Consider the following 55,687-nt stretch of genomic DNA (forward strand, 5'->3'; position numbering starts at 1 on the left):
CTGGTGTTCTCCGCTCCCCGCCTGAACTACCGGATCGGAGTGCTCGAGGAGAAGGGATGGGTCGTCAAGAGCGCCAGTCCCGACGATCGCCGGGCGCATCTGGTGACGCTCACCGATGAGGGCTTCCGGAGATTCCTCGGCGCCGGCAGAGTTCACCGGGCACACATCGAGAAGTTCTTCGAGTCGGCGCTGCAGCCCGGCGATGCCGAGCACATCCTGCGGATCTCCGCGGCGATCGACAGCAATCTGGGCTGAGCTGCCGCGCGGTCTGCCACAATGAGCCCATGGCCACTCTCGACATCCGCACCATCGCATTCCCGGACGCAGAGCTCATGGGCAACGTCGATGCCCGCATTCCGGACCACCAGCACCCGGACCTGAGATTCGTGGTGTGGTCGGCCGAGCGGCGGGACCCCTCGATCAGCGCGGAATCCATCGACGCCATCGTGCTGCCCTACCTGAACCCCGGGCCCACCGCGGCGCTGCTCGACGGGCTGCCCGAGCTCAAGCTCGTGCAGCTGCAGTCCACCGGGTACGACGTCGTCGCCGACCGGCTGGACTCGGTGAAGGTGGCCACCGCCTCGGGAGTCCACGCGGCCGCGACCGCGGAGCTGGCCATCGCGCTGGTGCTGGCCAGCCTGCGCGGCATCGACGATGCCGCCCGCGACATGGTGTCGCGGAACTGGAACCACCAGCGTCGGCGGTCGCTCGCGGACCGGCGGGTGCTGCTCGTCGGGGTGGGCGGGATCGGGCAGGAGATCGCCAAGCGGCTGCTGCCGTTCGACGTCGAGCTCACCCGGGTGGGCACCCGTTCGCGCACCGACGACCTCGGCCGGGTGCACGGGACGGACGAGCTGCCCTCGCTGCTCAGGCACGCGGAGGTCGTCATCGTCATCACGCCGCTGACCGATGAGACCCACCACCTCGTCGACAGGGACTTCCTCGCCCAGCTGCCGGACAATGCCCTGGTCGTCAACGTCGCCCGGGGACAGGTCGTCGACACCGACGCCCTCGTCGACGAGCTGCAGACCGGCCGCCTGCATGCGGCGCTCGACGTCGTCGACCCGGAGCCGCTGCCGCCCACCCACCCACTGTGGGGAACCCCCAACACCCTGCTGACCCCGCACGTGGGCGGTGACACGACCGGCTTCACTCCCCGGATCGAGGCCCTGCTGGCCGAGCAGATGCTGCGCATCCAGAACGGCCAGCCGCTGCTCAACCTCGTGGAGGAGTGAGCGGCTTCGCGTCCACCATGCGATGTCGCGAGGACAAAAGGAGAAGCCGGTTCTAGACTGCACCCATGAGCGCAGAATCAGATGTCAAGCCAGGTGTGGATATCAAGCCGCGGTCCCGCGATGTGACCGACGGCCTGGAGAAGGCGGCGGCACGCGGAATGCTGCGGGCCGTCGGAATGGGCGACGACGACTGGGTCAAGCCCCAGATCGGCGTCGCGTCCTCGTGGAACGAGATCACCCCGTGCAACCTGACGCTGGACAAGCTCGCCGGTTTCGCCAAGGAGGGCGTGCACGAGGCCGGCGGCTACCCGCTTGAGTTCGGCACCATCTCGGTGTCCGACGGCATCTCCATGGGTCACGAGGGCATGCACTACTCCCTGGTCTCGCGTGAGATCATCACCGACTCCGTCGAGACCGTGATGAATGCCGAGCGGCTCGACGGCTCGGTGCTGCTGGCCGGCTGCGACAAGTCGATCCCCGGCATGCTCATGGCCGCCGCCCGCCTGGACCTGTCCAGTGTGTTCCTCTACAACGGCTCGATCATGCCCGGCACCGCCAAGCTGTCGGACGGCACCGAGAAGGAAGTCACCCTGATCGACGCCTTCGAGGCGGTCGGCGCCTGCCGCGCCGGCAAGATGTCCGAAGCCGACGTCGACGCCATCGAGCGCGCAGTCTGTCCGGGCGAGGGCGCCTGCGGCGGCATGTACACCGCCAACACCATGGCCTCGGCCGCCGAGGCGATGGGCATGTCCCTGCCCGGCTCGGCCGCCCCGCCGGCTATCCACCGCAACCGGACCCAGTTCGCGCGGAAGTCCGGTGAAGCAGTGGTCGACCTCCTCAAGCAGGGGATCACCGCCCGCGACATCATCACCCGCGAGTCGCTGCTCAATGCGATCGCCGTGGTCATGGCCTTCGGCGGCTCCACCAACGCAGTGCTCCACCTCATGGCGATCGCACACGAGGCGGAGGTCGAGCTCAGCCTGGACGACTTCAACGAGGTCGGCGACAAGGTGCCGCACCTGGGCAACCTCAAGCCCTTCGGGCAGTACGTCATGAATGACGTCTTCAAGATCGGCGGCGTGCCGGTGATCATGAAGGCGCTGCTGGACGCGGGGCTGCTCAACGGCGACTGCATGACCGTGACGGGCAAGACCGTCGCGGAGAACCTCGCGAACATCAACCCGCCGGATCCCGACGGCAAGATCCTGCGCGCGCTCGACAACCCGATCCACGCCACCGGCGGACTCACCGTGCTGCACGGCTCGCTGGCCCCCGAGGGTGCGGTCGTGAAGTCGGCGGGCTTCGACGCGGACGTCTTCGAGGGCACCGCTCGGGTGTTCGACCAGGAGCAGCCGGCGATGGATGCCGTGCTGGGCGGTGAGCTCAAGGCCGGCGACGTCGTCATCATCCGCTACGAAGGGCCGAAGGGCGGACCGGGCATGCGCGAGATGCTCGCCATCACCGGTGCGATCAAGGGCGCCGGGATCGGCAAGGACGTTCTCCTCATCACCGACGGCCGGTTCTCCGGCGGCTCGACCGGGCTGTGCATCGGTCACGTGGCGCCCGAGGCGGTCGACGGCGGTCCGATCGCGCTCGTCGAGGACGGCGACCCGATCAAGGTCGACATCGCCGGCCGCTCGATCGACCTGCTCGTCGACGAGGCGGTGCTCGCGGAGCGGAAGAAGAACTGGACCATCCCGGAGAACCACCGGCTCAAGGGCACGCTCGGCAAGTACGCCAAGCTCGTCCAGTCGGCGGCCAAGGGAGCGGTGTGCTTCTGAGCCGCTGACCGAGTCGAGCGCAGGGAACAGCGCATGAACCGGCAGGATCCCGGGGACCGTGGACGCACGGACCCGGGATCCTGCCCGCTCGAGCGGGACCGCCCGTGAACGCGCAGGACGTCTTCGTTCCGTACGGACCGACCCACTGGGCCGCACTGGCGGTGGCGGTCCTCGGCACCGCCGCGGTGACCGTTCTGGGCAGGCGATTGCGCGGCACCCGAGGTGAGATCGTGTTCTCCCGGCTGTTCGCCTCGGTGCTGGCCGCGTATGCGCTGGCGATGCTCGTCTACCGCTGGCTGCCCGGCAGCTTCGACGTCCACGTCGGGCTGCCGATCCATCTCTCCGACGTGGCCTGGATGGTCGCGGTCATCGCGCTGGCGCTCGGCTCCCAGTGGGCGTTCGCGCTCACCTACTACTGGGGTCTGACCCTCAACCCCCAGGCGATGCTGACTCCGGCACTCGACGCTCCGGACTTCCCGCACATCGACTTCATCGACCTCTGGGTGCAGCACATCCTCGTGCTCTGGGCCGCCGTGTATCTGACGTGGGGACGCGGCTGCCGGGTGGACTGGCGCGGTTATCGGCTGACCCTGGTCGTGACCATGGCCTGGGCCTGTGTCACTTTCGGCCTCAACAGCGCGCTCGGCACGAACTACGGCTTCCTCAACGGCAAGCCGAACAACCCCTCGGTCCTCGACGTCTTCGGACCCTGGCCCTGGTACCTGCTCGTGGAGTTCCTCATCATCTCCGGAGTGTGGGCACTCATCACCTGGCCGTGGACAGTGCGGTGGCGAACCGACGGCGCATGGGATCAGCAGAGAATCTGTCTCGCACCGCGGACGCCGCGACCCGACATTTGACATGCCGACCACGTGCGCGTGTACGATGAGCGCATGCAGAACCTCCTCGTCGTCATTATTCAGCGCGCGGTGAACCCGTAAGCTGTCGACTGACGACGACCCGCGCGCCCCTACCGGAAACCGGAAGGGGCGTTTTTCATGCGGGAGACAGGAATATTCCATGATTGAAGGAGTCACGTTGGCCGCCTCAGCATCGGCAGCGAAGCCGGGTTCGCCCGTCGCCGCCGCCGCGCAGCCCAAGAGCCAGAACTCAGGCGCCCTCCGCCGGCAGGAGTTCGGCGCAGCAGAAACCCTGACAGGCGCAGAAGCCGTCATCAGAAGCCTCGAGCTCCTCGGCGTCGACACCGTCTTCGGTCTGCCCGGCGGAACCATTCTGCCGACGTACGATCCGCTCCTCGACTCGGAGAAGATCCGCCACATCCTCGTCCGGCACGAGCAGGGAGCCGGTCACGCTGCCGAGGGCTACGCCGCCGCCACCGGCCGGGTCGGCGTCTGCATGGCCACCTCGGGTCCGGGCGCGACGAACCTCGTCACCGCGATCGCCGACGCGCACATGGATTCCGTGCCGCTGCTGGCGATCACCGGGCAGCAGGCTTCGACCCTGCTGGGCACCGACGCGTTCCAGGAGGCGGACATCGTCGGCATGACCATGCCGGTCACCAAGCACAGCTTCCTCGTGACCCGACCGGAGGAGATCCCGCACGCCATCCATGCGGCCCACCACATCGCCTCCTCCGGCCGCCCCGGCCCGGTGCTGGTCGACATCACCAAGGACGCGCAGCAGGCCTCGGCGCCCTTTGTGTGGCCGGACGAGCCCTACCTGCCGGGCTACCGGCCGGTGCTCAAACCTCACGCCAAGCAGATCCGCGAGGCCGCCAACCTGATCTCCGAGTCCCGCCGCCCAGTGCTCTACGTCGGCGGCGGGGTGATCCGTGCGGGAGCGGACAAGGAGCTCCTCGCACTCGCCGAGGCGACCCACATCCCGGTGGTCACCACCCTGATGGCCCGAGGCGCCTTCCCGGACTCCCATCCCCAGCACCTCGGCATGCCGGGTATGCACGGCGCCGTCCCGGCGGTGGCCGCGCTGCAGAAGGCCGACCTCCTCATCACCGTGGGTGCCCGCTTCGACGACCGCGTCACCGGCAACCTGGAGTCCTTCGCGCCCAAGGCGAAGATCATCCACGCCGACATCGACCCCGCGGAGATCGGCAAGAACCGCGCCGTCGACGTCCCGATCGTCGGGGACGCGGCTGAGGTGATGTCCGAGCTGCTCACCGAGCTGCAGAGCAGCCATTCGGCGCTGCTCAAGCGCGAGCGCACCGGCTGGTGGAGGATCCTGAACGGCTGGAAGGAGACCTACCCGCTGGGATTCGAGAAGAATGACGAGGGACTGTGCGATCCGCAGTACGTCATCTCCCGGATCTCGGCGCTGAGCGGGCCCGAGGCGGTCTACGCCGCCGGCGTGGGTCAGCACCAGATGTGGGCCGCCCAGTTCGTCAGCTACGAGCGGCCCAAGTCCTGGCTCAACTCCGGCGGACTCGGCACCATGGGCTACTCGGTGCCGGCGGCGATGGGCGCGAAGGTCGGCGAACCCGACCGCGTCGTGTGGGCGATCGACGGCGACGGCTGCTTCCAGATGACCAATCAGGAACTGGCCACCTGCGTGATCAACAACATCCCGATCAAGGTCGCAATCATCAACAACTCCTCGCTGGGAATGGTCCGTCAGTGGCAGACGCTGTTCTACGACGGCCGCTACTCCCACTCCGACCTCAACACCGGACACAACTCGGTTCGGGTGCCGGACTTCGTCAAGCTCGCCGACGCCTATGGCGCGCTCGGCCTTCGGGTGGACCGCAACGAGGACGTCGACGCCGCGATCCAGCAGGCGCTGGAGACGAACGACCGGCCGGTCGTCATCGACTTCACGGTGCCGGCCGACGCCATGGTATGGCCGATGGTGGCGGCGGGAGTCAGCAACGACGAAATCCAGTACGCGCGCGATCTCCGTCCGGACTTCGGTCCCGACGAATTGGAAGAAGGATCCTGATGAGCCGCCACACCCTCTCCGTTCTCGTCGAGAACAAGCCGGGCGTGCTCGCCCGTCTCACCGGGCTCATCGCGCGCCGCGGGTTCAACATCGATTCCCTGGCAGTGGGCACCACCGAGATCGAGACGCTGTCGCGGATCACCGTGGTCGTCGACGTCGCGGACGTGCCGCTGGAGCAGGTGACCAAGCAGCTCAACAAGCTGGTCAACGTCATCAAGATCGTCGAGCTCGAACCCGAGGTCTCGGTCCGGCGAGCGCACATGATCTTCAAGGTGCGCGCCGACGCCGCCGCTCGCGCGCAGATCGCGGCGGCAGTCGAGATGTTCCGAGCACACATCATCGACGTGTCCCCGGACGCGATGGCGATCGAGGCCACCGGAGAGCAGTCCAAGCTCGATGCGCTGCGCCTCGTCCTCGAGCCGTTCGGGATCAAGGAGATCGTCCAGTCCGGGACGGTCGCGATCTCCCGCGGGGCCAAATCGCTCACCGACAGGGCGCCTCGCTCCGCCTGAGCAGGCCCGCGACCTGCCGACACTATTCGGACAGCCCAGCCGACGTCTCGGATATCAGATCTACTATTGAGACAACCAACGAAGGAGATTTTCATGGCAGAGCGCTACTACGACGATGATGCCGACCTGTCGATCATCCAGGGCAAGAAGGTTGCCGTCATCGGATTCGGCAGCCAGGGCCACGCACACGCGCTGAGCCTGCGCGACTCGGGCGCGGAGGTGCGCATCGGGCTCAAGGAGGGCTCGAAGAGCCGCGACAAGGCCGCCGCTCAGGGCCTCGAGGTCGGCACCCCGGCCGACGTCTCCGAGTGGGCCGACGTCATCGTCATCCTGGCACCCGATCAGGTGCAGGCTGCCATCTATGACGCGGACGTCAAGCCGAACCTCAAGGACGGCGACACCCTCCTGTTCGCCCACGGCTTCAACATCCGCTTCGGATACATCGAGGCGCCGGACGGCGTCGATGTCATCATGGTCGCGCCCAAGGGCCCCGGCCATGTGGTCCGCCGCGAGTACGTCGACGGGCGCGGCGTCCCCGTGCTCGTCGCCGTGGAGAAGGACTCCTCGGGCAAGGCCTGGGACACCGTCCTGTCCTACGCGAAGGCCATTGGCGGCCTGCGCGCCGGCGGCATCAAGACCACCTTCACCGAGGAGACCGAGACCGACCTCTTCGGCGAGCAGACCGTCCTCTGCGGCGGGGTCTCCCACCTGGTGCAGTACGGCTTCGAGACCCTGACGGAGGCCGGCTACCAGCCGGAGATCGCCTACTTCGAGGTGCTGCACGAGCTCAAGCTCATCGTCGACCTCATGGTCGAGGGCGGCATCGCCAAGCAGCGCTGGTCGATCTCGGACACCGCTGAGTACGGCGACTACGTCTCCGGTCCGCGCGTCATCAGCCCGGACGTCAAGGAGCGGATGAAGGAAGTCCTCGGCGACATCCAGAACGGGGCCTTCGCCCAGCGCTTCATGGACGATCAGAAGAACGGCGCCAAGGAGTTCAAGGAGCTGCGCGCCAAGGAGGAGCAGCACCCGATCGAGGAGACCGGCCGCGAGCTGCGCAAGATGTTCTCCTGGCTCAAGGACACCGACGACGACTACACCGAGGGCACTGCCGCACGCTGATCGACGCAGCCTCTCTCAGGGGCCGCTGCCGGTTTTCCGGCGGCGGCCCCTGCTGCTGTCCGGGCGGTTGCCTACACTGGCTCGGTGACTCCTGATTTCCCGTCCCCGTATCTGTCCTCGGATCCCCGCGCGCGGCATCTTCCCAAGCCCTGGACGGTGTTCCCGTGGGTGGGCAGGATCGTCCAGGCATTCGTCTTCATCGTGGTGCCGCTTGTGCTCGTGCGTGCCGAATTCGTCTATCACGACACGTATCGCCGGGGGTGGGAGGTGCCGGCGCTCGGTGCAGTCCTGCTGGGCTTGATGCTGTGGTGCTGGGCCAACGCGCACCGGACGACCCTGCTGCACCGCTGGGTCCGCTCCGCGAACTGGCGGCTCTCGGCACAGCCGCGGTACGCCTCGGCGCTCTCCGCCGCAAGGAGACGGCGCTCGGCTGTCCGAACGGTGACGACGATCGAGCGGAACGGGACCGTGGTCGAGCGGACGGTGACGACTCGACCGGAACCCCGTGATCCGCTGGCGGGGGAGACCCCCGTTCCGTTCCGGCTGGACCGCTCCGCGGCCGAGGCGGACCTGGAGCTCATCGAACTGGATGCTCGGTCTCGCGCGTCGCGCGTTCTCGACCGGGCGATCGAAGCCATCGGCTGGGTCTCCGATCGCCTCAACCCCCGCCGTGCCGGGAAGTTCGACCCGCCGAAGTCTGCGCGGGAGGCGATCCTGCCACCCGTGGTCTTCGGCTGCGGAACCGAGCTGCTGGTGATCGCGTTCGTCGTGACGGCGAGCACTGATCCGATCGCCTGGCTCGTCGCCGGGCTGTGGGCGGCCACGACGGTGGCCCTGGTGGTGAGAACCGTGCAGTGGGCGCGGATCGATGACGCTCTGACACGTCGGGCCGCGGCCCTCAGGACCGACCTCCGCTGACCGGTCTGCGCTGATGACCTGTGCGGAGTGCCGTCCGCTACTCTGAGCGGGTGACTGAATACCGCTTCGAATCCTTCTCTCCGGCGCTCACCGATGGTGCACCCGATGCCGCGACGCGCAATTACCTGCAGGCCGTGCTCGCCGGCTTCCACGACAAGCGCCCCAAGGAGGAGGACCTCGTCAGGCGGGTTGAGCGCGCGATTGCCGACGACCGTCACTTCACCGCCGCCTACGTCGGCCACGCGCCGGCGCATGCGCTGGACGCCGCGATCCCGGTCGCGACGTTCGCCCACTTCGAGAAGCGGATCAATGTCGGCGGCGGTCGCCTCGTTCCGGCTCATCTGATCACCTGGGTGACGGTGCGGCCGACCCATCGCCGGCGCGGCCTGCTGCGCTCGCTGATGACCGCGAACCTCACTGAGGCGAAAGCCGCGGGCTACCCGTTCGCCGCCCTGACCGCCAGTGAAGGCGGCATCTACTCGCGCTTCGGCTTCGGCGCGGCGACGTGGTACAGCGACATGGAGATCGACACGACGCCGGGCTTCGCGCTGGGCGTCGAGCCCGATCGGCGCGTCGAGATCTGTGAGGCCTCGAAGCTGTCGGAGCTGGCGCCTGCGATCTATCAGCGGTTCGTCGAGTACTCACCCGGTGCGATGGAGCGCCAGGCCCTCTACACCGTGGTGGCGGCGGGCGAGCTCGATCCCGAGACCGGCGAGGAGGATCGCGGTGTGCGCGCTGCACTCCACTACGACGTCGAGGGGCAGCCGGACGGATACGTGAGCTACAAGTTCGCGGGGGAGACATTCACCGAAGGCCGGATCGAGATCCTCGACTTCGTCGCAGTCTCGGATGCGGCCTATTCGGCGCTCTGGGCGTTCCTCGGGGCGGTCGACCTGGTGAAGAAGATCTCCTTCGACTACGCAGCTCAGGAGTCGCCGCTGCCGTGGCTGCTCACCGATCCCCGGCGCGCGAAGGTGCTGTCCCGCCATGACGGGGTGTGGCTGCGGATCCTCGACGTTGTCAAGGCTCTCGAAGCTCGCCCCTGGACCGTTCCCGGCACCCTGACGATCAAGGTCAACGACCCCATGCACCTCGCAGAGGGCACATTCCGGATCATGAGCGACGGCGCGGGTGCAGAGGTGGAGACCGCCAGCGCCTCGGTGCCGGTCGATCTGGAACTCGGCGTCGCAGAGCTCGGGTCGATCTACCTGGGCGGGGCGGACCCCGTGATCCTCACCCGGGCGGGCCGGATCACTGCACATTCGTCAGGTGCCGCGATGCGGGCGCGGTCGATGTTCGGCCTCGAGCGCGCCCCCTACTCGCCCAACGACTTCTGACCGCCGGAGGTCGCGCCGCCCTCGAACGATGACGCGCCGCCTCGGGTCGTGGTGCGTCCTTCGCGGACCGCGCTGCCCAGCAGGCGACCCCTTTGTGAAGACATTCACAAGACCGATTACGATGGACGAGCCAGCCTGAATCGACTGCAGCCGTGAACTTCCAGTCGCCGTCCAGCGGACGGTCGACCCCCGCGACGCAGGCGCCTCGTGCCCCTTCCAAGGAGGAACTCCGTGACCAAACCCGTGGTGCTCATCGCCGAGAATCTGTCCCCAGCCACCATCGAGGCGCTGGGGCCGGACTTCGAGATCCGCAGATGTGACGGCGCCGACCGCGCCGAGCTGCTCAGCGCGATCAGGGACGTCGACGCCGTTCTGATCCGTTCGGCCACTCAGGTCGATGCCGAGGCGATCGAGGCTGCCGAGAACCTCAAGGTGATCGCGCGAGCCGGAGTGGGACTGGACAATGTCGATGTTCCCGCCGCCACCCGCGCCGGCGTGATGGTCGTCAACGCGCCGACCTCGAACATCATCTCCGCGGCAGAGCTCACCATGGCCCACATCCTCGCGTCCGCCCGCAACTTCGGCGCCGGCAACTCCTCGCTCAAGGCGGGGCAGTGGAACCGCTCGAAGCTCACCGGCATCGAGCTCTACGAGAAGACTCTCGGCATCATCGGCCTGGGCCGGATCGGCTCCCTCGTCGCCGAGCGCGCGAAGGCCTTCGACATGCGGCTCGTGGGCTACGACCCCTACATCTCCCAGACGCGCGCGGCGCAGATGGGAGTCGAGGTCATGGGGCTGGACGAACTGCTCGAGGTCTCCGACTTCATCACGGTCCACATGCCCAAGACCCCTGAGACGCTCGGGATGATCGGCGCAGAGGCGCTGACCAAGGTCAAGCCGGGCGTGCGCATCGTCAACGTCGCCCGCGGCGGCATCGTCGACGAGGAGGCCCTCGCCGAGGCGGTCGCCGACGGTCGCGTCGGCGGGGCCGGGCTCGACGTGTGGAGCACGGAACCGCCGGATCACTCGCAGCTCATGGAGCTCGATTCGGTCAACGTCACCCCGCATCTGGGCGCCTCGACGGTGGAGGCCCAGGAGAAGGCGGGCGTCGCGGTGGCCCGCTCGGTGCGCCGCGCGCTGGCCGGCGAACTGGTCCCCGACGCGGTCAACGTCACCGGCGGAGCGATCCACGAGGATGTCCGACCGGGAATCCCGCTGGCGGAGCGCCTCGGCCGAGTCGCGGCCGCGCTGGCCAGCGAGCCGATCACCCACTTCCGCTTCGATGTCTGTGGCGAGATCGCCGACAAGGACGTGTCGGTGCTGCAGCTGTCGGCGCTCAAGGGCCTGTTCCGGGACTACGTGTCGCGGCCGGTGTCGTACGTCAACGCCCCGGTGCTGGCCGAGGAGCGCGGTATCACCCTCGAGCTCACGACCGATCCCTATGTCGAATCTTTCCGCAACGTCACCTCGGTGATCGCCACCACCGCCTCGGGCCGGCAGGTCTCCGTGTCGGGCACGGTGATGGGTCCGAAGCTCGTGCAGAAGCTCACCGGGGTCGGTGACTACGAGCTGGAGATCGCGCTGGCCGACCACCTGCTGATCTTCCAGTACGATGACCGCCCCGGCGTGATCGGGCTGCTCGGCCAGGCGCTCGGTGCCAACGACGTCAACATCGCCGGCATGCAGGTGTCCCGCCGTGAGGACGGGGGAGAAGCGCTGTCGGTCATGGCAGTCGACTCCCCGGTGACCCCGGAGGTCGTCACCGCGCTTGCAGGAGCAGTCGGCGCCTCGCAGTTCTCCGCCGTGAACCTCACCGAGGACTGATCGATCAACGAAGACGGGCCGGGTCGGCTGGGGAATCAGCCGGCCCGGCCCGTCTTCGTGCGTGGTGTCAGGCGTTCCAGAGGCCGTAGGAGTCGGCGAGCTGCGCGATCTTCTTCGCGCGGGACAGCCGCGGGAGGTAGGAGCCGTCGGAGATGGTCATGCCGCCCTCGGCCTGCTGCAGCATCTCGCGTGCCCACTTGCGGTCCTCGGAACTCGGCGAGAGTGCGATGTTGACAGTGCCGATCTGGTCGGTGTCGAGCACGAGCTTGCCCGCCATGCCCATCTTCATCGTCCATTCGCAGTCCTGGACGACGCGTTCCCGAGGCGCTCCCACAGTGGACGGCCCGTCAATGGCTCCCGGCAGTCCACCGACGCGCGTCGCGACCACCAGCCGCGAGCGGGCGTAGGCCAGCGCGATCGGATCATCGGCCACACCCGTGTCCTTGCGGAAGTCATTGGTGCCCAGCGCCAGCCGGAAGGTGCCGGGCGCCTCGGCGATCCTGGTGGCGTTCTCGATGCCCAGCGCGGTCTCGATGAGAGCGAGCACGGGAACCCCGGCACTGACCCTCATCGACGTGTACGTGACCTGTTCGGGAAGCTCGGTGTTGGGGAGCATGACCCCGCGGAGTCCGGGAAGGCCCTTGATCGCCTCGAGGTCGGCGCTCCAGTGGTCACTCGTGATGCTGTTGACGCGGACCCAGCCGGACATGCCGTCGGAAAGTGCTCTGACAACGTTGTCGCGTGCGTCATCCTTCCCGTCCTCGGGGACCGGAGCCTCCAGATCGAAGATGACCGAATCGGCCTCGGACATCTGAGCAGATTCGAAGCGGTCGGGCATCGCGGCGTTGACCAGCAGCCAGGAGCGGGAGAGCTTGGCGGGCAGGGCGGCGGCGCGCGCGTTGCGAATGGAATCGGCGGAGGATGAGGAGACTGTCATGCATCCAGTCTAGGAAATCACAGCGGTGTGCTCATCCCTCCTCTTTGGGGTGAACTGCAGACCTTCGCCCCGTGCAGGATGAGGATGGGACCATTCCGCATTTCGATACGGCGACCTCGGAATCTGAGACAGAACCGTAGAATCACGCCATGACGACTCACAGGATCGCCGTGATGCCCGGCGACGGCATTGGAACCGAAGTCATTCCCGAAGGCCTCAAGGTCCTCAGGCGCGCCATCGAGGTCAGCGGCGAGCCGATCGAGCTTGATGCGAAGACCTTCGAGGCCTCCGCGCGCCGCTGGCACGAGACGGGCGAAACCCTCACCGATGCGGAGCTCGAGGAGCTGCGGGGCTTCGACGCCATCTACTTCGGCGCCTGCGGCGATCCCAGTGTTCCGTCCGGAGTGCTGGAACGCGGAATCATCCTGAAGATGCGCTTCGGCCTGGAGCACGCGGTGAACATGCGGCCGTCGAAGTTCTTCGCCGGTGCGACGTCGCCGCTGGCCGATCCCGGCGAGATCGACTTCATCGTGGTCCGCGAGGGCACCGAGGGCTCATACACCGGGCAGGGCGGCAGCCTGCGCACCGACACCCCGAACGAGGTGGCCACCGAGGTGTCCGTGAACACCTGGTACGGCATCGAGCGGACGGTGCGCTTCGCGTTCGAGAAGGCCAGGGCCCGCCGCCAGAAGCTCACCTATGTCCACAAGCACAACGTGATGGTCCATGCCGGTCACCTGTGGCGCCGCGTCGTCGAGCACGTGAGCCCGGAATTCCCCGAGGTCGCGGTCAACTACGAGCACACGGACGCGTGCACGATCTACATGGTCACCGACCCGAGTCGCTACGACGTCATCGTCACCGATAACCTGTTCGGCGATATCCTCACCGACCTGGCGGCCGCGGTCACCGGCGGGATCGGACTGGCCGCCTCGGCGAACCTCAACGTCGAGGGCACGGCGCCGAGCCTGTTCGAGCCGATCCACGGCTCCGCCCCGGACATCGCCGGCCAGGGGATCGCCGACCCGACCGCCACCATCCTCTCCGCCGCGCTGATGGCCGAATCCCTCGGGCTGGGCGTGGTCGCGAAGTCGATCCAGACCGCGGTCGAGGCGGATCTCGCCGAGCGCGGGGACACAAAGCGCTCCACGGCCGAGGTGGGGGACGCGATCGCCGCTCGCATCGGCTGAGCACTCGGCCGGCCGCGTCGCTCGCGGCCGGCTCCATACACGGCGGCCGCATTCCCGGTCCTGCCGTCCGCATAGTGGGCGGTACGCTAGTCTGTGGCCCAGCACACGACATTCATCGTAGAAAAGACATTTGCCTGATGACTGAATTCCAGCTTCTGAAGAATGCGCAGCCGACCGCCGAGAACGTGCGGGAGGCGATCAAGGCTGACCCCGGCTTCGGAAACCACTTCACCGACCACATGGCGCACGTGCGCTACACGCGGGAACAGGGCTGGCACGCGCATTCGGTCAGGCCTTACGGCAAGATCGTGCTCGACCCCGCCGCCGCGGTCTTCCACTACGCCCAGGAGATCTTCGAGGGGCTCAAGGCCTATCGTCACGCCGATGGCTCGGTGTGGACCTTCCGGCCGCAGAAGAACGCCGCACGCATCAACATCTCGGCTGCACGGCTGGCGCTGCCGGAGATCAGCGAAGAGGACTTCGTCGGTTCGCTGCGCGCGCTGGTGGAGCAGGACGTCGAATGGGTCCCGACGCCCGCCTCCGCGGCGGACGAGGTCAGCCTCTACCTGCGCCCATTCATGATCGCCTCGGAGACCTTCCTCGGCGTGCGGGCCAGCCACGAGGTCGACTACTATGTCATCGCCTCTCCTGCCGGAGCGTACTTCCCCGGCGGCGTCGAGCCGGTCTCGATCTGGCTCTCCCAGAACTACAAGCGCGCCAGTCACGGCGGCACCGGATTCGCCAAGGCCGGCGGCAACTACGCTGCCTCCCTGGCGGCCGGCGAGCAAGCCGCCGCCAAGGGCTGTGCACAGGTCCTCTTCACGGACGCGGCCGAGGACAAGTACATCGAGGAGCTCGGCGGCATGAATCTCATGCTCGTCACCCGTGAGGGCAAGCTCCTCACACCGGAGCTCGGCGACTCGATCCTCGACGGTGTCACCCGCAGGTCGCTGCTCGAACTCGCGCCGCAGCTCGGACTCGAGCCCGAGGAGCGCCGGATCCCGATCGAGGAGTGGCGCGAGGGTGCCGCCTCCGGCGAGATCACCGAGGCGTTCGCCTGCGGCACCGCCGCGGTCATCACCCCGATCGGCAGGCTCGTGAGCGAGGACTTCACCATCGATCACGGTGATCAGCCCGGCGAATACTCGATGAAGCTGCGCACGACGCTGCTCGACATCCAGTACGGACGCACCGCGGACATCAACAACTGGATGGTCCGACTGGCCTGACGGCTGGTCCGACTGGTGGTTGGTCTGACTGGCGGTTGGTCCGGTCGGCCTCGCGGTTGGTCCGGTCGGCCTCGCGCCTGGTCCGGTCGGCCTCGCGCCTGGCCCGGTCGGCCAGGTGGCTGTTCGGCCAGGTGCTGCAGGGCCGGGTCCGGCGGGGAACTCCCCGCCCGACCCGGCCCTTTCGCCTTTCTGGAGACAGCGCCCTCGGTGCGGGAGTTCCTGCCCGGATCCCGCCTCGGGCCCCGCCCGGATCATCGATCGGACTCGCACGGGCCCTGTGGGCGAAGCAGGCATCGGGCTCCGCTCAGCGCCGTGACTCCGGCATTTGCGCACTTCCGCGTAAAAGAGGATAATCCTGTTCCATGTCACAGACAACGACGCGGACCACCGCGCTTCGGGCCGACGAAGTCGTCGCCCTGCTGCCCTGGAAATGGCGCACTCAGGGTGCGATCTTCCTCATCGGAGGCCTCGGCTTCATGTTCGACGCCTGGGACGTCGCGCTCAACGGCTTCCTCATCCCGCTGCTGAGCGACGAATGGAACCTCAGCGTGGGCCAGGCTGCGTGGATCGCCACCGCCAACCTCATCGGGATGGCAGTCGGTGCGTTCGTGTGGGGCGGCGTCGCCGACCGCGTCGGCCGCAAGAGCGCCTTCAGCCTCACGCTGCTCGTCTTCTCGATCTTCACCGTCCTCGGCGCGTTCGCGCCCAACATCGCACTGTTCTGCCTCTTCCGCTTCTTCGCCGGCTTCGGCCTGGGCGGCTGCATCCCCGTCGACTACGCGCTGGTCGGCGAATTCACTCCCGCCAAGCACCGGGGTCGTGTGCTCACCGCGATGGACGGCTGGTGGCCGATCGGCGCGACGCTGTGTGCCTTCGTATCCGCGTGGCTGCTGGGCTTCGGTGACTGGCGCCTGATCATGCTCGTGATGGTCCTGCCGGCCCTCCTCGTGTTCTTCGTGCGGCTCTTCATCCCGGAGTCGCCGATGTACCTGATCTCTGCCGGCCGGTACGAGGAGGCCGACAAGATCCTCGGTGACCTGGTCCGCCGCACCGGGTCCGACAGCACCGATTGGACCTATGACGGGCTGGGACCGGCAGCGGGAGCCGCTCCGTCCGGTGGCACCGCCCCGTCCGGTGGCACCGCCCCGATCGGTGACGCCGCTCCGTCCGGTGACGGCGTGCCGCCGGCAACGCAGCGCGCGGGAGGGCAGCGCGGAGGACTGCTGGGGCGGCTCTCGGCTGCCACGGGCCAGATCGCGGAACTGTGGCGGTTCTCCACCCGCACCACCCTCACCGCCTGGCTGCTCTTCGTGTCGGTCCTGCTCCTGTACTACGCGGCGCTGACCTGGCTGCCGAAGATCCTGCGCGAGCAGGGGCTCGGCGATCAGGCTGCCTTCCTCGTCACCGGTCAGATGACGGCGATCGGCATCGCAGGCGTGGTGCTCTGCGCTCTGCTCGTCGAGTACACGGGACGAAAATGGATGCTCGGCGCCTCGTCGGTGCTCGCGGCACTCGCGATCGTCGGCTTCGCAATCGTGCTCGAGTCCTCCGGAGCAGAACTGACCGCCGGAGCCAAGTTCTGCATTCTGGCCTTCGGATTCCTCATCCAGATGGCGATTCCAGCCCTGTACACCTACGTGTCGGAGCTCTACCCGACACGGCTGAGAGGTTCGGGATTCGGCTGGGCCTCTGCCGCCTCGCGGGTGGCGACCGGCATCGCTCCGGTGGTGTTCGGATCGGTGATGTGGCCGCTGCTGGGATTGACGTGGACCTTCGCCCTGACCGGCGCACTGGTGCTCGTGGCTGTCCTGGTCATGGCAGTCACCACCCGGGAGACCACCGGCGTAGAGCTCGACTGACGCGATCCGGCGCGAGCCGTCCGGCTCCCTCCGGCGCGGTCCGGCATGTAGCTTTGATGTTATGACTTCCCGATCTCACGAGACAGCGACCGACCAGGTGGAGTGGCACCACGCGGAGCACAAGGTCACCGGCGGCAAGCTCGTCGTCGCCGATGTCGCCACCGACGGCCGAGCCGTCACCGATGCCAAGATCTCCGGAGACTTCTTCCTCGAGCCCGAGGACGCATTCTTCGAGATCGCCCCGGCGCTCGTCGGCGCCTCGATCGCCGAGACCAGCGCAGAGCTGGTGCGCCGGCTGGACGAGGCGCTGTCTCCCTTCGGCGACACCCTGCAGATGCACGGCTTCACCACCTCCGACATCGCGACGGTGGTGCGGCGAGCAGTCAGCCGGGCGTCGGACTTCTCGGACTTCGACTGGCAGATCATCCACGGGCCCACCCTGCCGACGAGGATGAATGTCGCCCTCGATGAGGTCCTCCTCAAGGAGGTCGACGCGGGGCGGCGGCAGCCGACTCTGCGGATCTGGGAGTGGGACGACAAGGCGACCGTGATCGGCTCGTTCCAGTCCTATGCGAACGAGATCCGCCACGAGGGCGTGGAGAAGCATGGCATCGACGTCGTCCGCCGGATCTCCGGCGGGGGTGCGATGTTCATGGAGGGAGGCAACTGCATCACGTATTCGTTGTACGTGCCCGATTCCCTCATCGCCGGCCTGGACTACGCGGAGTCCTACGCGTTCCTCGATCGGTGGGTGATCGCGGCGCTGTCGGAGCAGGGTGTCGACGCGTGGTACGTCCCCATCAACGACATCACCTCCAGCGACGGCAAGATCGGCGGGGCCGCCCAGCGGCGCCTCACCTCGGGCACGGTGCTCCACCACGTCACCATGAGCTACGACATCGACGCCGACAAGATGGTCGAGGTGCTCCGCATCGGCGAGGCGAAGATCTCCGACAAGGGCGTGCGCAGCGCCAAGAAGCGGGTCGACCCGCTGCGGCGGCAGACCGGGTCGAGCAGGGAGGAGATCATCGCGACGATGATCGACACCTTCACGGCTCGCTACGGCGCCACGGCCGGCGAGATCACGGCGGACGAGTTCGCGAAGGCCGAGGCGCTCGTCGCCGCGAAATTCGGCATGGAGACATGGACGATGCGGGTGCCGTGAGTCGCGATCCGGCTGTCTGGATCTGCATCTGTCAGCAGAGCCCGAACGTCTCCACGCCGCCCGAACCCTTCTGAACCCCGTGAGCACAGCAAATCCGACTAGGCTGTGCGATGATCTGAAATGCCCACCCGAGGAGAGCCGTGCGCCACGTAGAACCCACCGTCGAACTCCTGGCCCGTCCGTCGATCAACTGGGACGCCATGAAGAAGTACCTGGGCGAGGTCGGGGGCGAGACCTGGGCAGACCGGGTCGAACCCGCGGACAGTCCGGACGGGGAGGACCTCGTCGAGTTCGCCGGTCGGATGTGCTACCGCTCCTGGGAGCCGGGCCTGAACCCGAATGTGTCCCGGGTGCGCACGGACTCCGCAGCCTATCTGGGCAACGTCATCTCCTCCCAGCACGGTTCGGTGCTCGAGCACGCCAACTACACCTTCGTGCTGCACAACGTGTCCCGGGTGCTGACCCATGAGCTGGTGCGCCACCGCGCCGGCTGCGCATACTCGCAGGAGTCGCTGCGATATGTCCGGCTGGAGGAGGTCCCGTTCTGGTTCCCGGACTGGGCACGCGAGGACGAGGAGCTCATGAGCCGCTGCCTTGCGGTGCTCGACACCCTCGAGGAGCACCAGAAATGGCTGGCGGAGCACTTCGGCCTCGATGAGGAGGGCGTGAATTTCAGCCACAAGAAGCACATGACCTCGTTCATGCGCCGCTTCGCCCCGGAGGGACTGGGCACCGGAATCGTCTACACCGCGAACCTTCGGTCGCTGCGGCACGTGATCGAGATGCGCACCGCTCCCGGTGCGGAGGAAGAGATCCGACTGGTCTTCGGCAAGATCGCCGAGATCATGAAGGCGGAGGCTCCCGCCATCTTCGCCGACTACTCGGTCGAGGACGGCGCGTGGCTCCCCGGTACCCGAAAGGCATGATATGGCGCTGCTCTACGACGCACAGCTGAACCCGGGCAAGCTTCAGGCGATCGCCGGATGGCTCCCGAACCAATCGTGGACCTCGGTGGACCCCGGCGCCGAGGCGGAAGGCGCCTCGAGCTTTCGCTTCGACGATCCTTCCGGCGAGGTCGGCATCGAGGTGCACCTCGTCACCGTGGAAGGTGCGCTGATCCAGGTGCCGCTGAGCTACCGAGGCGCCGCGCTGGAGGGTGCGGAGTCGCACCTGGTCACCGAGATGGATCACTCCGTGCTCGGCCGGCGGTGGGTGTACGACGCGACTGTCGACCCCATATTCATCTCGGAGGCGCTCCGCACCGTGGCGGTCGAGGGGCCCAATGCGCGAGAGTTCGTGCGAACCGACGACGGGGATATCGAGAGGACCGAGATCGCTTCGGTCCTGGGCGTGCTCCGGGACGCGGGAGCAGCTGCGGACCTGGTGACTGTGAGCGCTGAGCTTGCGGACCGGGGAGCGGAAGCACTTGCCGGAGGCGCAGGCGCTGGTCCGGATTCCTCTGGTTCGCGGACAGCAGGTCCGCGGACAGCTGTGGGTGTCACGAGCACCGTCGTCGGCGGCTTCGCGATCGACGTTGTGCGATTCCCACTTGCTGAGACCGGCGCCCAGGGGAGTGCCGGAGATGGTGACGTGGTCGGCGTGCTGGAGGGGACGTGGGAGGGTCAGGATTCCCCGGTTGAGCTCCTGAGGATCCGGCGGGTCGGTGCCGGCGGCCAGTGAGTGCGCCGAGCGCGTTCACTGAGCGCGGCGCCTCCGTGAGGCACCTTCGTGAGGCCGTTGAGTGCCGTTGAGCGCCGACGAGTGGGTAAGGGCAGTGAGTCGGTTGCGGAACTGATTCGGCGAGTGATGTGAATGAAGCGGACCCCGAGCAGATGCTCGGGGTCCGCTGATCGTTCGAGGCCTGCTTCCTCCGCTCGCTGGCACTGGGGCTGTCACTCAGCCGGTCAGTGCGGCTGAGTGGATCAGTGCCGCGGAGTCAATCAGTGCCGCGGAGTGGATCAGTGCCGCGGAGTCTGGTTCGGGTCGCCGTTTAAGGGCGGCTGCTGCGGGCCGGTGTGATCCTGTCGCGGATCACCAGCGCGACCGTCGCCGAAGATCTGCTGGTCCGGTCCCGGTCCTGCGGCAGTCGAGCCCGGGTCATGTGCACCGTGCGTCGGCGTGCCCTGAGCGGGAGTACCCTGGGCCGGCGCGCCCTGCGCAGGGGAACGCTGCCCCGGGGCTGTGCCACCGTGTCCTGCGCCACCGGATCGATTGACATCCGGATCGAGACGATCCGCTTCTGCCCTCTGCTCCTGAAGGCGGGCCCGCTCGGCCTCGAGCTGCTCCCGCTCCCGTGCGATCTCGCTGTCCTTGCGGTCGGCTTCGACCCGTGCCCGCTCCGCGTCGAGCCTGCGCTTCTCGGCTTCGAGCTCACGCTGACGGACGCCGATATCGGCCTCTTCGGTTTCCGAGCGCAGCTCAGCGGCGCGCCGACGGTTCTCCTCGTCGCGCCGGAGCTGCTCGGCGCGTTCGCGCTCCGCCTTGCCTCGGGAGCGCTTCATGGCAATCACGATGACGACGATGATGGCCAGGATGACGATCGCCGCGATGACGATCCACATGATGGTCTGGGTATCCATGAATCTTCTCCTTATGGGATGCAATGGACAGATGGGACTCCTGTGGTACCCCTCTCACAAGGAACCTTACATTTATCGAGGAGGACGGAGAAGGACATCGGTCGGCGAGGAGAAAGAAGTCTTCGATGGGATGACTGGTCGCAGGGGACTGTCCCTCGCGGAGGCGGACGACACTCCCTGCGGAGAGTGCGGGAGCACCTGTCTAAGGTCGGATCAGGGTCATGCCTGGCCGGGTTCCCGAGTCCATTTCCAGGAGCGAGGCAGGGACCTCATCGAGGGAGATGGATCGAGTGACCAGGTCCTGCGGGCGGAGCGCTCCGCTGCGGACGAGATCGACGAGCTCGGGGTAGTCGGCTGCGGCCATTCCGTGGGTCCCGAGGAACGACAGCTCGAGCGCGATGATGCGAGGCACTGCCGTGACCGGGGGTTCGGCGAGGAGTCCGATCTGGACGTGTCGGCCGAGCGGGGCCAGAGAACGCAGAGCGGCGTTCATGGTGTCCTGAAGCCCGAGTGCTTCGACGGTCACTGCGGGTGCTTCACCGACAGCGTCGATCACAGCAGTGGCCACTCGGTCAGGCGCCAGCTCACGCGAGTTGACTGTCGCCTCGGCGCCGTGCTGCTGTGCCAGATCGAGAGCGTCATCGTTGATGTCGACGGCGACGACCCGGGCTCCGAGCGCACGAGCGATCATGACGGCGGAGAGGCCGACGCCGCCGCATCCGAAGACGGCGACAAGTTCGCCGTCGCGCACCTTCGCCCGGTGCTTCAGGCCGCGAAACGACGTGGCGAACCGGCAGCCGAGGCTGAAGGCGGCTTCAGCAGGCAGATCCTCCGGCAGTTCAACCAGGTTGAGATCGGCATGCCGGACGACGACCTTGTCCGCCCAGGAGCCGAAATGGGTGAAGCCTGGCTGGGTCTGGTCGGGACACACCTGAGCGTTGCCGGAGGAGCACCACTCGCACGAGCCGCAGCCACCCACAAAAGGAGTGGTGACGCGCTGGCCGACGTGCCAGTTCTCGACGTCGGATCCGAGGTCCGCGATGGTCCCGACAAGCTCGTGACCCGGCACGTGGGGGAGCTGAACCGTGTCGTCGTGCCCGGACCAGGCATGCCAGTCGCTTCGACACAGACCGGTGGCTTCGACGTCGATGACGACGCCGTCGGCGGGAGCCGACGGGTCAGGAAGCTTGGCGATGATGGGTTCGGTTCGGAACTTCTCGAAGTAGACAGCACGCATGGGGACATCGTATGGCTCCGCAAGGACTCGGTGGTGCGCAGACGGCAGCAGGAGCAAAGGGTGACGCGGGACTGCGTGGGTCTCGTGAGTGAGGGGGCATAGGCCGGTTCGAGCGGGCTGGGCAAGGTCGCCGTGGTTGAGCCGGACACCAGCCAAGGAGGGCCAGTACCCGGAGGCGATCGCCAGAGCTCCTGACCACCATCCAGCGTTTGCTTCAGTCCTCGTCGCGGATGGACTCGGCCACGTTCTTCGCGTCGTCGGCTTGAGCTTCATCAGCATCGACCCTGACACCGGGTGCGGCTTCGGGCGAACCGAAGATCCTCGGATCGGATTGATAGGCCTCGGCCTCTCCGTCGGCTGCTTCCGCAAGCTCGGCGTCCTGCTGCTGATTCATTCCAGCATCGACGGCTGCGCGGCTCTCCGGGGAATCGTCGAACTCATTCTTATTGCCGGTCAGCCCTGGGGTTTCAATCGGTCGCTCGCCGGGATCAGAGACAGACATGATGGACCTCCGTCGTCGTCGTGCAGCGGACTCTTCCTGACCGCTCGGATTCCGGCAAGTGGAGTTGCCGGATCACGGTCCAGCCTATCGACGAAAGCGCAGAGCCGAAAGCGACCTGACTCAAGGCCCGGGCTCCGCCGCCGACTGCCGTCGACTTCCACCGTCACCGCCGCAGGTGTGGAATCCGCTCGAGCTCGGTGAGCATCCGCTCGCGCAGCAGCTGTCCTCGCCTGCTGAACTCCCGCTGGCGTTCCACGTACTCCGCCTTCCCCTCAGCGGTCTCGACAGCGACCACCCCATAGCCCCAGTCTCGAAGGTCGTACGGTGACGCTTCCATGTCGAGGACGCGAATGTCGCGAGCCAGATCGAATGCTTCGAGGGTGAGCTCGGAAGGAAGCACAGGGACGAGCTTCATCGCCCACTTGTAGAGGTCCATCCCCGCGTGGAGGCACCCGGGCTGTTCGTTGTCCTGCATCCCGGCGCGGGTCGGGCGCAGCTCGTTGCGAGGCTGGGCCTGGGGCGTGAAGAACCGATAGGCATCGAAATGGCTGCACTTGATGCGGTGGGACTCGACCACCGCATCGGTGGCCCGCTGCGTCAGGCGCAGCGGGACCTGGGTGTGGCGGTGCTCATCCGTGCGCTGCCGGTAGACCATCGCCCACTCGTGCATCCCGAAGCAGCCGAAGGTGCCCGGTCGCTCCATCGTCCGCCACAGCAGGCCGGCAATGAACTGCGCACCATCGCCGCGGTCGGCCCACCACGCATCGAGGTCCACCTCCGCGAATCGGATGGCCTCACTGTCACTCGCGCCTGTGCTGGATCGGCTTCGCTCGCTGCTCCGATACCAGCGTCGATCGAACACCGCAGCATCGTCATCCGTGAGGAGTTCCACCCGTCGACCGGCACCGGGGTGCCAGACAGCCAGCTGACCCGGTTTGAACGGGTAGTAGGTGAAGAGAAAGTCCTCCACTGGATGCTGCTGGCCTCGAGATCGACGTGCGACATGATCCGCAGTCCGTGCCTCAACTGCTTCCACGTGGGCGGCGGCGGACGCGCGCCAGGCCGAGGCGGTGATGACTGTCGAAGGAGGTGAAGTGAGCTTGGGCACCGTTCAATTGTGGCAGACAGTGCAGCTGCATCGGGCGGACTGCGTCATCACCGGTCCTGCTGCGCCATCGGTGCTCGTCATCACCGGCCTCGTCGTCACCGGCCCTGCTCAGCACAATCCCGAATCGTCATCGGCCCTGCTTCTTGGTACCTCGTGCCGGGGGTGCGTTCCACGGGTCCTCCGGCCATGGGTGCTTGGCATATCGGCGCCGGTTCTCGGCTCGCACATCCGCATACGCTCCATTCCAGAACGAGGCCAGATCGCTGGTGACTGCGAGCGGTCGTCCGGCAGGGGACAGCAGATGCATGACGACGGGAACACCGCAGATCCGAGGTCCCTCGGCCATCCCGAAGCACTCCTGCAGCTTCACCGCGAGCACCGGCGGAGCGATGCGTGCTTCCGACCCACCGCCTGCCTGCACGTGCTCCTCCGGCTCCGGGTAGTCCACGCGGATTCTTCGCCCGCTCGGCACTGGCATCGCGGGCGGGGCCAACTCCGCCAGACGCGCAGCCTCCGGCCATGGGAGCAGCTCCTGCAGCCAACTCTCGGATGCGCCCTCGCTCAGCCGTCCGCTGAAGCGCTCGAGCAGCGCCCCCCAGCGCACATCCGGCCATGGCGGACCCACGGTCGCATGGATGAAGCCGAGGCGCCGACGCAGCTCCTCGAACCCTGCATCGGGCCTCAGCACGTCCCGTGGCCCGGACTGCGCAATCGCTGCCGCCGTCGCCGTCTCCCGGGCCGACTTCGTGGGTTTGGCCGGAGTCGAGCTCAGCTCGATGGCGCCGAGGCGCTCGACCCGTCGGGCCCGGACTCGGCCGTCCTCGAACCACGCATCCTCGTGCTCCGAGCGCAGCGGCTGCGCCGCGAACTCCGCGACCTCCCTGCTGATCGGGGCAGCGGCGCGGATCACTGCGTTTCCGCCGCTCAGTCCCACCTCGGCAACGGCCAGCCACTCCTGCCCCGCGAGCGCCGAACCGCGCGGCAGCTGTGCCCCGGTGCCCGACGCGAGCAGGTAGTGGTCGGCGGCATCGGGCCTCCGCCGGGCGATCTGATCCGGCCGTGCCAGCGCAGTCACCGCTCCGACCGTCTCCGAGGTTCGAAATCCCTGCGGCGCTGCATTCCGGAAGCCCTCTGCGCCTGGCGCGGCCTGCAGACCACCACCGCCGCTGCTCGACCCGGAACGCAGCGTATCCTCTGCCAGCCGGGTGAACCGGTCCGCCTCAGCGGCCCAGGTGCGATCACGGGAGGACCGCAGGGATGTGAGCAGAGCGCCGAGGTCGCCGTGCGGAGCCCGCTGGTCTGCCGCCAGGGCCGCGACCACCTCGCCGGCGGACCGAGCGCCGAGCACCAGCGCGCCCAGCAGGAGAGCGCGTCCGAGGCGCGGATCGGCCGGAATCCGGGCAAGCATCAGTCCCAGCTCCGTGGCCCGACCGGTCTGATCGAGTGCGCCGATGCCGTGCAGTGTGTCAGCGGCGAGTTCGGAGGCGCGCACCGGCAGGGGAGTGGGCAGCGCCAGTCCCGCGCCCCGAGGAGCACCCCAGCAGGCGAGGTCCAGCATCGCCGAGGTGAGATCGGCAGTGGTGACCTCCGGCGGGGTCTCCGCGGGCAGCGCGGCCCAGTCCGACTCTGCCAGACAGCGGATCACCCGACCCGGCGCCTCGCGAGCGGCGCGGCCGGCGCGCTGGGTGCCGGCGGCCTTCGACTCCCGCACCGTGACCAGCCCGCTCATCCCGCGAACCGTGTCCAGGCGCGGCTGGCGCGACAGCCCGGAGTCGACGACGGTGCGCACGCCGGGCACGGTGAGCGAGGACTCGGCGACGGCGGTGGCCACGATCACCCGGCGCGCGGGCTGCGCCCTGGTGCCGGGCACGGCCGCCCTGCCGGCGCCGAGGATCCTGTCCTGCTCCCGCGCCGGGGTGCTGCCCGTGAGGGTGAGCACCTCGACCCCGCCCGGCAGTCCGGAAGCCGGCCGCCCTGAATCCGGCCGCCCGGAACCGGAACCCGTCTGCCCTGAATCCAGCTTCGTTCGCACCGCGCCGGCCACGCGGTCGACCTCGCGCATGCCGGGCAGGAACACGAGCACATCACCGGAATCGGGTTCGGCGGTCGCGCGGACGGTCTGAGCGGCCACGTGGTCCAGGAACTGTGGAGTGACCGCGCGGGCATCGAGCGGCCGCTGGGCAGGTGGAGCCCATCGCACCTCGAGGTCGTGGGTGACTGCGGCGACCGACAGCACCGGGGCCGGTTCCTGCTCGCCCAGGAGCTGCGCCCACATGCGGGCATCCAGCGTCGCCGACATCACCACGAGCCCCAGGTCCTCACGCAGTTCGACGAGCTCGCGCAGCATCCCGAACGCAAGATCGGAATCGAGATGGCGTTCGTGCACCTCATCGAGGACGACTGCCGAGGCGCCGGCGAGCTCGGGATCGCTCAGCAGCCTGCGCACCAGCAGGCCGTGAGTGACGAATTCGACCCGAGTGCGCGGGCCCGACTTCCGGTCGCCGCGCACCGCGTAGCCCACCTCCTCGCCGAGGCGGGTGCCGCTCAGGGAGGCCAGCCGGCGGGCAGCGGAGCGGGCCGCCATCCGTCGCGGCTGGGCGACGATGACCCGACGCGGTGGCGCGGAGTCAGCTCCCTTCCCGGCTGCGTTGGCGAGGGCCGGGGGGACCAGAGTCGTCTTGCCGGTGCCGGGCGGCGCCTCGACGACTGCGCGCACGGGGCCGGCCGCAGCGAGCTCGCCGAGAGCAGGCAGGACGGCGGCCGCGGGCAGCCCTGCGGACAGGGTATCGAGGTCGAAGATCAGCATCGTCGCAAGTCTGCCATCGCACGACCTGAGGACGCCGGCAACCCCTGCGTAGACTGAGGGGCATGCGCATCGCGAGATTCATTCACAATGACGAGCCCACTTACGGCGTCGTCGAGGGCGAGCTGCCGGAAGTCGGCGCGGACGGAGTCCTGGACGACTCCGGACTGGCGATCGCGGTTCTGGACTCCGACCCGTTCTTCAGCCCGGCGCAGTCGACCGGCGAGCGCCTGGCACTGCAGGACGTGCGGCTGCTCAGCCCGATCATCCCGCGCTCGAAGGTCGTCGGCGTGGGCCGCAACTTCGCCGACCACGCCGCGGAGCTGGGCAACGAAGTCCCGGTCTCACCGCTGACCTTCTTCAAGCCCAACACCGCCGTGATCGGCCCCGGCGATCCGATTCGGCTGCCCGCGATCAGCGAGAACGTCTCCTTCGAGGCGGAGCTGGCCGTGGTGATCTCGCGCGTGGCCAAGCAGGTGCCCGCGGAGAAGGCCTACTCCTTTGTGCTCGGCTACACCGCTGCCAACGACGTGACTCTGCGCGACATCCAGCAGACCGACAAGCAGTGGACGCGGGCCAAGGGGTTCGACACGTCCTGTCCGCTGGGACCCTGGATCGAGACCGAATTCGACCCGGAGGACGTCCGGATCCGCTCCTGGGTCGACGGTGAGCTGCGCCAGGACGGCAGCACCGCCGACTTCGTCTTCGACATTCCCAGCCTCATCGCCCACATCACCGAGACGATCACGCTGCTGCCCGGCGACGTCATCCTCACCGGCACTCCGGCAGGGGTCGGCCAGGTGGTGCCCGGCAACCGGGTGCACATCGCGATCGACGGGCTCGGCCTGCTGGCCAATCCGGTGATGGACGCTTGACCGGACCCGAACGCCCCACCCCGACACGAACCATCACCGTTTTACTAACCACAACCACGCACGAACCACCGACATACTCCGAAACCAGCACACGAAGGATCAGCACCCTTGAGCGTCAAAGTCCGCTTCTGCCCATCTCCCACCGGCACCCCGCACGTCGGCATGGTGCGCACCGCCCTGTTCAACTGGGCCTACGCCAAGCACACGGGCGGCACCTTCGTCTTCCGGATCGAGGACACCGACGCCGCCCGCGACTCCGAGGAGAGCTACGGCCAGGTGATCGAGGCGATGCGCTGGCTGGGTCTCGACTGGGACGAGGGCATCGAGGTCGGCGGCCCCGACGGCCCCTATCGCCAGTCGCAGCGCGGTGAGATCTACGCCGAGGTGATCGAGAAGCTCAGGGCCGCCGGCCACCTCTACGAGTCCTTCTCGACGAACGAGGAGATCGAGGCGCGCCACCGGGAAGCCGGCCGCGACCCCAAGCTCGGCTACGACGGCTACGATCGGAACCTCACCGAGGAGCAGAAGGCCGCCTTCCGCGCCGAAGGCCGCGAACCCGTGCTGCGCGTCCGGATGCCGGATGCTGACGTCACCTTCCACGACCTCGTCCGCGGCGAGATCACCTTCAAGGCCGGCTCCGTCCCCGACTTCGTGGTCGTCCGCGCCAACGGCCGGCCGCTGTACACCTTCGTCAACCCGGTCGACGACGCGCTCATGGGCATCACCCACGTCCTGCGCGGCGAGGACCTGCTGTCGTCCACTCCGCGCCAGCTGGTGCTGTTCGAAGCGCTCAAGGACGTCGGCGTCGCCGAGCAGACCCCCGAGTACGGCCACCTGCCCTACGTCATGGGTCAGGGCAACAAGAAGCTGTCCAAGCGGGATCCGGAGTCGAACCTGTTCCTGCACCGGGACAACGGCTTCATCCGCGAAGGGCTCATCAACTACCTGGCGCTGCTGGGCTGGTCGATCGGCCCGGACCGCGACGTGTTCAGTGTCGAGGAGTTCGTCGAGGCCTTCGACATCGCCGACGTCAACCCCAACCCGGCCCGCTTCGACGTCAAGAAGGCCACGGCCATCAACGCCGATCACATCCGGATGCTCGACGAGGCGGACTTCACCCAGCGGATGGTCCCGTACCTGCAGCGCGCGGGAATCGTCGGTGAGACCCTGAGCGAGGACGAGCAGCGCGTCCTCACCGCGGCCGCTCCGCTCGTGCAGACCCGCATGAACCTCCTCGGCGAGGCGCCCGACCTCCTGCGCTTCCTGTTCGTCTCCGACGACGAGCTCGAACTCACCGCCGACGGGCTGAAGACACTCAAGGACAACGCCGGCGAGGTGCTCGCCGCCTCCCTCGAGGCGCTCGAGCCGCTGTCGGAGTGGACCACCGACTCCGTGCAGACGGCGCTCCAGGGCAAGCTCGTCGACGAGCTCGGCATCAAGCCGCGCCTGGCCTTCGGGCCGCTGCGCGTCGCCGTGTCCGGACGCCGCGTGTCGCCGCCGCTGTTCGAGTCGATGGAGATCCTGGGCCGGGAGTCCTCGCTCGCCCGCCTCCGGGCGCTCGCGGCCCACCTCGCGGCATCCCGCGAGGACACCGCCGGAGATGCTGATGTGGGCTGACGACACCGCCGAGGCGCCCGCCGGGTCCGGCCCGGCCCGCACCCGGTCCTACCGGCTGCCGGGCCTGCACGTCGAGGAGTTCAGCATCCCGGTGCCGCTCGACCACTTCGGTGACCGGCCCGGCTCGCTCGAGGTCTTCGCCCGGGTGGTCGGCGCGCCGGGCTCGACCAAACCGTTCCTGCTGTACCTGCAGGGCGGCCCGGGGGTCGAGGCGTTCCGCACCACCGCGGACAGCCCACCGTGGCTGGCGCGGGCGCTGGAGGACTACCGGGTGGTCATGCTCGACCAGCGCGGCACGGGACGGTCCACACCCATCGGGATCGTCGACGGCGCAGTCACCGGGGTGCCGAACGCGCTGCGCACCCCGCCCCGCAGTGACGCCGAGGCCGACGCGCTCGCAGCACACCTCACGCACTATCGAGCCGATGCCATCGTCGAGGACGCCGAGCTCGTGCGGCAGGCTCTCGGGACTCGGACGTGGAGCGTGCTCGGCCAGTCCTTCGGCGGGTTCTGCACGCTGCGATACCTCAACTCCCACCCCGGATCCGTCGCGCAGGCGTTCTTCACCGGGGGGCTGCCGGCCGTCGGCCGCACTTCGGCCGAGCAGCCGACGCTCACCGAGGTCTACGAGCGGACCTGGGAGACGATGGCGCGGAAGTCCCGCGACTTCCACCGCAGGTTCCCGCAGAGCCGTGAACGCCTCCTGGCCCTGGCCGAGCGGTCCGCTCAGGGCCTGGAGCTGCCCGATGGAAGTCACGCGGGACCGGCCCACGTGCGGCTGCTCGGACACCTGCTGGGCGCCTCGGGCGGTCCGGAGCGGCTCCACTACCTGCTCGACCTCGACGTCGACAGCGCGAGCTTCCGCGCGGACTTCGCCGCCGCCCAGCCCTACTCCGCTCGCAATCCGCTCTACGCCGTCCTGCATGAGAGCTGCTGGGCCAACGGCGTGACGTCGTATTGGGCGGCGGAGTCGGCGATGCCGGGCGAGGTGCGGGAGGACCCGAGCCTGCTGGCCGGGGAGCACGTTGCCCAGGAGATCTTCCGCACCGGCGGGCTGCGCGCCTGGGAGGGCGTCGCCCACACGCTCGCGGCGCATGACTGGCCGGTGCTGTGGGAGCCGTCCCGGCTTGCCGCCGCCGAGGTGCCCGCGGCCGCCATCGTCTACTTCGACGACGCCTACGTGCCGCGCGAGTACTCGCTGGCCACGGCGGAGCTCCTGCCGGACGTGCGCGTCTGGGTGACGAACGAGTACGAGCACAACGGCCTGCGCGCCTCGGGCTCGGCAGTGCTCGACCGACTGATCCGGATGGTCCGCGACGAGGTCTGAGGGCCTCACAGCGAACGCACGAGGCCCCCATCGACGGGAATCACGCTGCCGGTCATATAGGACGCGGCAGGGGACATGAGGAAGGCCGCGACCCGGCCGAACTCCTCGGGTTCGCCCAGGCGCTGCAGCGGAATGTGGTCCGCCGCGGTGTTCCCGCCGGCCACGCGCGGGGTCCGGATGACACCGGGGGCGACTCCGATCACGCGCACTCCGCGCGGGCCGAGCTCATCGGCGAGCGTCTTGACCATCATTCCCAGGCCGGGCCGCAGCCCATTGGAGATCGCGATGTTCGGCACGGGGTTCCACACCGACGAGGACAGCACCATTCCGATCGCGGACCCCGATTCCAGGTGGTCGCCCGCGTAGCGGGCCAATCGCAGCGTGCCCAGCAGCACCGAGTCGACCGCGTCCCTCCACTGCTGCTCGGTCGTCTCGAAGAACTTTCCCTTCTCCGGGCCGCCCACCGAGATGAACAGACCTCGCACAGGGGAATCGGGGAACGTGCGGGCAGCGGCGTCGAAGAGCTTGTGCGGCGCGGCCGGATCCGCGTTGTCGACTGCGATCCCGTGACTTCCGTCACCGAGCTCGGCTGTCGCCTCGTCCACCCGGTCCCGGCTCCGCGAGGAGACGAGGACTCGTGCACCCTCGGAGATCAAGGCCTTCGCAGTGGCCAGGCCGACTCCGGAAGTCCCTCCGGTGATGATGAATGTGGTGTTCACAACAGCAATATCCATGCCCTCAGTTTTGCACTCCGCGCCAGGAATGTGTAATGTTGTCTCTCGTTGCCGATCAGACCGCCCGGCGGTCGAATCGCAGTGGGATATGGTGTAATTGGCAGCACGAGTGATTCTGGTTCACTTAGTCTAGGTTCGAGTCCTGGTATCCCAGCGCTCCGAATCGGAGTTGTAGGCCCCCGTCGTCTAGCGGCCTAGGACGCCGCCCTCTCAAGGCGGTAACGGCAGTTCAAATCTGCTCGGGGGTACACGCAGGGCCCGGAAGGTTTTCCTTCCGGGCCCTTTGCCGTTTTCGGGCCCTTCGTCGTCGCCGCAGCGGGCAGCGGGCCCGAATCCGCTGACGCCTCCGGGTTCCCGGTCGCGGTGGATGCCTACGGGCAGACGACGCTGGAGTCCGCGGCGGCGCGGGCTGCGGTCACGCGCGGGCCAGGGCTTCCGAGAGCGCTCTCGCCGCTTCCAGGACTGCCTGGGCGTGCAGCCGGCCGGGCTGGCGGGTCAGCCGGTCGACGGGACCGGAGATCGACACTGCGGCGACCACCTGATTGCTGGGGCTGCGCACGGGTGCGGAGACCGAGGCGACTCCGCGCTCGCGCTCGGCGATGCTCTGCGCCCAGCCGCGCCGCCGGACACCGGAGAGGATGGTCGCGGAGAAGCGCGCCCCGCGCAGCCCGGTGTGGAGCCTGTCGGGCTCCTCCCACGCCAGCAGCACCTGGGCGGCGGAACCCGCGCGCATGCTCAGGGTGGCCCCGACCGGGACTGAGTCGCGCAGGCCCACCGGGCGCTCGGCGGCGGCGACGCACAGGCGCAGGTCGCCCTGGCGCCGGAACAGCTGCGCGCTCTCACCGGTGCGATCGCGCAGCTGGTTGAGGATGGGGCCGGCGGCGGCGAGCAGCCGGTCCTCCCCGGCTGCCGAGGACAGCTCCGCCAGCCGCGGACCGAGGACGAAGCGTCCCTGCATGTCCCGGCCGACGAAGCGATGGAACTCGAGAGCGACCGCCAGGCGATGGGCGGTGGGTCGGGCGAGCCCGGTGAGGGTGACGAGCTCGGCCAGGGAGGCCGGGCCCGCTTCGAGTGCTGAGAGGACGAGGGAGGTCTTGTCGATGACTCCGACGCCGCTGCCGTTCTGAGTGGTCATGATCGTCATTGTTGCGTCTCACTCAGCGAGATGCAAGTCCGCCATTCAATATAACGGGCGTAGAATGGACCGCACGACAGACGCACGCAGCCGCCGAGGAGGAGGTAGCCATGGGCAGGACCTTGGCAGAGAAGGTATGGACCGACCACGTGGTCCGGGCCGGAGAGAACGGTGCGCCGGATCTGATCTACATCGATCTGCATCTGGTGCACGAGGTCACCAGCCCCCAGGCGTTCGAAGGCCTCCGCCTTGCCGGTCGCCCGGTGCGGCGTCCCGATCTCACGATCGCCACCGAGGACCACAATACGCCCACGATCGACATCGACAAGCCGATCGCCGACCTCACCTCACGCACCCAGATCGAGACCCTGCGGAGGAATGCCGAGGAATTCGGCATCCGCCTGCACTCACTCGGCGATGCCGAGCAGGGCATCGTCCACGTCGTCGGCCCGCAGCTGGGCCTGACGCAGCCGGGCATGACAGTGGTCTGCGGCGACTCCCACACCTCGACCCACGGTGCCTTCGGTGCGCTGGCAATGGGAATCGGCACCTCGGAGGTCGAGCACGTGCTGGCCACGCAGACGCTGAGCCTGAAGCCGTTCAAGACGATGGCGATCACCGTCAACGGCGAGCTGCCCGAGGGGTCGACGGCCAAGGACATCATCCTGGCGATCATCGCCAAGATCGGCACCGGGGGCGGCCAGGGGTATGTGCTCGAATACCGCGGCGAGGCCATCGAGAAGCTGTCGATGGAAGCTCGGATGACGATCTGCAACATGTCGATCGAGGCCGGCGCCCGCGCCGGCATGGTCGCCCCGGATCAGACCACGTTCGACTACGTGCAGGACCGTCCGCACGCCCCGCAGGGCGCCGACTGGGACGCCGCGGTCGAGTACTGGAAGACGCTGCGCACCGACGACGACGCGGTCTTCGACGCCGAGGTGGTGCTCGAGGCGTCCGACATCGAGCCGTTCGTGACCTGGGGCACCAACCCGGGCCAGGGCCTGCCGCTGTCGGCCTCGGTGCCGGACCCGGCGAAGATCGCCGACGAGAACGAGCGCATCGCCGCGGAGAACGCACTGGCCTACATGGACCTCGAGCCCGGCACCCCGCTGCGCGAGATCTCCGTCGACACCGTGTTCCTCGGCTCGTGCACCAACAGCCGCATCGAGGACCTGCGCGGCGCCGCGGCAGTGCTCAAGGGGCGGACGAAGGCCCCGAACATCCGCATGATGGTCGTCCCCGGCTCCGCGCGAGTGCGCCTGCAGGCCGAGGCCGAGGGCATCGACCAGGTCTTCAAGGACTTCGGAGCCGAATGGCGCTTCGCCGGCTGCTCGATGTGCCTGGGCATGAACCCGGACCAGCTGTCCGAGGGCGAGCGCTGCGCCTCGACCTCCAACCGCAACTTCGAAGGACGACAGGGCAAGGGCGGCCGCACCCACCTGGTGAGCCCCCTGGTCGCCGCCGCCACCGCCGTGCGCGGCACCCTGTCCTCACCCGCCGACCTGGACTGAGAGGCCACGATGGAGAAGATCACCACGCACACCGGCGTCGGAGTGCCGCTGCGGCGCTCGAACGTCGACACCGACCAGATCATCCCTGCTGTCTACCTCAAGCGGGTCACCCGCACCGGCTTCGAGGATGCCCTGTTCGCCCGCTGGCGCAAGCAGGATGACTTCGTGCTCAACCACGAGGCCTACCGGAACGGCTCCGTACTCGTCGCGGGTCCGGATTTCGGCACCGGCTCCTCCCGTGAGCATGCGGTCTGGGCGCTGAATGACTACGGCTTCAGGGCCGTGCTCTCGCCGCGGTTCGCCGACATCTTCCGCGGCAACGCCGGCAAGGGCGGGCTGGTGGCCGGTGAGGTCGAGCAGTCCGACATCGAGCTGATCTGGAAGATCCTGGAGAACCAGCCGGGCACCGAGGTCACGGTCGACCTGGTGGAGCGGACCGTCACCTGCGACACGCTGACGGTGCCGTTCCAGATCGACGACTACACCCGCTGGCGCCTGCTGGAAGGTCTCGACGACATCGGGCTGACCCTGCAGCACGAGGAGGACATCACCGAGTTCGAGTCCCGTCGACCGGACTTCAAGCCGAGGACCCTGCCGGCGCGGACCTGACGCTGCCAGGCAGCCGCGGGCACCGGTTCAGCAGCCGCGCGAAGGGCGGAGTGACACTGCACATGTCGCTCCGCCCTTTCGCGTCTGCGCGCGAATCCTGAAACCTGCATCAGAGAGTCGGACGGGTGCGGTGGGCTAGCATTCGAACAGGCACTGCCCGCACTGAAGGAGGATCATGCTCGAAGTCCACGGCGGAACCCCGCTCCGCGGCACCGTCCGAGTCCGAGGCGCCAAGAACCTGGTGTCCAAGGCGATGGTGGCATCCCTCCTCGGCGACTCCCCATCGGTGCTGCGCGGCGTTCCCCGGATCCGCGACGTCGAGGTCGTCACCGGGCTGCTGGAAGTCCACGGGGTGACCGTGACCTCCGCTCCCGACGCGGGCTACCCGGACGGCGAGCTGATCCTCGATCCGGCCGATGTCGCCCAGGGGTCGATCGTCGACATCGACGCCCACGCGGGATCCTCGCGCATCCCGATCCTGTTCTGCGGGCCGCTGCTCCACCGCCTGGGCCAGGCGTTCATCCCCGACCTCGGCGGCTGCCGGATCGGTGATCGCCCGATCGACTTCCACCTCGACGTGCTGCGTCGGTTCGGAGCCACGGTCGACAAGACTCCCGGCGGAATCAAGCTCGAGGCCCCGCAGCGGCTGCGGGGAGCGAAGGTCGAGCTGCCGTACCCCTCGGTCGGCACCACCGAGCAGGTGCTGCTGACGGCCGTGCGGGCCGAGGGCATCACCGAGCTCAAGAACGCCGCGATCGAACCGGAGATCATGGATCTGATCGCGGTGCTGCAGAAGATGGGCGCGATCATCACCGTCGACACCGACCGGGTGATTCGGATCGAGGGCGTGGATTCCCTGTCGGGCTATGTCCACCGGGCGCTGCCCGACCGGATCGAGACGGGCTCCTGGGCTTCGGCTGCGCTGGCGACGGGCGGGGAGATCTTCGTCGAGGGCGCCAACCAGCCCGACATGATCACCTTCCTCAACGTCTTCCGCAAGATCGGCGGGGCATTCGAGGTCTGTGAGACCGGGATCCGGTTCTGCCATCCGGGCGGGGAGCTCAAGTCGAGCGTCCTGGAGACCGACGTCCATCCCGGCTTCATGACCGACTGGCAGCAGCCGCTCGTCGTCGCGCTCACCCAGGCCTCGGGAGTCTCCATCATCCACGAGACCGTGTACGAGAACCGCTTCGGCTTCACGGATGCGCTCAATCGGATGGGCGCGCGGATCCAGCTGTACCGCGAATGCCTGGGCGGCACCCCCTGCCGATTCGGTCGCCAGAACTACCAGCACTCCGCCGTGGTGTCAGGTCCCACCACGCTGCACGGGGCAGACATCGAGGTGCCGGACCTGCGGGGCGGGTTCTCCCACCTCATCGCAGCCCTGGCGGCCGACGGCACATCGCGGGTCGGCGGCATCGAGCTCATCAACCGCGGCTACGAGGACTTCCTCGACAAGCTCGCGGGTCTGGGTGCCCGGGTGGATATGGCATGAGCGGGAGCGAATCGCGGAAGGCTGCGGAATATCACGTCGAGTTCGACTCCGCGACGCTGCGGCGGCAGTACCGGAGAGCTCCGTGGATCGCCAACCCCGTCGGAGTCCTGATGAACCTGTTCGGCCGGATCAGGGCGGAGGACACGGAGAAGATTCCGGCCGCCGGCCCCGCGATCATCGTGCCCTATCATTCGAGCTACCTCGACCCCCTGGTCGTCGGTCTCGTCGTCTGGCGGACCGGGCGCCTGCCTCATTACCTTGCGAAGTCCAGTCTCTTCTCCGGCGTCGTCGGCCGGGCCCTGAGGGGCATCGGCCAGATCCCCGTGCTGCGCTCCTCCGCGCAGGCAGGGGACTCGCTGCGCTATGCAGAGGAGGCCCTCGCCGCCGGTGAGATCGTCGTCATCTACCCCCAGGGCACCCTGACCAAGGACCCGGAGATGTGGCCCGAATCGTCGAAGACCGGCGCCGCCCGCCTGGCGCTGCGCACCGGAGTCCCGCTGATCCCGATCACGCACTGGGGACTGCACACCCCCATGCCCGTGGGAGCGAAGGTGCCCAAGCCGGCGCCTCGGACCCGGATCAGAGTCCTGGTCGGCGATCCGATCGACTACCAGGACCTGGCGGACGGCCGTGACGGGATCGCCCGACTCACCGAGCGGATCACCGCCCACATCGCACTCGACGTCTCGCGGCTGCGAGGAGAGCCCATGCCGGAGCGGTTCCAGGCGGATCTCGGTCCCGGAGCCGCAGTATGAGCGCGACGGTGCTGGGAGCCGGCTCCTGGGGCACCACCTTCGCGAAGGTCATCGCCGACGCCGGGCACGACGTCGTGCTGTGGGCGCGCCGGGCCGAGGTCGCCGACGAGATCAACGCCGGCCACACGAACTCCGCCTACCTCGGTGACATCGAGCTCAGCGACCGGATCCGCGCCACCGCGGACATCGGATCGGCACTGGCCGACGCCCGGGTCGTCGTGCTCGCGGTGCCCGCCCAGTCGCTGCGCGCGAACCTCGCGCGCTGGCGCCCACTGCTGCGCGAGGACGTCGTGCTGGTGAGCCTGATGAAGGGAATCGAGGTGGAGACGGGCCTGCGGATGAGCCAGGTGATCGCGGAGGTCGCCGAGGTGTCCCAGGAGCAGGTGGCGGTTGTGTCCGGCCCCAATCTCGCCAAGGAGATCGCAGTCGGCCAGCCCACGGCCACAGTCGTCGCCTCGGCCGGCGGGGAGACCGCGGAGCTCATCGCCGAGCTCTGCGCGAACAGCTACTTCCGGCCGTACACCAACACCGACGTGGTCGGCGTGGAGATCGGCGGCGCGATCAAGAACGTCATCGCGCTGGCCGTCGGGATCGCCGACGGGCAGGGACTGGGAGACAACTCCAAGGCCTCGATCATCACCCGCGGTCTTGCGGAGACCTCGCGGCTCGCGCTGGCGATGGGCGCCGAGCTCCACACCCTGTCCGGGCTCGCAGGGCTGGGCGATCTGGTGGCGACCTGCGCCTCGCCGCTGTCGCGCAATCGCTCCTTCGGCCGGCTGCTGGGCGAGGGGCTGTCGCTGCAGGAGGCGATCACCGCCACCACCCAGACCGCCGAGGGCGTCAAGACCGCAGCCGCGGTGCTCGAGCTCGGGCGGGCCAACGGGGTCGATCTGCCGATCACCCAGGCCGTCGTGGCGGTCCTCACCGACAGGCTCCGTGTTGACGAACTCGCCGGTTTGCTATTGGCTCGAAAGCGCAAGACAGAAGGACCCGCTCACTAGGAGCCGACCCCAGAGGAGTCGAAATGACCGCATCGATCGATGTCCACAACTCGCCCTTCGCCCAGCTCAAGGACCTGCCGCGCTTCGAGCTCACCAGCACCGACATCACCGAGGGCGCGCAGCTGACCGAGCCGCAGCTGTCCGGCAGCATGGGAGTGCCCGGTGGCCGGGACGTGTCCCCGCAGCTGTCGTGGTCGGGCTTCCCCGACGAGACCAAGGCGTTCGCCGTGACCTGCTTCGACCCCGATGCGCCCACCGGCTCCGGCTTCTGGCACTGGGTGGTCGCCGACGTGCCCGGCGACGTCACCGAGCTGCCGACGGACGCGGGCAATCCCGAGGCCGGGCTGCTGCCCGAAGGCGCGGTGACCATGCGCAACGATGCCGGCGAGCCGCGCTTCGTCGGAGCCGCCCCGCCGGCAGGCCACGGCCCGCACCGCTACTACTTCATCGTCCACGCGCTGTCGGAGCCGCTCGGCCTCGACGACTCGGCCTCGCCCGCCTTCGTGGGCTTCAACATCTTCCACAAGTCGATCGGGCGCGCCTGGATCGAAACGAGCTACGAGGCCAAGTAATCTTGGGCGCATGACATCCCAGGACTCCCGCCCCCTCGTGGTCGTGCTCTTCGGCGGCCGCTCCTCCGAGCACTCCGTCAGCTGCGTGACCGCTGCCGGAGTGCTCGGCGCGATCGACACCGACAAGTACCGAGTGCTGCCGGTGGGGATCACGAGGGGCGGAACCTGGCGCTTGGTCGAGGACTGGCAGAGCTTCCGCTTCGATCCGGAGAACATGCCCGAGGTGGTGGAGGCCGGTCCCGAGGTGCTGCCTCCCGTGGCCGCCGGCCGCGCCCCGCTGCGGATGCGCAGCGCCGACGGCGAGGTCAGCGAGCTGGGTCCGGCCGATGTCTGCTTCCCCCTGCTCCACGGTCCCTACGGCGAGGACGGGACGATCCAGGGGTTCTTCGAGCTCTCGGACACCCCCTATGTGGGCTCCGGGGTGTTCGCCTCGGCGGCCAGCATGGACAAGCACTTCATGAAGATCGTGCTGCGCGCCGCCGGACTGGCCGTCTGCCCGTGGACGCTGATCACCCGCCGCGACTGGGGCACCCAGCGCGAGGATGCGCTGGAGCGGATCGGCGAGCTCGGCTTCCCCGTCTTCCTCAAGCCCGCCCGCGCCGGGTCCAGCGTCGGGGTCTCCAAGGTCGCCGACGCCTCGGGCCTGGACCGCGCGTTCGCCCTGGCGTTCGAGCACGACAGCAAAGTCCTCGTCGAACCGGCTGTCACCGGCCGCGAGATCGAGTGCGGCGTGCTGGGCTCCCTGCACAACGAGCCCGCCCGCGCCAGCGTTCCCGGCGAGATCATCGTCACCGGCGACCACGACTTCTACGACTTCGAAGCCAAGTACCTCGACGACGATGCAGTCGTGCTCAGCTGCCCGGCGGACCTGCCCGATGAGGTCGTCGCCCGGGTGCAGGACGCCTCGGTGCGCGCCTTCGAGGCCATGGAATGCACCGGCCTCGCCCGCGTCGACACCTTCGTCACCGCAGCGGGCGAAGTCATCATCAACGAGATCAACACGCTGCCCGGGTTCACTCCCAGCTCGATGTTCCCGCGGATGTGGCAGGCCTCCGGCGTGGACTACCCGGCTCTCGTCGAGACCCTCATCACCACGGCTCTGGCCGACTTCGCCTCCGCTCACGGGGAATGAGGCGCTGCCCGTGGCCGCCGCGCCGCCGCGGACATCTGTCCTCCGGCGCCGCGGGCGTCAGTCCTCCGGCACCTCGGGAACGCCCTCCTCGGTGACCTCATCGGGACCCACGCACGAGGCGTAGGGCTCGATCTGCGCGACAGCCGGAGACACCTCCGCCAGCACGGTCGCCCCCGGCACAGCCGTCGGATCGACGAGCACCTCGACCGCGGGCTCGCGGCCGTAGCTGACGAATGTCCAGGACTCGTCGGTCTGCCCCGTCGAGATCCAGTCGACCCCGTCCACACTGACGCACCTGTCCGTCGTGGGCGCCGGCGGCTCCATTCCGCACCGCGCGATCGCGATCGCCGGGTCGCCCCAGGCCTCCGTGCCCTGGGACGAGGTGTCACGATCGGGCTGACCGTCGACCTCGTGCGGCATCCGCAGCATGATCTCGGCGCAGGCAGGGTCGGCCGCGTTCGGAGCCGGCTCCACCACGAGGGCGGGCGTGCAGCCGGCAAGCACCGGAAGCAGCAGGGCGAGCGGGCCGAGGGCGCGGGGAGAGCGGGTCATGCCGACCAGGGTAGTCCGCTCCTTCTCGGAAGGGTGATCGCGGGTCGGATGGAGCAAGCCTGGGGTCATGTCCGCGGTCCTTGGCATACTGGGGAGTCATGACCACCTCCGACAGCGTGACCACACTCGACGACCTCGGGGAGGACGGTGTGCTGCGCCGGCTGCTCGACCGGCTGCCCCGGACGCCCACGCCCGGGCTCCTGGTAGGCCCCGGGGACGACGCCGCGGTCTCCGCGCCTTCCGGGCGGCTGGTGTCGACGACGGACATGCTGGTCGAGGGTGAGGACTTCAGGCGCGACTGGCTCGACCCTCGGCTCCTGGGCATCAAGGCCGCTGCCCAGAACCTCGCCGATGTCGCCGCGATGGGCGCCACCCCGCACGGCCTGCTGCTCTCGATCGCCGCGCCGGGGGACACCCCGGTGGAGCTGCTCACCGAGCTCATGGACGGCTTCGCAGCGGAGGCGCAGCGCGCAGGCGCCGCCGTGTTCGGCGGCGATCTGTCGGGTGGACCGTGCATCGTCGTCTCCGTCACCGCGCTCGGCTCCCTCACGAGGCCGCCGGTGCTGCGGTCGGGCGCTCAGCCGGGCGACGCGGTGGTGCTCGCCGGGACCATCGGCCACGCCGCCGCCGGCCTGGAACTGCTGTTCGCGCGCGTCGCGCCGGGGGAGGACCGCACCCTGGACCCCGTCATCGAGGTGCAGCGCGCTCCGTCCCCGGACTACTCGGCGGCGCTGCGAGCGGCACCGGTGGCGCACGCCATGATAGACGCCTCCGACGGCCTGTCCGGTGATCTCGGCAGGCTTGCCGTCGCCTCGGGCGTGCGGGCAGCGCTCGACCGGGACGCCCTCGAAGAACTCGCACGGCCGCTGCTTCCCGCAGCGCGGGCGCTCGCGGCCCGCGGGGCCCCGGGACGCCCCGAGGAGCGCGCGCTGCGCTGGGTCCTCGATGGAGGCGAGGACCACGGGTTCATCGCGGCGATGCCGGGGCAGAGCGTTCCGGTAGGCTGGGTCCGCATCGGCACATGCCGCGCCGGACAGCCCGGGGTCGAACTCGACGGGACCCCACTGACCGCTCGCGCGTTCAGTCATTTCACGGGGGACAGGTGAGCACGCAGGAGGATCCGGTCCGCCTCAACGGACGTCTTGCGGCCCGTTGGGCTCGCCGCACCGTCGAACGGCTGCGCCGTCAGCGCAACGACATCAACGCCATCAACGTCTTCCCGGTGCCGGACGGAGACACCGGCACCAACCTCTACTACACGGTGCGCAGCGCCTACCGTGCCGTCGAAGGGCTCAGCGGTTCGGTCACCCTGCCGGAAGTCCTGGGAGCGATGGCCACGGGTGCGCTGCGCGGGGCGCGCGGCAATTCCGGGCTCATCCTGTCGGTGGCCCTGCGCGGGGTCGCAGATGCCCTCGACGGCGTCACCGTCCTCGACGCTCCCACCTTCGCAGGCGCCCTCGAGCTCGCGTCCGCTCGTGCCCGTGACGCGGTCGCGGAGCCGGTCGACGGAACCATGCTCACGGTCCTCGACGCCATGGCGGATGAAGCGCGGGCGCAGGCGGACTCGGGCGCGGATCTGGTCGAGCTCATCGAAGCCGTGCGGGGCCGGTCGAGGACGGCGCTGCGGGAGACCACCGGACAGCTCGACGTGCTGTTCGAGGCCGATATCGTCGACGCCGGCTCAACCGGCATCGTCGAGCTCTTCGATCTCCTGTATCTGACCATCACCGGGCGGCAGGCCGTGGAGAGCGCCGGGGACACCGGAACGGATCTTGAGTCCGACAGCGGCCGGGCCGGCCGGAAGCCCTCGCCCCGGCCCGGGTTCCTCCAGCAGCTCAGCCAGGTCACCCACACGCGCACCGGGCACGCGGCGGAGGCCACCGGCCTGGAGCTCGTCTTCCACCTGGGCGATGTCAAGGACCGCACCCGCATCGTCAAACGGCTGCTCGCGAAGGCCAGGGGCACCTCGGTCGTGGTGTCCTGGCCGATGGTGCACGTCCACGTCGCCGACGAGCAGTCCGCCCTGCAGGTCCTGGTCGACTGCGGTGAATACGGGATCACCGACCTGCGGGTCGAGGACCTGTCGCTGGTCGGCGGCAGGGACCCGCAGACCGTGGTCATCGCACTCGCCAGCGGAGTCGGGCTGCTGCTGGCCTGCGCGCTTCAGGAGGTCATCGCGGTCGATTCGGAGGCGCCCGGAGTCGACGAGCGCATCGCCGAGCTCGCTGAGGCTCAGGAGCGTCCGGTGATCCTGGTGCCCGACAGCGGGGCTGCGCTCAAGCGGCTCCGGGACCGCTGTGAGCGCTTGCCGGAAGGGGAGTCCGACAGCACGATCACCCTGGTGCGCTCGCGCTCTGTCGCGGCGGTGCTGTCGGCTCTCGCCGTATACGATCCGGCGGCGGAGTTCGCCTCGGTCCTCGAGGACATGTCCGAGGCGGCCGCGGCCACTCGGATCGGCGCAGTCGTGCAGGCGGAGAGCGGATCGGCCGGCCCATTGATATACCAGCGCGGCGACCTGCTCACCGTCATCGACGGGCGGGTGCGGGCCGTCGACACCGAACCCGAAGCCGCAGTGATGACGCTGGCCGACAGGCTGCTCGGGGCGGGCGGGGAGCTGCTCACCGTGATCACCGGTGCCCGCCTGCCGGCGAATGCGGTCACTGCGCTGCTGAACCGAGTCCGCGTCGAGCACCCGGACGTCGTCACCGAGGTCGTGCACAGTCTGCACCCGCGCGGCTGCGCGGTGCTGGGAGTCGAGTAGGCGCCGGGGAGGGGCACATGGTGGAGATCCCGCTGTCGCGGCTGGTTTCGCGCAAGTCGGATGTGACCGACCTCGAGCGGCTGGAGCTGTACTCCGTCGAGGACGCGCTCCGATACTTCCCGCGCACCTATCTCAATCCCGGCGAGCTCACCCCGCTCGACCAGCTGCAGCCGGACACTACAGCCGTGATCAGCGCCACCGTGGTCAGCGTGACGAAGCGGCAGGTCGGCCCGAACCGGAGGCAGGCGCTGGTGGACGTGCTCGTCTCCGACGGGCTGACGGATGTGCACGCCCCGTTCTTCAATCAGCCGTGGCTGGCCGCACAGCTCCGGCCCGGCAGACAGGTGGCGCTGATCGGCAAGGTCAAACTGTTCCGCGGCGAACCGCAGATCAGCTCCCCCCGGTGGCTCAACCCCACGGGAACCGAATCGCTCGACGAGGAGGACCTGTCGATGCCGATCCCGATCTACCGGGCCACGGGCAAGGTCACCACCACCCGGATCCAGCGGCTGCTCCGAGTCCTCCTCGACACGGCCCCGCCGGAGTGCTTCGCAGATCCGATCGCGGAGGAGATCCGCGCGATGCACGGCCTGCCCGACTACCGGACGGCGCTGGAGTGGACGCATCGACCCTCGGACGCCGACCAGCCGAAGCGAGCCATGGAGCGCTGGAAGTTCGAGGAGGCGTACGCCCTCCAGACCGAGCTGCTGTCCCGCAAGGCGCAGATCGCCGAGGACAGCGCCGTGCCGCTCGAAGGCGCGATGGACGGCGCCCTCATGGCCTTCGACTCCGCACTGCCGTACGAACTCACCGGAGCGCAGAAGAAGGCCGCGCTGGAGATCTCGGTGGACCTCGCCTCCGGTCGTCCCATGAACCGCCTGCTGCACGGCGACGTGGGCAGCGGCAAGACGCTGGTGGCGCTGCGGGCGATGCTGCAGGCGGTCGATTCGGGCGCGCAGGCGGCGATGCTCGCACCCACCGAGGTGCTCGCCGCGCAGCACCACCAGTCGCTGCTGGGCTACCTCGGCGAACTCGGAACGGATTCGGGACTCGGTGCGGACGGGTCCCGGGTCCGGATCGCGCTGCTGACCGGTTCATTGCCGGCCAAGGAGCGCCGCCAGCTGCTGCTCGAACTCGTGTCCGGTCAGATCGACATCGTCGTGGGCACTCATGCGCTGCTGTCGGAGACGACGATGTTCGCCCGCCTCGGCCTCATCGTCGTCGACGAGCAGCACCGGTTCGGAGTCCGGCAGCGCGAGGCGCTGCGGTCCAAGGGCGACGGGCAGACGCCGCACGCCCTCGTGATGACGGCGACCCCGATCCCGCGCACCGTCGCGATGACCGTGTTCGGAGATCTCGACACAACCGTTCTCGACGAGATGCCGAACGGCTCCCGGAACATCACGACGCATGCGGTCTCGCTGGCCGCGCATCCGCGCTGGCTGGAGCGGATCTGGGAAGTCGTCGGAGAAGGCGTCGAACGGGGAGAGCAGGCGTTCGTCGTCGCCTCCCGGATCGACACGCAGGAGCCGCAGGTCGACGACAACGGGGTGACGGCTCCCGAGCTGCTGGGGGTGGAGGACCTCGCAGAGATCCTGCGTGCCGAACCCAAGCTCGTCGGGAGGAGCATCGAAACGCTGCACGGCCGGCTGGACCCGGTGGACAAGGACGCCGTGATGAGCCGCTTCGCCTCCGGGGCCACCGACGTGCTGGTGGCCACCACCGTGATCGAGGTCGGCATCGACGTGCCGAATGCGCGGACCATCGTGATCTATGACGCCGACCGCTTCGGAGTCGCGCAGCTGCATCAGCTCCGCGGTCGGGTGGGCCGGGACGGCTCGCAGGCAGTGTGCTTCCTCGTCACCCAGCAGTCCGAGGACTCGCCGACGATGGAGCGGCTCGAGAAGGTCGCCGGCACCCTCGACGGCTTCGCGCTGGCAGTGTACGACGTCGAACAGCGCAGAGAGGGCGATGTGCTCGGTCGGTCCCAGTGGGGTGGCAGCTCCTCATTGCGCTACCTGTCGGTGATCCGGGACGAGAATGTGATCCTGGCGGCCAGGGAAGCGGCGGAGCAGATAGTACTCGCCGACCCCCGGCTCACCCGGCAGCCGGAGCTGCGGAGGTACATCGACCGGATCCTGGTGACCGTCGCCGAGGACTGGATCGAAGCAGGATGAGCCGGTAGTGCGCATCATCTCCGGGACGCATCGCGGTCGAACCCTGCGCGCACCCGCGGGCGACCTCACCCGCCCCACCTCCGACCGGGTGCGCGAGTCGCTGTTCGCCTCCCTGGACTCCCTCGGGGTGATCAGGGACGCCCGGGTGCTCGACGTCTTCGCCGGCTCCGGAGCTCTGGGGCTGGAAGCGCTCAGCCGCGGAGCGAGCCACGCCACCTTCGTCGAACGGGCCGCCCCGGTGAGCAGGCTGCTCGTGCAGAACATCTACGCCCTGGGGGAGGCGGACAGGACGACGGTTCTCACCCGCTCGGCAGCGGCCGCCCTGCAGGGGATGCCGGCTCGGTCCGCGGACCTCGTGTTCGCGGATCCGCCGTATCCGCTCGGCGAGGCGGAGCTGACCGAAGTCCTCACCGCGGTCGCCGCGCTGCTGCGGGACGAGGACTCGCTCATCGTCCTCGAGCGTTCGGCGCGCTCACCGGCGCCGACCCTGCCCGGCCGGCTCGAGGCCTTCCGCGACAAGACGCTGGGGGAGACGCGCCTGTGGTTCCTCCAGCTGCGCGCTCACTGATCCAGCACAGCTGAGAGAAACTTCGCCGTCCGCTCGTGTCGGGGGTTGGTGAAGATCTCCTCCGGCGGGCCGTCCTCGAGGATCGCCCCGTTGTCGAACATCATCACGCGCTGGGAGACGTCCTTGGCGAACTGCATCTCGTGGGTCACAATCAGCATGGTGATGTCGGTCTCCCCGGCGAGCCTGCGCAGCACGTTGAGGACGTCATCGACGAGCTCGGGATCCAGCGCCGAGGTGACCTCGTCGAGCAGCAGGATCTCCGGATCCATCGCCAGGGCCCGGGCGATCGCCACCCGCTGCTGCTGACCGCCGGAGAGCCGGGACGGATGCTCGTTCTCCTTGTCCGCCAGTCCGACCTTGTCGAGCAGTCCGCGCGCCTTCGCGAGGGCGTCGGCCTTGCTCATGCCGAGCACATGCATGGGCGCCTCGATGAGGTTCTCCGCGACAGTCATATTGGGGAACAGGTTGAACTGCTGGAACACCATGCCGATCTGCCTGGTCTTGCGCCGAACCTCCCGCGGCGGCAGCGCTGTCCGCCTGCCGTTGCGCTCCTCGTGCGTGAGCGGCGAGCCGTTGATGTAGATGAAGCCGTCGGTGAGCGACTCCAGGGTCATGATCAGCCGCAGGATCGTGGTCTTGCCGGAGCCGCTCGGGCCGATCAGCGTGACGCGCTCCCCGGGCTGCACGCTGAAGTTCAGATTCTTGAGCACGACGTTGTCGCCGAAGCGCTTCTCCACATCCTGGAAGCGGATGGCGGGATCGCTGCCGACGGAGCCTGGGCCGGTGGAGCCTGGGGCGGTGAGGCCGGAGTCAGTACTGGGCAAGGGACTTCTCCATTCGTCGGATCAGCAGGGAGGTCGGATAGCTGGCCGCCAGGAAGATCAGGCCGGCGAGCGTGAACGCCTCGGTGTAGGCGAAGTTCCGGGCTCCGTACTGCTGAGCGGAGGTGACCAGCTCGACGACGCTGATGGCGAACAGGAAGGGCGTGTCCTTGAACATCGCCACGGCGTAGTTGCCGAGAGAGGGGATGGTGGCCCGGAGCGCCTGCGGCAGCACGACCGAGCGGAAGGCGCGACCAGGGGGCAGCGAGAGGGCGCTGATCGCCTCCCACTGGCCCTTCGGCACCGAATCAATTCCGGCCCGGTAGCTCTCCGACATGTACGTCGCGTAGTGCACGCCGATCATCGCGGTGCCGATCACCAGTGCCGGAACCTCGATGAGCACCGGATTCATCGCGAACAGGTAGTACACGAACAGCAGCTGGACCACCAGTGGTGTGTTGCGCACGAATGCCACCGCCAGCTTGAGGAGCCAGTCGATCCACCCGGGCAGGACCCGCAGCAGCACAGCGATGAGCAGCCCCAGGATCGCAGCGATGATGGTGCCGAGCACGGTGGCGATCAGAGTGTTTCCGAAGCCGCGCAGGAGGATCGGGAGCGCTTCGAAGGCCCGCTCCCAGCTCCAGAAGTCCGAGAAGTCCGGGAAGTTCATGACACCGCCTCCGCCTGGGGCTTCTGCATCCTCACGATCGACCGGAGACCGCCGGCCGTCCGGTCGACGCGTCCCAGCCGCGCCCGCGCCCGCTGCTCGAGTGCATTCATCCCGATCTGCAGCAGCCAGGCCAGCACGAAGTAGATCAGCAGACCGACGCTGTAGGCGAAGAAGGTGTCCCCGCTCGCCTGGCGCAGCTGCTCGATCCTCTCCGTCAGGTCCTGCAGGGTGATGAAGGACACGACTGCGGTGCCCTTGAGCAGCTGGATGAGGAGCGTGGCCAGGGAGGGGATCATGAGCGCCCAGGCCTGCGGGAAGATGACCCGGCGGACCAGGTGGGCGGGCGACAGGCTGAGCGCCCGCGATGCCTCCCACTGTCCGCGGTCGACGTGATTGATCGAGGAGCGGACGACCTCGGCGGAGTAGGCACCATAGTTGAGTGCCAGCGCCAGGATGCCGCAGGTCATCGGGTCCAGCTGCACACCGAGCAGGGGCAGCACGTAGAACAGCCAGAACAGCTGCACAAGCAGCGAGGTGCCCCGGAAGAACTCCACGATGATCTTCGCGGGCACACCCAGCCACCCGTACGGCGTGACCATCGCCAGGCCGAGCACCAGCGCGATGACGAACGCGCCGGCCGCCCCGCCGAGCGTGAGGAGGACCGTGGTGACTATGCCGTCGCTGAGCTGCGGCCCGAAGGCGAACAGGGCCGAGAGCTTCTCACCCATGACGAGTCAGCCGATCGCTCAGGAGCTTTCGGCTGTCGGCAGCTCCCCGGCGCACAGCTGCTCGGTCGAGATGGAGCCGTCCGGGCGCTCTTCGGCGGTGAATCCGTAGTCGCCGACAATCGACAGGTAGCGCTCCTCGTCGTTGACGATCTTGTCGAGCTCTTCGTTGTAGGCGTTCAGCAGCTCGGTGTCCTCGGTCCGGAACACGGTCGCGCCGGCACCCACCTGGGGTACGCCGTCGATCTCCTGGACGAAGGACTCCGTGACCTCGACAGCCGCATCCGGGTTGTTGTCGGCCATCCAGTTCAGCGAGATTCCCGTGAGCGCGAAGGCGTCGGCGCGGCCGGAGGTCACGGCGTCCATGCCGTCCTGCGGGGTGCCGACCTCGCTGTGATTGGAGATCTCGAGCTGAGAGGCGTAGTCGCTCTCGATGGCGCCGGTCATGGTCACCAGCGAGACGTCGTCACTGGCGGCGACGTCGTCGAGGGTCTGGAGGTTCTTGGGGTTGCCCTCGGCGACCATCAGCGCGGTGGTGTACATGAACTCCGGATTCGAGAACGCGGCCTGCTCGCAGCGCTCGGGGAGAATCGACATGCCGGCGGAGACGACGTCGAAGCGATTCGCGGTCAGCCCGGGGATCAGCGAGCCGAACTCGGTGTTGACGCCATCCAGATTCTCCACGCCGAGCGCGGAGAAGATCTCTCGGTGCAGCGCCACGGTGGCGCCGGTGAGCTCGCCGTCCTCCTCGAAGCTGTAGGGAGCCTCACCGGCGAAGCCGACGGTGATCGTGCCGGCATCGATCGCCTGCTGCAGAGTGCTCTCCTCCTCGCCTCCCGATCCTCCCGATCCGCCGCCGCATCCGGCGGTCAAGCCGAGCACCCCCACCGAGAGGAGTGCTGCGAGACTGTATGCGATGCGCGTACGTGCCATGGTGGATCCTTCGTTCGGCCGCCGGGGGGCGGTGTGGACTCGGGTCAGCGTTATCCACACTAAGGACCAACCTGCGGCGTGCGTCACATTCATGCAGAGCGTTAGTCATTCGTTACCTTTTTCGGCGGGCGCTGTTCCCGGTTCAGAAGGCACTGTCGTCGGTTCAACAGGCGCTGTGATCGCGAGTCCGCTTCTGCTCGGGTCGCAGTCGTGTCCTTCGTCGTCCGTCGTACGATGGCGGCATGAAGGTTGTCTGCCCCGGTTCCTATGATCCCGTCACGGTCGGTCACATCGACGTCGCCGCCCGCGCCTCCGTCCTGTTCGACGAGGTCGTCATCGCCGTCGTCCACAACCCTGCGAAGAGCGGCAATTTCCCGGTCGCACAGCGAGTCGAGCTGATCGAGCGGGGGCTGGCCGAGGATCCCCGGAGTGCGAATGCCGACAACATCTCCATCGATGATGTACCGGGCGGACTGCTCGTCGACTACTGCGCCCGGATCGGCGCCTCCGCCGTCGTCAAAGGCTTGCGCTCGGGCACCGACTTCGCCTACGAGCTGCCGATGGCGCTGATGAACCGGCACCTCACCGAGCTGGAGACGATCTTCATCCCCGGCGATCCGCGCTATGAGCATGTCTCGTCGTCGCTGATCCGGGAGGTCCACTCGCTTGGCGGTGACGTCGCAGGGCTGGTGCCAACCGCAGTCCTCGAGGCGATGGACGAGAAGCTCAGCCTCAGACGGGGATGAGCTCGGACCTCCCGGACTCCGGAGGCGCGGGGGCGCGCGGCTGGTTCCTCGCCCTCATCGGCTTCACCGTGGTCGTGCAGGCCGCGTTCAACGGGATTCGCGTGCTCATCTCCTACCGCACGCTCGAACTGGGCGGGGGAGCCGCGGTGCTCGGCCTGGTCGCCGCGACGTTCTCCCTCATGCCGCTGCTGGCCGCGATCCCCATCGGACGGTGGGTCGACCGCGGCTACGCGGCTCCGGTGATGTGGGTGGGCACGGGACTGACGATCATGCCGGCTGCGCTCGCCGCGGCGGCCGAGAACATCCCCGTGCTGCTGCTGGCGAACATGGCGCTGGGCATGGGCCAGATCCTCACCACGGTCTCCGGCCAGGCGCTCATCCCGCAGAGCTTTCCGACTGCGGAGCTCAATCGGCGATTCGGCTCCCTGACGATCGGGGTGTCCTGCGGACAGGCGCTCGGGGTGCCGCTGGCGGGATTCGTGGCAGGAGCCGGCGAGGAGCCGCAGGTGCAGGTGGCCCTCTGGGTGATGGCGGCGATCTCCGTGCTCGCGGTTCCGCTGATGCTCGGCGTCGCCACCCGTCCCGCGCCTCGCCACATCAGCCGCTCGGAGGCGAAGTCGACGTCGCAGTCGCCGCCGGCGCTCCTGGGGATCAAGGGGATGAAACCGGCGATCTTCGCCTCGATGGCGACCCTGGCCGCCGTCGACATCATGACGGCCTACCTTCCCCTGGTCGGACAGAGCTACGGCCTCGGAGTCCAGCTCGTCACCCTGCTGCTGACCGTCCGGACTCTCGCGTCGATCGTGTCCCGGCTCTTCATCGGGCAGCTCACCCGGCGCTTCGAGTTCCGCGCACTGCTGGGCCTGGCAAGCCTGGCCGGAGGGGTCGCGCTGGTGCTCATCCCGGTGCTGCCGCGATTCTGGTTCCTGGCGATTCTCATGCTGATCGCGGGCTTCGCATTCGGGCTCACCCAGCCGATGACCATGACGTGGGTCTCGATGCTGGCCGACCCCGCCAACCGTGCGGCGGTGCTGTCGATCAGGCTGGCAGGCAATCGGCTGAGTCAGGTCGTCATCCCGGCGCTGGCTTCCGCCGTCGCCGTGGTGGCGCCGGCGGGATCGGTGTTCCTGATGTCCGGAGCGCTGCTGGGCATGGCCTCGCTGACGACGCTCACGTCGGGTCGGCCTCCGATTGGAAGATCGAAACGCAAGCGGTTAGAATAGCTTCTTGCGTCATCCGCGGGGTTCGCCGCCGGGTGTGCAGCGTCGATCGGAGGTGGACGGATGAGGATCAAATCGGAACTCGTGCTCGACCTCCGCAAGCTCGGGCTCATCGGCAGCCCGGGCGAATGGTCGAAGCTGGACTTCACGGTGTCGGCCCCCGAGGACCTGCGGCTCGAAATGATCGGAGTGCCTGTCGGCTCTCCTCTGCATCTCGCCCTGCAGCTCGAGAGCGTCGTCGAGGGGATCTACGTCTCCGGCAGCGTGCGGGCTGTTGCACGGGGTCAGGACGCTCGGACCCTCGAGGATCTGGAGCTGCCGCTGGATGTGGCCATCACGGAGCTCTTCGTCTACGAGGCGGAGCCGGAGGACGAGGAGTCCTACCGGGTCGATCGGGGCCGGCTCGACCTGGAGCCGGCAATCCGGGACGCAGTGGTGATGGCTCTGCCGTTCCGTCCGCTCAAGGACGAGGACGGGGAGGACTTCCGGTACACCGTCGGCGAGGAGATCGACGACGATGATGCCGAGGCCGACCCCCGCTGGTCGGCACTGAAGAGTTTGTTAGACGAGAAGAAAGAGAGCTAGACGTGGCTGTTCCGAAGCGCAAGAAGTCGCGCAGCAACACCCGCCACCGTCGTTCGCAGTGGAAGGCCCAGGTTCCGACCCTGGTCAAGACTGTGGAGAACGGTCGCGTTGTGTACTCGCGCCCCCACCAGGCCAAGGTCGTCGAGGATTCGGCCGGCACCCCGCTGTTCCTTGAGTACAAGGGACGCAAGGTCGCCGATATCTGATCATCGGCACCTGATGGTGGTGTCCTCACAGGACCTGCATGATCTCAACGAGCGTCTCGGGGTGGATATCGACCCCGAGACGCTTCGTCTTGCCCTGACCCACCGCAGCTACGCCTTCGAGCACGGGGGGATCCCGACGAACGAGCGGCTCGAGTTCCTCGGTGACGCTGTGCTTCAACTGGTGGCCACGGAGTCTCTTTACATCGACAATCCGGAGCTTCCGGAGGGCCGGCTCGCCAAGATGCGCTCAGCAGTGGTCAATACGCGTGCGCTGGCCTCGGTGGCGCGACGGCTCGGCGTCGGCGGATTCCTGCTGCTCGGCAAGGGCGAGGAGCTGACTGGGGGTCGGGACAAGGACTCCATCCTGGCCGACTCGGTCGAATCGCTCATCGGCGCCGCCTACGTCAGCTGCGGTCGCCAGCCTGCATTCGACCTCGTCCAGCGGCTCGTCGGCGGGATGCTGGCCGAAGCGGTCACCCTCGGTGCCGGAATGGACTACAAGACGACCCTGCAGGAGGCGGCCGCCGACCTGGAACTCGGTTCCGTCTCCTATGTGCTCGAATCACGAGGACCGGATCACGCGCGCGTCTTCACCGCTACCGCAGTCGTCGGCGGCACGGCCTGGGGGACGGGCGAAGGAAGCTCGAAGAAGAGCGCGGAGGCGCAGGCGGCGGAGTCCGCGGTCCAGACCATCCGGCAGCAGCATCCGGAATACCAGCGCTGAGCAGTGCCCGAACTCCCTGAGGTCGAAAGCGTCCGCCGTGGTATCCAGGCGTGGGCGCAGGGCGCCCGAGTGGACCGCGTGCGCATTCTGGACCCCCGCATCCTCGGCACCACCTCGAACCGGCTGATCGCCCCCGAGGCGCCCGCCCGGCTCACCGCCGAGCTGACCGGCCGCGAGCTCGCATCCGTGGAGCGCCGCGGCAAGTTCATGTGGCTGCCCCTTCGCCACTGTTCCGATGACACTGCTTCCGGGTCGGCGGGAGGGGACGCGGTGGCCGAACCGTCGCCGGCCCGCGCGCTGTCGGTGCACCTGGGCATGAGCGGACAGTTCCGCGTGCACGAGTCAACTGACCCGATGCACCGGCACACCCGGGCGATCCTGGGCCTCGAGCGAGCAGGCCGGGAGCGGCTGGAGCTGCGATTCGTCGATCAGCGCATCTTCGGCCACCTCGGCGTCGACGATCTCGTCGACTCCCACGGCGCTTCGGTCCCCCGTTCGGTGTCCCATATCGCGCTCGACCCGCTCGATCCGCTGTACGACCCGGAGCGCACTGCCCGCCGCATCCAGGCGAAGCGGACCGGCATGAAGTCGGCGCTGCTGGACCAGACGGTGATCAGCGGGATCGGCAATATCTATGCAGACGAGGCGCTGTTCGCCGCCCGTGTCCATCCACTCGCGCCGACGCAGACGACCAGGATCTCCCGGATCCGGACAGTGCTGGCGAAGGCCGAGGCAGTGATGCGGGACTCCCTGGCCCAGGGCGGGACGAGCTTCGATGCGCTCTACGTCCATGTCAATGGCGAATCCGGCTATTTCGAGCGAAGTCTGCAGGTCTACGGGCGCGGCGGCTTGCCCTGCAACCGCTGCGAGACCCCGATCGTACGCGAGCGGTTCATGAACCGCTCGAGCCACTTCTGCCCGGTCTGCCAGCGAAAACCGTAGCTGAGCCGCGGCGCCGAGCGGCGCGGCGGACGCCACTGATCCCTCGGATACAGTAAAGAATGACAGCAGCAATACCAGCCGAAAGGTGCCTGGCCCGATGGCAAGACTCGCCTACTCGATCATCAACGACGCCGATCCCGCGGCCCCCGTCCTCATACTCGGCCCCTCCCTCGGAACCACCTACGCTCTCTGGGCGGCTGCGGCTTATCGCCTTGCCGACGACTTCCGGATCGTCGCCTTCGACCTGCCCGGCCACGGCAGGAGCCCCCGGATCCCGGACGTGACGATCGACCGGATCGCTGATTCCGTCCTGGAGATCGCCGACGAACTCGGCGCGGAGAGCTTCTTCTACGCCGGCATTTCGATCTCCGGAGGCCTTGCCCTGACCCTGGCGCTCAAGGCACCTGAGCGCGTCCGCGCGATCGGGGCGCTGTGCTGCGGAGCGAAGTTCGGCGATCCCGGCATGTGGAAGCAGCGCATTGCCGACGTGCGCTCCGGAGGCACGCGCTCTCTGGTACCCGCCACTGCCGATCGCTGGTTCGCCGCAGGGTTCGTCGACGAGGACAACGCCGCAGGCCCGATGGCCCTGGAGATGCTCGCCGGCACCGACGATGACGGCTACATCGACTGCTGCGAGGCTCTTGCGCAGTTCGACCTCGACAGCTCCATCGAATCGATCAAGGTGCCGACGCTGTTCCTCGCCGGGTCGCAGGACCCGTCGAACCCACCCGAGACGATGCGCGCGCTTCACGAGCGGGTGGACGGCTCCCAGTTCACGGTGGTCCCGGACTCCGCGCATCTGCCGGTGGTCGAGCACCCCGAACTGGTCGCGGACCGTCTCAAGACTTTCTTCAACTCCCACCTGGGGTGAGAGCTCCGGCCTGCCGGCCGGAGAGCTGCCGGAGCAGGATGAACCGACGGCGAAGGCCGGGTCTCCTGCGCGGAGCAGGAGACCCGGCCTCGGCCGTCGGTGCTGGATGCGTCAGCGCACCGGGTCGAGGACGAAGTCGTAGTTCGTCCGCTGTGTACCGTCCTCGGTCTCCTCGATGTCCAGGAGGAGCTCCGGCTTGACGGCGCCGGCGATGTCGTCGTCGTTGTGCTCGTCACCCGGAAAGTAGAGCTGCGCGGTCAGCAGCTCGTGTCCTGGTGCCGACACCTTCACGTGCAGGTGAGCTGGGCGCCACGCGTGCCAGCCGGCGGCGGCGATGAGCTGGCCGCAGGCACCGTCGGTGGGAATCTGGTACGGAGCGGGCCGCATCGTGTCGATCTGGTAGCGACCTTCGTCGTCGACGAGGAATGCGCCGCGGAGATTCCATTCCGGGATATCCGGTGCGAACTGCGAATAGAACCCGTCCTCGTCGGCATGCCAGAGTTCGACCCTGGCGTCGGTCAGCGGGGTGCCGTTCACGCTGCTGACCTGACCTTCGAAACGCAGGGGGATGCCCTTCTCATCGGGTCTCATCGGGATTCTCGCGGGGGACCGGTGCTCCGGGGCATCCGGGACGTAGTACGGTCCTTCGATCGTGCCCTTGCTGCCCTCGCGATGGGAGGTGGCGACCTCCTCGACGCTGTGCTCCAGGAAGACATCGAGGAAGAGCGGCCATTCGCCGTCCTCGCCGACCTTGATGAGCCAGGCCTTGAGTGCGTTGAATTCGTCGTAGGTCACCCGGTCTTCGAGCACGATGTCGTTGGCGGCCTTGATGAGCTTCCCCGCCAGGCTGCTCACCCTCTCCTGCGAAGCCTCGACATGGGCCAGCTTGCCGGATTCGCGGAAGCGGTCCGTTGCGGCGTTGCCGGATGCAGCTGCGGTGGCTTCAGTGGTCATCAGAGAACTCCTTCGTTCGAGCCGTCCCGGCCGGGACGGTGCCATTGATGTCATTCACCGTAGTGAGGGAAATCCACTGCGTGAAATATGCGTTCTGCTCGTATTCATCTCTGGAGAATATAAATTCGTATGACAGGCCCTGGGCAGCAGTCAGCTGATGGAGTTGGGGTGTTTGGCCAGGGGGGTGACCTTGATCTTCATGTAGGGGAACATCGGGAAGCCGCTGAGGACCTCGTGCAGGGTGTCGTTGTCCGGGACGTCGAACAGGCAGTGGTTCGCATACTCCCCGACTATGCGCCAGATCCCGACAATCGTTCCCTCCCTTTGGAGGTTGCCGGAGTACTCCTTCTCCCGGGCCTGGAAGTCCGCGATCTGCGCCGCGCTGAGGTGGGGAGGGAAGGCGACGTCCATGCGCGTCATGTACAGCATTGTGTTCCTTTCGGGTGTTGGTCCGGCTTCAAAGCTCGTCCGGCTCACCTGTCCTGGCGGTAGCGGGCCAGCTTCTCCTCGTCGATCTCCGCGCCGACGCCGGGCGCGTCGCGGACGGAAACCCGGCCGTCGACGATCGAGATCGGCTCGGCCAGCAGGTCATCGGCCATGTCGAGGAAGTTCGAGAGTTCTCCTGCTCGGCGGCCCGTCGCCTCGTGCGCCGCGCCGAACGCGACGGTGGCCAGCGTCCCCACCTGGGTGTCGATCTGGTTGCCCATGGTCACGTCGACTCCGAGTCCCGTGCACAGGCCGAGAATCTCTCGAGCTTCGGTGAAGCCGCTGCGCGCGGTCTTGATGCAGATCGCGTTGCAGCCGCCGGAGAGGAGCTCGCGAGATGCATCGCCGGCGGTGGGCACGGACTCATCGCCGACCACCGGGATGGGGGACTTCTCCACCAGGCGCCGCCGGCTCATGGCCTCGTGGGCATCGCACGGCTCCTCCAGAAGGGTGAGCCCGAGGCCGTCAGTGGCTCGCAGCACCTCCCACGCTTCGTTCGCTGTCCACCCCCGGTTGGCGTCCAGATAGAGCTCCGCCTCATCACCGAGGCCCTCGCGCAGGACGTGGCAGGCTTCGATGTCGAGGGCCAGCGGACGGCGGCCGACCTTGAGCTTGAAGGTGGTGATTCCATACTCCGCGCCGAATCGCTGCGCCTCGGCGAGAAGCTCCTGAGCGGGCCTGAAGCCGAGCATGTGGCTGACCCGCAGATGATCCCCGTAGCCGCCGAGCAGA

The 55,687-nt window shown here is 68.2% G+C and carries 53 protein-coding genes and 2 tRNA genes (2 of these 55 cut by a window edge); 39 read left to right on the top strand and 16 right to left on the bottom strand.

All coding sequences use genetic code 11. The features are described from left to right. The 10 genes from LXN01_RS01850 to serA all read left to right on the top strand — a co-directional run. Positions 1–255, top strand: partial view of a MarR family winged helix-turn-helix transcriptional regulator gene (locus LXN01_RS01850; protein WP_236862832.1) — the 3' portion only. The gene continues 237 nt to the left of window position 1, outside the view; 255 of the gene's 492 nt are visible here — the last part of the coding sequence; the start codon falls outside the window, past its left edge; it ends in the stop codon at positions 253–255. 29 nt (positions 256–284) lie between these two features. Continuing rightward, positions 285–1,235, top strand: a complete 951-nt coding sequence (locus tag LXN01_RS01855) for a 2-hydroxyacid dehydrogenase (protein ID WP_236862833.1) — start codon at positions 285–287, stop codon at positions 1,233–1,235. A gap of 65 nt (positions 1,236–1,300) precedes the next feature. Then, positions 1,301–3,016 (top strand): dihydroxy-acid dehydratase, encoded by a 1,716-nt coding sequence (gene ilvD / locus LXN01_RS01860; RefSeq protein ID WP_236862834.1) that lies wholly within the window; start codon positions 1,301–1,303, stop codon positions 3,014–3,016. 104 nt (positions 3,017–3,120) lie between these two features. Continuing rightward, complete coding sequence (locus LXN01_RS01865; protein ID WP_236862835.1) at positions 3,121–3,876, top strand: YwaF family protein; 756 nt, start codon at positions 3,121–3,123, stop codon at positions 3,874–3,876. A 160-nt stretch (positions 3,877–4,036) separates the two neighbouring features. Then, the gene (locus tag LXN01_RS01870) at positions 4,037–5,926 is read left to right on the top strand and encodes an acetolactate synthase large subunit (RefSeq protein ID WP_425547672.1); all 1,890 of its coding nucleotides are present in this window, start codon (positions 4,037–4,039) and stop codon (positions 5,924–5,926) included. Further along, entirely contained in the window at positions 5,926–6,438 is a 513-nt protein-coding gene (gene ilvN / locus LXN01_RS01875; RefSeq protein ID WP_236862837.1) for an acetolactate synthase small subunit, read from the top strand. The genes LXN01_RS01870 and ilvN overlap by 1 nt, the downstream gene beginning before the upstream one ends. A 93-nt stretch (positions 6,439–6,531) precedes the next feature. Then, positions 6,532–7,560, top strand: a complete 1,029-nt coding sequence (ilvC, locus tag LXN01_RS01880; RefSeq protein ID WP_236862838.1) for a ketol-acid reductoisomerase — start codon at positions 6,532–6,534, stop codon at positions 7,558–7,560. Positions 7,561–7,644: 84 nt separating this feature from the next. After that, on the top strand, positions 7,645–8,478 hold the full coding sequence (locus tag LXN01_RS01885) for a hypothetical protein (protein ID WP_236862839.1): 834 nt from the start codon (positions 7,645–7,647) through the stop codon (positions 8,476–8,478). A 50-nt stretch (positions 8,479–8,528) separates the two neighbouring features. Then, a complete protein-coding gene (locus tag LXN01_RS01890) occupies positions 8,529–9,815 on the top strand; it encodes a GNAT family N-acetyltransferase (RefSeq protein WP_236862840.1) in 1,287 nt (428 codons plus the stop codon). A 231-nt stretch (positions 9,816–10,046) separates the two neighbouring features. Then, entirely contained in the window at positions 10,047–11,639 is a 1,593-nt protein-coding gene (gene serA / locus LXN01_RS01895; RefSeq protein ID WP_236862841.1) for a phosphoglycerate dehydrogenase, read from the top strand. Between the two features lie 67 nt (positions 11,640–11,706). Here serA and LXN01_RS01900 read toward each other — a convergent pair whose 3' ends face one another. After that, the gene (locus LXN01_RS01900; protein ID WP_236862842.1) at positions 11,707–12,576 is read right to left on the bottom strand and encodes an HpcH/HpaI aldolase/citrate lyase family protein; all 870 of its coding nucleotides are present in this window, start codon (positions 12,574–12,576) and stop codon (positions 11,707–11,709) included. Positions 12,577–12,725: 149 nt separating this feature from the next. On the opposite strand from LXN01_RS01900, the gene LXN01_RS01905 reads away from it, so the two are divergent. The 6 genes from LXN01_RS01905 (at position 12,726) to LXN01_RS01930 (ending at position 19,699) form a co-directional block, all read left to right on the top strand. Then, entirely contained in the window at positions 12,726–13,766 is a 1,041-nt protein-coding gene (locus LXN01_RS01905; protein ID WP_236862843.1) for a 3-isopropylmalate dehydrogenase, read from the top strand. 137 nt (positions 13,767–13,903) lie between these two features. Further along, positions 13,904–14,995: a branched-chain amino acid aminotransferase gene (locus tag LXN01_RS01910; RefSeq protein ID WP_236862844.1), complete on the top strand. Its 1,092-nt coding sequence runs from the start codon at positions 13,904–13,906 to the stop codon at positions 14,993–14,995. A gap of 362 nt (positions 14,996–15,357) precedes the next feature. Continuing rightward, positions 15,358–16,854, top strand: coding sequence for an MFS transporter (locus LXN01_RS01915; protein ID WP_236862845.1), 1,497 nt, complete (start codon positions 15,358–15,360; stop codon positions 16,852–16,854). Positions 16,855–16,915: 61 nt separating this feature from the next. Continuing rightward, the gene (gene lplB / locus LXN01_RS01920; RefSeq protein ID WP_236862846.1) at positions 16,916–18,019 is read left to right on the top strand and encodes a lipoate-protein ligase small subunit; all 1,104 of its coding nucleotides are present in this window, start codon (positions 16,916–16,918) and stop codon (positions 18,017–18,019) included. Positions 18,020–18,159: 140 nt separating this feature from the next. Further along, positions 18,160–18,945 (top strand): FAD-dependent thymidylate synthase, encoded by a 786-nt coding sequence (gene thyX / locus LXN01_RS01925; protein WP_236862847.1) that lies wholly within the window; start codon positions 18,160–18,162, stop codon positions 18,943–18,945. A gap of 1 nt (position 18,946) precedes the next feature. Next, complete coding sequence (locus LXN01_RS01930; protein ID WP_236862848.1) at positions 18,947–19,699, top strand: maltokinase N-terminal cap-like domain-containing protein; 753 nt, start codon at positions 18,947–18,949, stop codon at positions 19,697–19,699. Between the two features lie 278 nt (positions 19,700–19,977). Here the strand turns inward: LXN01_RS01930 and LXN01_RS01935 are convergent, their stop codons facing one another. The 5 genes from LXN01_RS01935 to LXN01_RS01955 form a co-directional block, all read right to left on the bottom strand. Continuing rightward, the gene (locus LXN01_RS01935) at positions 19,978–20,598 is read right to left on the bottom strand and encodes a hypothetical protein (protein ID WP_236862849.1); all 621 of its coding nucleotides are present in this window, start codon (positions 20,596–20,598) and stop codon (positions 19,978–19,980) included. Positions 20,599–20,800: 202 nt separating this feature from the next. After that, positions 20,801–21,835, bottom strand: coding sequence for a zinc-dependent alcohol dehydrogenase family protein (locus LXN01_RS01940; protein ID WP_236862850.1), 1,035 nt, complete (start codon positions 21,833–21,835; stop codon positions 20,801–20,803). Positions 21,836–22,049: 214 nt separating this feature from the next. Next, positions 22,050–22,337 carry a hypothetical protein gene (locus tag LXN01_RS01945; RefSeq protein WP_236862851.1) on the bottom strand — a complete coding sequence of 96 codons (288 nt, stop codon included), beginning with the start codon at positions 22,335–22,337 and terminating at the stop codon, positions 22,050–22,052. A gap of 163 nt (positions 22,338–22,500) precedes the next feature. Continuing rightward, positions 22,501–23,307, bottom strand: coding sequence for a 3-methyladenine DNA glycosylase (locus tag LXN01_RS01950; RefSeq protein ID WP_336885215.1), 807 nt, complete (start codon positions 23,305–23,307; stop codon positions 22,501–22,503). 265 nt (positions 23,308–23,572) lie between these two features. Beyond that, entirely contained in the window at positions 23,573–26,251 is a 2,679-nt protein-coding gene (locus LXN01_RS01955) for an ATP-dependent RNA helicase (RefSeq protein ID WP_236862852.1), read from the bottom strand. Between the two features lie 62 nt (positions 26,252–26,313). Between LXN01_RS01955 and LXN01_RS01960 the strand changes: the two genes are divergently transcribed. The 3 genes from LXN01_RS01960 to LXN01_RS01970 all read left to right on the top strand — a co-directional run bounded on the left by LXN01_RS01960 (position 26,314) and on the right by LXN01_RS01970 (position 30,067). Then, positions 26,314–27,123, top strand: a complete 810-nt coding sequence (locus tag LXN01_RS01960; RefSeq protein ID WP_236862853.1) for a fumarylacetoacetate hydrolase family protein — start codon at positions 26,314–26,316, stop codon at positions 27,121–27,123. 108 nt (positions 27,124–27,231) lie between these two features. Then, a complete protein-coding gene (gene gltX, locus LXN01_RS01965; protein ID WP_272902068.1) occupies positions 27,232–28,740 on the top strand; it encodes a glutamate--tRNA ligase in 1,509 nt (502 codons plus the stop codon). Further along, entirely contained in the window at positions 28,724–30,067 is a 1,344-nt protein-coding gene (locus LXN01_RS01970) for an alpha/beta fold hydrolase (RefSeq protein ID WP_336885216.1), read from the top strand. Before gltX ends, LXN01_RS01970 begins: the two co-directional genes overlap by 17 nt. 5 nt (positions 30,068–30,072) lie before the next feature. On the opposite strand, the gene LXN01_RS01975 is transcribed toward LXN01_RS01970, so the two are convergent. Next, positions 30,073–30,801, bottom strand: a complete 729-nt coding sequence (locus LXN01_RS01975) for an SDR family NAD(P)-dependent oxidoreductase (RefSeq protein ID WP_236862854.1) — start codon at positions 30,799–30,801, stop codon at positions 30,073–30,075. Positions 30,802–30,883: 82 nt separating this feature from the next. On the opposite strand from LXN01_RS01975, the gene LXN01_RS01980 reads away from it, so the two are divergent. Together LXN01_RS01980 and LXN01_RS01985 are read left to right on the top strand one after the other, a co-directional pair. After that, a tRNA-Gln gene (locus LXN01_RS01980) sits at positions 30,884–30,955 on the top strand. 21 nt (positions 30,956–30,976) lie between these two features. Next, positions 30,977–31,049, top strand: a tRNA-Glu gene (locus LXN01_RS01985). A 167-nt stretch (positions 31,050–31,216) separates the two neighbouring features. Here LXN01_RS01985 and LXN01_RS01990 read toward each other — a convergent pair. Further along, complete coding sequence (locus LXN01_RS01990) at positions 31,217–31,936, bottom strand: IclR family transcriptional regulator (RefSeq protein ID WP_236862855.1); 720 nt, start codon at positions 31,934–31,936, stop codon at positions 31,217–31,219. 110 nt (positions 31,937–32,046) lie between these two features. Here LXN01_RS01990 and leuC point away from each other — a divergent pair, with 110 nt between their 5' ends. From leuC to LXN01_RS02025, 7 genes are all read left to right on the top strand, one after another. Beyond that, on the top strand, positions 32,047–33,450 hold the full coding sequence (gene leuC, locus LXN01_RS01995) for a 3-isopropylmalate dehydratase large subunit (RefSeq protein ID WP_236862856.1): 1,404 nt from the start codon (positions 32,047–32,049) through the stop codon (positions 33,448–33,450). A 9-nt stretch (positions 33,451–33,459) separates the two neighbouring features. Continuing rightward, positions 33,460–34,059, top strand: coding sequence for a 3-isopropylmalate dehydratase small subunit (leuD, locus tag LXN01_RS02000; protein ID WP_236862857.1), 600 nt, complete (start codon positions 33,460–33,462; stop codon positions 34,057–34,059). A 175-nt stretch (positions 34,060–34,234) separates the two neighbouring features. Beyond that, positions 34,235–35,554 (top strand): UDP-N-acetylglucosamine 1-carboxyvinyltransferase, encoded by a 1,320-nt coding sequence (gene murA, locus LXN01_RS02005; protein WP_236862858.1) that lies wholly within the window; start codon positions 34,235–34,237, stop codon positions 35,552–35,554. Next, positions 35,551–36,309 (top strand): lysophospholipid acyltransferase family protein, encoded by a 759-nt coding sequence (locus tag LXN01_RS02010; protein WP_236862859.1) that lies wholly within the window; start codon positions 35,551–35,553, stop codon positions 36,307–36,309. The genes murA and LXN01_RS02010 overlap by 4 nt, the downstream gene beginning before the upstream one ends. Next, positions 36,306–37,310: an NAD(P)H-dependent glycerol-3-phosphate dehydrogenase gene (locus LXN01_RS02015; RefSeq protein WP_236862860.1), complete on the top strand. Its 1,005-nt coding sequence runs from the start codon at positions 36,306–36,308 to the stop codon at positions 37,308–37,310. The genes LXN01_RS02010 and LXN01_RS02015 overlap by 4 nt, the downstream gene beginning before the upstream one ends. A gap of 23 nt (positions 37,311–37,333) precedes the next feature. Beyond that, a complete protein-coding gene (locus LXN01_RS02020; RefSeq protein WP_236862861.1) occupies positions 37,334–37,882 on the top strand; it encodes a YbhB/YbcL family Raf kinase inhibitor-like protein in 549 nt (182 codons plus the stop codon). A 10-nt stretch (positions 37,883–37,892) separates the two neighbouring features. Next, a complete protein-coding gene (locus LXN01_RS02025) occupies positions 37,893–39,014 on the top strand; it encodes a D-alanine--D-alanine ligase family protein (protein WP_236862862.1) in 1,122 nt (373 codons plus the stop codon). 57 nt (positions 39,015–39,071) lie between these two features. On the opposite strand, the gene LXN01_RS02030 is transcribed toward LXN01_RS02025, so the two are convergent. Then, complete coding sequence (locus tag LXN01_RS02030; RefSeq protein ID WP_236862863.1) at positions 39,072–39,635, bottom strand: DUF3515 domain-containing protein; 564 nt, start codon at positions 39,633–39,635, stop codon at positions 39,072–39,074. Positions 39,636–39,664: 29 nt separating this feature from the next. Here LXN01_RS02030 and thiL point away from each other — a divergent pair, with 29 nt between their 5' ends. From thiL to rsmD, 4 genes are read left to right on the top strand one after another with little or no spacing between them, the layout of a single operon-like run. Continuing rightward, on the top strand, positions 39,665–40,672 hold the full coding sequence (gene thiL / locus LXN01_RS02035; protein WP_236862864.1) for a thiamine-phosphate kinase: 1,008 nt from the start codon (positions 39,665–39,667) through the stop codon (positions 40,670–40,672). Next, positions 40,669–42,327: a DAK2 domain-containing protein gene (locus LXN01_RS02040; protein WP_236862865.1), complete on the top strand. Its 1,659-nt coding sequence runs from the start codon at positions 40,669–40,671 to the stop codon at positions 42,325–42,327. Before thiL ends, LXN01_RS02040 begins: the two co-directional genes overlap by 4 nt. Positions 42,328–42,344: 17 nt before the next feature. Beyond that, positions 42,345–44,504 (top strand): ATP-dependent DNA helicase RecG, encoded by a 2,160-nt coding sequence (locus LXN01_RS02045; protein WP_236862866.1) that lies wholly within the window; start codon positions 42,345–42,347, stop codon positions 44,502–44,504. A gap of 7 nt (positions 44,505–44,511) precedes the next feature. Continuing rightward, positions 44,512–45,072 carry a 16S rRNA (guanine(966)-N(2))-methyltransferase RsmD gene (gene rsmD / locus LXN01_RS02050; protein ID WP_236862867.1) on the top strand — a complete coding sequence of 187 codons (561 nt, stop codon included), beginning with the start codon at positions 44,512–44,514 and terminating at the stop codon, positions 45,070–45,072. Here the strand turns inward: rsmD and ehuA are convergent. The 4 genes from ehuA to ehuB form a co-directional block, all read right to left on the bottom strand. Next, the gene (gene ehuA / locus LXN01_RS02055; protein ID WP_425547678.1) at positions 45,066–45,809 is read right to left on the bottom strand and encodes an ectoine/hydroxyectoine ABC transporter ATP-binding protein EhuA; all 744 of its coding nucleotides are present in this window, start codon (positions 45,807–45,809) and stop codon (positions 45,066–45,068) included. The two genes, rsmD and ehuA, sit on opposite strands and share 7 nt — an antisense overlap. A gap of 73 nt (positions 45,810–45,882) precedes the next feature. Further along, complete coding sequence (ehuD, locus tag LXN01_RS02060; RefSeq protein WP_236862868.1) at positions 45,883–46,563, bottom strand: ectoine/hydroxyectoine ABC transporter permease subunit EhuD; 681 nt, start codon at positions 46,561–46,563, stop codon at positions 45,883–45,885. Further along, positions 46,560–47,291, bottom strand: coding sequence for an ectoine/hydroxyectoine ABC transporter permease subunit EhuC (ehuC, locus tag LXN01_RS02065; protein ID WP_236862869.1), 732 nt, complete (start codon positions 47,289–47,291; stop codon positions 46,560–46,562). Before ehuC ends, ehuD begins: the two co-directional genes overlap by 4 nt. 18 nt (positions 47,292–47,309) lie before the next feature. Further along, entirely contained in the window at positions 47,310–48,221 is a 912-nt protein-coding gene (ehuB, locus tag LXN01_RS02070; protein ID WP_236862870.1) for an ectoine/hydroxyectoine ABC transporter substrate-binding protein EhuB, read from the bottom strand. 242 nt (positions 48,222–48,463) lie between these two features. On the opposite strand from ehuB, the gene coaD reads away from it, so the two are divergent. From coaD to LXN01_RS02105, 7 genes are all read left to right on the top strand, one after another. Beyond that, positions 48,464–48,967: a pantetheine-phosphate adenylyltransferase gene (gene coaD / locus LXN01_RS02075; RefSeq protein WP_236862871.1), complete on the top strand. Its 504-nt coding sequence runs from the start codon at positions 48,464–48,466 to the stop codon at positions 48,965–48,967. Then, entirely contained in the window at positions 48,964–50,190 is a 1,227-nt protein-coding gene (locus tag LXN01_RS02080; RefSeq protein ID WP_236862872.1) for an MFS transporter, read from the top strand. The genes coaD and LXN01_RS02080 overlap by 4 nt, the downstream gene beginning before the upstream one ends. 60 nt (positions 50,191–50,250) lie before the next feature. Then, on the top strand, positions 50,251–50,772 hold the full coding sequence (locus LXN01_RS02085) for a YceD family protein (RefSeq protein ID WP_236862873.1): 522 nt from the start codon (positions 50,251–50,253) through the stop codon (positions 50,770–50,772). A 2-nt stretch (positions 50,773–50,774) separates the two neighbouring features. Beyond that, positions 50,775–50,978 carry a 50S ribosomal protein L32 gene (rpmF, locus tag LXN01_RS02090; RefSeq protein ID WP_236862874.1) on the top strand — a complete coding sequence of 68 codons (204 nt, stop codon included), beginning with the start codon at positions 50,775–50,777 and terminating at the stop codon, positions 50,976–50,978. 13 nt (positions 50,979–50,991) lie between these two features. Next, complete coding sequence (gene rnc, locus LXN01_RS02095; RefSeq protein WP_236862875.1) at positions 50,992–51,702, top strand: ribonuclease III; 711 nt, start codon at positions 50,992–50,994, stop codon at positions 51,700–51,702. Positions 51,703–51,705: 3 nt separating this feature from the next. Further along, positions 51,706–52,644 (top strand): bifunctional DNA-formamidopyrimidine glycosylase/DNA-(apurinic or apyrimidinic site) lyase, encoded by a 939-nt coding sequence (gene mutM / locus LXN01_RS02100; RefSeq protein WP_236862876.1) that lies wholly within the window; start codon positions 51,706–51,708, stop codon positions 52,642–52,644. A 97-nt stretch (positions 52,645–52,741) separates the two neighbouring features. Beyond that, the gene (locus LXN01_RS02105) at positions 52,742–53,515 is read left to right on the top strand and encodes an alpha/beta fold hydrolase (protein WP_236862877.1); all 774 of its coding nucleotides are present in this window, start codon (positions 52,742–52,744) and stop codon (positions 53,513–53,515) included. A gap of 111 nt (positions 53,516–53,626) precedes the next feature. On the opposite strand, the gene catA is transcribed toward LXN01_RS02105, so the two are convergent. The 3 genes from catA to LXN01_RS02120 all read right to left on the bottom strand — a co-directional run. Then, on the bottom strand, positions 53,627–54,469 hold the full coding sequence (gene catA, locus LXN01_RS02110; RefSeq protein ID WP_236862878.1) for a catechol 1,2-dioxygenase: 843 nt from the start codon (positions 54,467–54,469) through the stop codon (positions 53,627–53,629). A gap of 150 nt (positions 54,470–54,619) precedes the next feature. Continuing rightward, the gene (catC, locus tag LXN01_RS02115; protein ID WP_236862879.1) at positions 54,620–54,898 is read right to left on the bottom strand and encodes a muconolactone Delta-isomerase; all 279 of its coding nucleotides are present in this window, start codon (positions 54,896–54,898) and stop codon (positions 54,620–54,622) included. Positions 54,899–54,942: 44 nt separating this feature from the next. After that, positions 54,943–55,687, bottom strand: partial view of a mandelate racemase/muconate lactonizing enzyme family protein gene (locus LXN01_RS02120; protein ID WP_236862880.1) — the 3' portion only. It continues 359 nt past the right edge of the window; only the last 745 of its 1,104 coding nucleotides appear in the window; the start codon falls outside the window, past its right edge; it ends in the stop codon at positions 54,943–54,945.

The sequence above is a fragment of the Brevibacterium daeguense genome (assembly GCF_021729135.1).
Taxonomy (GTDB): domain Bacteria; phylum Actinomycetota; class Actinomycetes; order Actinomycetales; family Brevibacteriaceae; genus Brevibacterium; species Brevibacterium daeguense.

What these genes read in the sequence shown, in the direction of transcription:
- LXN01_RS01855 (WP_236862833.1), top strand. Translation starts at nt 285, where the DNA reads ATGGCCACTCTCGACATCCGCACCATCGCATTCCCGGACGCAGAGCTC.
- ilvD (WP_236862834.1), top strand. Translation starts at nt 1,301, where the DNA reads ATGAGCGCAGAATCAGATGTCAAGCCAGGTGTGGATATCAAGCCGCGG.
- LXN01_RS01870 (WP_425547672.1), top strand. Translation starts at nt 4,037, where the DNA reads ATGATTGAAGGAGTCACGTTGGCCGCCTCAGCATCGGCAGCGAAGCCG.
- ilvN (WP_236862837.1), top strand. Translation starts at nt 5,926, where the DNA reads ATGAGCCGCCACACCCTCTCCGTTCTCGTCGAGAACAAGCCGGGCGTG.
- ilvC (WP_236862838.1), top strand. Translation starts at nt 6,532, where the DNA reads ATGGCAGAGCGCTACTACGACGATGATGCCGACCTGTCGATCATCCAG.
- LXN01_RS01900 (WP_236862842.1), bottom strand. Translation starts at nt 12,576, where the DNA reads ATGACAGTCTCCTCATCCTCCGCCGATTCCATTCGCAACGCGCGCGCC.
- LXN01_RS01905 (WP_236862843.1), top strand. Translation starts at nt 12,726, where the DNA reads ATGACGACTCACAGGATCGCCGTGATGCCCGGCGACGGCATTGGAACC.
- LXN01_RS01910 (WP_236862844.1), top strand. Translation starts at nt 13,904, where the DNA reads ATGACTGAATTCCAGCTTCTGAAGAATGCGCAGCCGACCGCCGAGAAC.
- LXN01_RS01915 (WP_236862845.1), top strand. Translation starts at nt 15,358, where the DNA reads ATGTCACAGACAACGACGCGGACCACCGCGCTTCGGGCCGACGAAGTC.
- lplB (WP_236862846.1), top strand. Translation starts at nt 16,916, where the DNA reads ATGACTTCCCGATCTCACGAGACAGCGACCGACCAGGTGGAGTGGCAC.
- LXN01_RS01930 (WP_236862848.1), top strand. Translation starts at nt 18,947, where the DNA reads ATGGCGCTGCTCTACGACGCACAGCTGAACCCGGGCAAGCTTCAGGCG.
- LXN01_RS01935 (WP_236862849.1), bottom strand. Translation starts at nt 20,598, where the DNA reads ATGGATACCCAGACCATCATGTGGATCGTCATCGCGGCGATCGTCATC.
- LXN01_RS01940 (WP_236862850.1), bottom strand. Translation starts at nt 21,835, where the DNA reads ATGCGTGCTGTCTACTTCGAGAAGTTCCGAACCGAACCCATCATCGCC.
- LXN01_RS01945 (WP_236862851.1), bottom strand. Translation starts at nt 22,337, where the DNA reads ATGTCTGTCTCTGATCCCGGCGAGCGACCGATTGAAACCCCAGGGCTG.
- LXN01_RS01955 (WP_236862852.1), bottom strand. Translation starts at nt 26,251, where the DNA reads ATGCTGATCTTCGACCTCGATACCCTGTCCGCAGGGCTGCCCGCGGCC.
- LXN01_RS01960 (WP_236862853.1), top strand. Translation starts at nt 26,314, where the DNA reads ATGCGCATCGCGAGATTCATTCACAATGACGAGCCCACTTACGGCGTC.
- LXN01_RS01970 (WP_336885216.1), top strand. Translation starts at nt 28,724, where the DNA reads ATGCTGATGTGGGCTGACGACACCGCCGAGGCGCCCGCCGGGTCCGGC.
- LXN01_RS01975 (WP_236862854.1), bottom strand. Translation starts at nt 30,801, where the DNA reads ATGGATATTGCTGTTGTGAACACCACATTCATCATCACCGGAGGGACT.
- LXN01_RS01990 (WP_236862855.1), bottom strand. Translation starts at nt 31,936, where the DNA reads ATGACCACTCAGAACGGCAGCGGCGTCGGAGTCATCGACAAGACCTCC.
- leuC (WP_236862856.1), top strand. Translation starts at nt 32,047, where the DNA reads ATGGGCAGGACCTTGGCAGAGAAGGTATGGACCGACCACGTGGTCCGG.
- leuD (WP_236862857.1), top strand. Translation starts at nt 33,460, where the DNA reads ATGGAGAAGATCACCACGCACACCGGCGTCGGAGTGCCGCTGCGGCGC.
- murA (WP_236862858.1), top strand. Translation starts at nt 34,235, where the DNA reads ATGCTCGAAGTCCACGGCGGAACCCCGCTCCGCGGCACCGTCCGAGTC.
- LXN01_RS02010 (WP_236862859.1), top strand. Translation starts at nt 35,551, where the DNA reads ATGAGCGGGAGCGAATCGCGGAAGGCTGCGGAATATCACGTCGAGTTC.
- LXN01_RS02015 (WP_236862860.1), top strand. Translation starts at nt 36,306, where the DNA reads ATGAGCGCGACGGTGCTGGGAGCCGGCTCCTGGGGCACCACCTTCGCG.
- LXN01_RS02020 (WP_236862861.1), top strand. Translation starts at nt 37,334, where the DNA reads ATGACCGCATCGATCGATGTCCACAACTCGCCCTTCGCCCAGCTCAAG.
- LXN01_RS02025 (WP_236862862.1), top strand. Translation starts at nt 37,893, where the DNA reads ATGACATCCCAGGACTCCCGCCCCCTCGTGGTCGTGCTCTTCGGCGGC.
- LXN01_RS02030 (WP_236862863.1), bottom strand. Translation starts at nt 39,635, where the DNA reads ATGACCCCAGGCTTGCTCCATCCGACCCGCGATCACCCTTCCGAGAAG.
- thiL (WP_236862864.1), top strand. Translation starts at nt 39,665, where the DNA reads ATGACCACCTCCGACAGCGTGACCACACTCGACGACCTCGGGGAGGAC.
- LXN01_RS02045 (WP_236862866.1), top strand. Translation starts at nt 42,345, where the DNA reads ATGGTGGAGATCCCGCTGTCGCGGCTGGTTTCGCGCAAGTCGGATGTG.
- ehuD (WP_236862868.1), bottom strand. Translation starts at nt 46,563, where the DNA reads ATGAACTTCCCGGACTTCTCGGACTTCTGGAGCTGGGAGCGGGCCTTC.
- ehuC (WP_236862869.1), bottom strand. Translation starts at nt 47,291, where the DNA reads ATGGGTGAGAAGCTCTCGGCCCTGTTCGCCTTCGGGCCGCAGCTCAGC.
- ehuB (WP_236862870.1), bottom strand. Translation starts at nt 48,221, where the DNA reads ATGGCACGTACGCGCATCGCATACAGTCTCGCAGCACTCCTCTCGGTG.
- coaD (WP_236862871.1), top strand. Translation starts at nt 48,464, where the DNA reads ATGAAGGTTGTCTGCCCCGGTTCCTATGATCCCGTCACGGTCGGTCAC.
- LXN01_RS02080 (WP_236862872.1), top strand. Translation starts at nt 48,964, where the DNA reads ATGAGCTCGGACCTCCCGGACTCCGGAGGCGCGGGGGCGCGCGGCTGG.
- LXN01_RS02085 (WP_236862873.1), top strand. Translation starts at nt 50,251, where the DNA reads ATGAGGATCAAATCGGAACTCGTGCTCGACCTCCGCAAGCTCGGGCTC.
- rnc (WP_236862875.1), top strand. Translation starts at nt 50,992, where the DNA reads ATGGTGGTGTCCTCACAGGACCTGCATGATCTCAACGAGCGTCTCGGG.
- LXN01_RS02105 (WP_236862877.1), top strand. Translation starts at nt 52,742, where the DNA reads ATGGCAAGACTCGCCTACTCGATCATCAACGACGCCGATCCCGCGGCC.
- catA (WP_236862878.1), bottom strand. Translation starts at nt 54,469, where the DNA reads ATGACCACTGAAGCCACCGCAGCTGCATCCGGCAACGCCGCAACGGAC.
- catC (WP_236862879.1), bottom strand. Translation starts at nt 54,898, where the DNA reads ATGCTGTACATGACGCGCATGGACGTCGCCTTCCCTCCCCACCTCAGC.